Below are 57671 nucleotides of genomic sequence, written 5' to 3' on the forward strand. Positions count from 1 at the left end.
CTTCAAAAGATCGCAGCTTAAAGAAAGTGAACAGATTTGTATAGTGATGAACAAAAAAAGAGGTGCATCGTGCATTACGACACACCTCCCACTTTTTATGTAGAATATATGATCTATCAAACACATAGTATATATACCTAAAACAACAAATACTATAAATATGTATCCGAAAATAAACACCACCTTGCCAGTTGCTTAATCAGAAAAAAGCCACTCCTCAATGACTAAAAGGCAACCGGATTGATGATCCGTTTATTGCTACAGCCTTTATTTTTTATGTCGGCTAGCTCTTTTCTTCCGGATATCTGCTTTCATCTTCGCTGCACCCGAACCATGTTGTCCACGAATATACGTCGCTTTTTTCGCTTTCGTTTTCACCTTTTCCTCTTCTTTGGGCTTATCTTTCTTACCTTTAAAAACGATACCACCCATGATTGCTTCTTCTATACTCATATAATCATTTATTAGTATTCAACATTTCCGATGGCAAAGATAACCCTTTTCTACGGATTTATTTATCTTTGCAAAGTTAACAATCGTAACCACCAATGGCAACAACAATTCTTTCTGCAGAAAAGGACCCGATGGGAGCCGCTATTTCTGACTATTTCAACCATCATAGAGCTGATCGTTTGCGGGTATTTTCTTCTCAATTCGAAGAAGATGAAATTCCCGTCAAAGAACTGTTTCGTAGTATACAGTCTATGCCTATACTAGAGCGTACCGCCCTGCAAATGGCTACTGGACGGATTTTGGATGTAGGTGCCGGAAGTGGTTGCCATGCGCTGGCACTTCAGGAAATGGGAAAAGACGTATGCGCCATTGATATTTCTCCCTTATCTGTCGAAGTAATGAAACAACGCGGAGTGAACGATCCCCGCCTCATCAACCTTTTTGATGAAACATTTTCCGAAACATTCGATACAATCCTAATGCTCATGAATGGTTCCGGAATCATCGGACGGCTGAATAATATGCCCGAATTTTTCCAACGGATGAAACGTATTCTCCACCCCGGTGGATGCATATTTATGGATTCCAGTGATTTGCGTTATCTTTTTGAAGAGGAAGACGGTAGCATAGTCATCGATCTGGCCGGAGATTACTACGGAGAGATCGACTTCCAAATGCAATATAAAGATGTAAAAGGAGACACATTCGACTGGTTATATGTAGATTTCCAGACTCTTAGCTTATATGCTTCCGAATGTGGTTTTAAGGCAGAATTGATAAAAGAAGGAAAGCATTACGATTACCTGGTCAAACTTAGCATTGCTTGAAAATGCATCTTCATATAGTGACGGTATACACTCCGGATAGCGTCACTATATAACCAAAATAGTAACGCCATCACATCAGGATAGCGTTACTATTTTTATATACTCATATATGTTCCGTTGGAAACATCTGATGAAGGCTCTCTTTTATTTCAGCATTTCATTAATTGCCTGCACAAGAGAAGCAAACTCTTCCTCATTATATAAACGAGTTAGCTTTACAATTTTCCCTTCCTTATCAATCAACACGTTTCTCGTTATTCCAGATTCACGTAATGCATACTTCGCAAAGATATCAGCTCCCGGATCCAGTCCTAACGGATAAGTGACTCCGGTAGATTTTGCAAAAGCCAGTACTTTGTCAAGCGGTTCGTCACGGTCAATGCCAATCAGAGCAAAGTCTGCATTATTTTTATGCTTCAACCAAATATCCTTCTCGATAAACGGCATTTCTTTACGGCAAACCCCACACCAGCTTGCAGTGAACTGCAACATGACAACTTTACCACGAAGGGAAGATAAACTCACTTGCTTCCCATCTGTCAAGGTAATTGTGAAATCCGGAGCCATCTCTCCTACCCGAACAATATATCCTGTACTATCTGCCTGAACTGATTTTGCATCCGCAGTTACTTCTACACTATCTGTTGCAACTTCAACATTCGCCGTTCCTTTCTTCTGTCCGGAACAAGCCCATATACCTATGGCTAAAAGCGCCACACTACATACATTCATAATTTTCATTTTCATCTAATCATTGGTAACTTTGCAAATATAAAAAAAGTATGCGATGTATTTGCATTTTTAAAAGAAATTCATATCTTTGCACCCGCAAAAGAAAAACGCCTCTTTAGCTCAGTTGGCCAGAGCACGTGATTTGTAATCTCGGGGTCGTTGGTTCGAATCCGACAAGAGGCTCTCCAGAATGAATGCTGTTTATCACATCAGATAAGCAGCATTTTTTATTAATATCTTCTTTAAGATTTTTGCTTACGAAATACTACCATACCCACAGCCAACAAAATCAAAAGAATTCCAATAGCACTATTCAGGGTAAACAGTTCTTTAAAAACAAAGACACCGATCACAACGGCTGTCAGTGGTTCCATCGCACCTAAAATAGAAGTCAGTGTAGGTCCCGCATACTTAATTGCCCGTACCAAAGTTATATTGGAAATAGCCGTAGCCGGCAATGCAAGTCCTAAAATAATCAGCCATATATAACCGTCTGTCACCAGATGAAGCCCGGAAGTTGCCATAGCTCCTATCAGATAGAAAACAGCTCCCATCCCCATAACATAACATGTCAGTACAGTGGAATTGATTTGAGCGGCTCGTGTTGTTCGAACCCCAATGATGTATCCTCCGTAAGAAAAGACAGAAATACAAGCCGCCACCAATCCTACTATTGTATCACCACTTTTCGCCTCCAACTCTCCCGATGACAGTAAAGCAGCACCAAACAAAGACATTAAAACAGCAAGCATCACCAAAAGAGATTTCTTTTCATGAAAGAAAAACATCATTGCCAATGATACAGCCAACGGATACATAAAATGAATAGTCGATGCTACCCCCGTGGCTATATTCTGATAGGCAATGAGCAAACTGAATGAGGTGGTTGCCCGCAACAAACTTAATAAAAAAACGACTAACAAATCTTTCTTTGCCAGCCGGAAATTACATCCCGAACACCATCCAAACAGTGTCAATACAATAGCAGCCACTCCCCAACGATAAGAAAGCACCTCGAAAGCCGAAAAACCAGCTAACAACAGAGTTATAGAAAAAAACGGAGCCAGCCCAAAAGTGGAGGAGGATACCGCCGCATAAAGTATACCTTTAATACGATTCATCGATATATTCAACTAATTCCAGATATTCACAATGCAAAGATTATAAATATTTCTTTAATGCCACCATTAATTTCATTTTTTCAATCGGCTTAACCAGATATTCATTACAGCCGACCTTTATTGCAGCAATCCGGTCAGAATCGAAAGCATGGGCGGTAAGTGCGACGATAGGTAAGCTAGCATTAAACTTACGTATTTCAGCTGTAACCTTCAATCCATCCAGTACAGGCATTTTCATATCCATCAACAACAAATCGACATGTTGGCTACGCGCTATTTCCACTGCCTTTTGCCCATTCTCCGCATGCAGTAAATCATAATGATCCTTCAGGATAGTAGACACCAGCTGATAATTACTTTGTATATCTTCAGCTATGAGAATTGTTTTCCGACCGGCACTCTTCTCCATCACTTCGTCATTCGCACCAAACTCTCCTCCGGAGATATTCTCTTCTTTCTTCTCTTCTACCATAGAAAGTGTATCGACTTCACAAGGTAAAAATGCCCAAAACAGCGATCCTTCATTGTGTACCGATTCAAAGCCGACTTTACCTCCCATAGCTTCTGCAATTGCCTTGCAAATAGAAAGTCCAAGTCCGGTACCTTGGGCAAACTCATCAAGTTTCTCAAAACGCTGGAATACTTTTCCTTTTTTATCATCAGCTATACCGGTATCTTTCACATAAAAATAGACGCCTCCATCCTTACATGCATATCCCATTTTAATAGAACCTTTTGAAGTATATTTGATAGCATTAGTGACATAATTCGTTATAATTTGTGCCACGCGATTACGGTCCAGAGTTACCCGACAACAGTGATAAGGATTGATTTCAGTTAACACGATATCCGGATTCTTCAGGCGCTGCTTCATGGAAGTAAACATGTTTTCAAAATGTTCGGATAAGTCGAACGGTTCGTATTTCAGTTCTACCGAACCGGCTTCCAGCTTGGATAAATCAAGTATATCATTTATCAGTTTTAGCAATAACTCATTATTACTATTAATAATCTGGATATAGTCCGCCTTTTCTTCTTCTCCGGCATAAGCCATCAACTCCGAAAAACCTACAATAGCATTCAAGGGAGTACGGATTTCATGACTCATATTCGCCAGGAACGCAGATTTCAATTTATCAGACTGCTCTGCCTGATGTTTGGCTTCCTGCAATTCCTTAATCATTTTTTCACGCTCCGTTACATCATCCACGCGAATTACAACACCATCCACAGATCCATCTTCAAGAACTACGGGAGTGGCAAACACTTCAACGGTATGCGCACTGTCCAACGAAAACTTCATCTGTTCCGTCTGTAATGAAACAAAAGCACGTTGCATCACACAATTTTCACAGGGAGAAGTACGATTATATGTACTTTTATAGCAAAGTTCACCTTTTTTGTAGGCTTCAAAAGAAAGACTTTTTGAACATAACGAAATATTTTCCCATTGAACCATATATTCCTTCGTGATGTAGGCCAACCCTGAATTCGTATTGTTAAGAACCAGTTCATTCTGTCGTACCAAAGCGTCCTGTATTTCTTTATTCTTTAGTAAGGTCAATTCAGTCTGCTTATAGGAATCGATATTTTGCGTCATACCGAACAAATACTTATAAGGAGCATCGTTCAAAGTTGTGGTTTCAACAAGGCCACGCGTTTCCCACCATTGATACATGCCATCTCCTTTAAAGTCAATGCGATATTCCACATCCCATACACCGCTTCCTAGTTCTACCGCCTTTTGCAAAGTTTCAGCAAACTTTTGTCGGTCATCAGGATGTACGAGAGTCAGATATTTCTCGACCGAATTAATTTCTGATGCCTTTTTCCCATTTTTATCAAAACCTTCACCGAAACTCACCCTGTTCTTAGCCGGCTCAAAAAACCAGGTGAAGGCATTCATCGCTTCCATAGTGACAGTTAGCAGCTGTGCACGACGCTTCAGTTCATTTTGTAAACTCTGATCCCAGCGGGTATTTAACAGAAAGCGTTTGCCATCATCTTCAATTATACTTTTGCGAACAATAGTATCATAGCTGCGTCCATCCTTCAGTATAATACGTTCCATGCCGAAATAAGGGTTCCCAGTATTGTATACCTCTAAATCAGTCTTCTGAATACGCTCTACTTCTTCTTCACTCAGCACATCATAAGTAGTTTTATCTTCGCTGGTACCAAACATGAGCTTACTCTCTTCATTGCAAAAAACATAGCGGAAATCATTCTCTACATCTTTGATATGAACAGATAACGGAAGATTATTTAATATATTATAGAAGAACTGCTCCTTTTTCTGCACCTCCGTATTATTCTTTCGGGTACCAACATATTTCAATACCTTCTTATTAGAATCAAATTCATAAGGAGCACCGCTTATCGTACAAAATTGCCAGGTTGAGCTATCCGGTAACATAACCCTGCTATCAAAAGAAAAAGAAAAATCTTCCCCATTGCTCATTCTTTCCATTACTTCAGTAACCTGACTACGGTCATCCGGATGCAAAGTCTCCAGATATAGTGCCATACTAACTGGCTTAGACTGATCGTATCCATTCAGCGGTTCATTATCACTATAAAATAATTTGGCCACTGCATCAAATTCCCAAAACATGATGTTGGCTGCCTTCATAGCAAGCTCCGTTTTCCGGCGACTTTGACGGAGTACCTCTTCACTTTTCACCGTTTCTGTAATATCTTCAAAGATAAAAATGTAATTAACAAACTTGCCATCATTGTCATAAAGAGGATTACCATTACATTTCAAATAGCAGGTCCGGGTACGCGTAGAGAAAAAGCGTTTATCGGTTCTCTGTTTATCGAAATCATACAAAAAACTCATCTGTACCGGAACACAACGACGAACTGCTTCCTTCACCACGTCAGGAACCACAGAATTTTCATTTATGTTGAGTTTATTACCAAGAAGCGTTTGCGAGTCAGCGCCAAAAATTCGGCAGAAGCTTTCATTGCATCTTACCAGAGTGCCATCGGCTGTGAAGAAACCTATTCCAACAGGAAGTGAATTAAATACAGTTAGTAATTGTTTGTGTTCCATTTCTTTATCCTTGAATAACTTAGAAATAAATATTTTATCTCCGCACTATGCAAATATATACACTTTTACGATTATAATATGATTTTATAGCGAAAATATTATTGCCAGGTTATAACATACAATAAGGGGCTATCCACGATATTGTGAATAACCCCTATCTCAAATGACATCCCATATATTATCATTTTAAAAAGTACATTTTAATACTCCTCAATGACTGTATTTCCAAAAATATCCTTTTTAATAATTTTCCCATGACCGTTACCATATTCAATTATTTCGTTTCCAAAAATATCTTTTTTAATAGTTGTTCTATTCCCCTTATCATCCTCGATAATAGTATTCCCAAAGATATCTTTTGTAATCGTCTTTCTATTACCTTTGTCATCGCGAATAATAGTATTTCCCAGAATATCTTTCTCTATAGTTTTTCTATTACCCTTATCGTCCCGGATAATGGTATTTCCTAGAAAATCTTCTTCAATAGTCTTTCTATTACCTTTATCATCACGAACAATGAAATTTCCTAAAATATCCTCTTCGATAGTCGTTCTATTGCCTCTATCATCACGGATAATGATGTTCCCCAAAATATCCTTTTCAATAGTCGTTCTATTGCCTTTATCATCACGAATGATGATATTCCCTAAGATATCCTTTTCAATAGTCTTTCTATTACCATTATCATCACGGATGATGATATTACCTAAAATATCCTTTTCAACAGTCTCTCTCCCTTGGTCAACTCCCGAATACTCATAATTATCTTCAACAAGATTTGCACCATAGCCCTTTATTATATAAGGAGCCAAAATAAACTGGGCAACAAACAGGATAAATAAAATCTTTTTCATGGCGTTTTTCTTTTGATTTAGAACAAAAGTAACGCAGGAAAATCAGAATAAATAAGTGAATTCCATAATTGTCAGTAGGGAAAAACCTAAAATAAAAAGGATTAGCGCATGCAGTAACGGTATATCCATAATATACTACCTAATTGGTCCCCAGAATGGTCCCCCCAAAAAGAAATTCCTTGAAAGTACTTGACTTTCAAGGAATTCAAAGTGTTACTTGAGGTTCCTGGCGAACCTCTTTTTCTTTATTTTCCTTATTTATTAGATAAAACATTATTTTTATAATATACTGAAATACAATAAATTATTTATCACACAAAGAAAATAGAATAAAATAAGATAAAAGTTTGTAGTACCAATGTAGTACCAAATCAAAAAGAATCTCTATCTTTGTAGTACCAACTTATAAAAGTAAAAATATGGGTGCAACATTCATTTTGAGAACTGACAAAAGCGAAGGATATGCAACCTTATACGCTCGCATACAAAACAGGGTTCCAAAGATTAACATTCGAGTATCTACCGGATTAGAGGTTGATATAAAAGAGTGGAACAAATCTTTAACAGGAGCCAAAGCTCTAACAGCTTTCAGGACAGGCAAAGGAAAAGAACTTTACCTTAAACTAGACGCTATTTCATCAACGATTGACGCACTAATAAAAAATGGTGTAGCCATAACTTCCGACATGGCTAAAGAGCGTATACATGAAATAGTATATGCTGAACAGATAGCAGCCGAGAAAGAACGAGCAGAAGCCGAAGCTAAAGCCCTAGAAGAAGAACAGGCTACCAACTTCAACGACTTCATAGCACAATTCATTCACGAATGTGAAACCGGAAAACGGAAAAAGAAAGGAGGAACCACAAATATATCTCTTGGAACAATCAAGAGCTACAAAGGCTTTCAATCCCAGTTTAAAGCGTATCAGGAAACAAGGCTAAAGGTTATTGATTTTGAGGACCTGACAATAGAGTTTTATAATGACTTCCGATCATTCCTCACAGATAAGGAATATTCCCCTAATACTATCGCTCGGATGGTGAAGATATGCAAAACGATATGTTATGCAGCCGAGCAGCTTAAACTTATGGATGCGGCAAACGTCCGGTTTGGTTTTGATGTAATCTATAAAGATGTTGATAATGTCTATTTGACTGAAGAACGAATACAGGAACTTTATGAGTACGATTTGTCCAACCGTCCGGCATGGGAAAAGATAAAAGATGTGTTTGTTGTCGGTTGCCTGACCGGGCAACGTGTAAGTGATTATAAGCGCATCAATGCAAAGATGATTGTTACCCTTACCGATGGCAATAAGTACATCAAACTTAAACAGGAAAAGACCGGAAATATCGTTTATATTCCTCTTGATTATCGTGTTGCAACTATCCTTGACAAATATAACGGTACACTTCCCAAAGTCTACGACCAAAAGATAAACGACCATATTAAAGAGATTGGCGAAGCTTTAGGATGGACGGAAATAGTAGAGTTTGACGAACAACGGGGAGCGATGGAGTATACCGCTAAAAAACGTTTCTGCGACCTTCTTAAAACTCATACCTGCCGGAGAAGTTTAGCAACCAATATGTATAAAGCCGGGGCTTCATTAAGTTCTATAATGGCTATCACCGGACACAGCAGCGAGCAGCAACTAAAAACATATCTTAAACTGGATGAATCAGAAAAGAGTATGCTAGCAGCAAAAGAAGATTATTTCACGAAATTACGAATAGCTAAATGAGAATGTGACATTTTAACACCCTCATGAAGCAACAAAAAAATGATTGTTTATTAAAAGTTATGTAAAAATGGAAAATATACGAGCCTTTTATTACGATTTCAGAAACAAACTAATACAGATAAAAATAGATTCAGATATCAGTCCATTAAAGGATTATCAAACTAAATCATATGATATTTATTCAAGCCGCATTATTGATTATGATTTAATGCATAAATCATTAGATAATATAACCAATAAATTATTGAATTTACATTGTAGAGAGGATAGATATATATATGCTAAGCTTCTGATAAACAACAACAATGCTCATAAAACAGTCATTGAAGAACTTATAGACGATAGTTTTAACGACAAAATTGTATTAGGTATTGATTCAGGAATTTATTATATAAAATCAGAAAATGATATCTCTATTGAACTAAAAAACGAAGATTATGAGAATAAACGTTTATCCCATTTTTACAAGGAAGAACTTATTCCGTTTGAAAATATCCTTTTTAATACCCTTTATGATTTCGGTCTTAATATTGAATCTGTAGGTATACAAAGGGAACGTTCAGAAGTTGACCTGACTGATATTATAAAATCCGAAATAGGAAATAGCCCAACTAGAAGTAGGCAATTTACGACTAAAAGACAAACAATGGCAATTGTTGAATTATTATCCAAGTTAGGAATTAACACAGGAAATGTTGATAAAACAGCCATAGCTGGATTTATCCAATTTTTAACAGGTAAACAATCTGAATCACTTCCGCAAAATACAACTGCATATAAGTTGATTGAAAGGAAAGATCCTGATTCTGAAAAAGAAAAAAACAGCTTTAATAATGATTGTGATTTTGTTGCTTCATATTTTGAAAGTGTGGGGCTGATTTCTTTGGCAGATAAAATAAAAAGAGGAAAAGTTTAAGATTCTACTCTAATTTAGGATATGGTTAGGATATCCTAAGCAATAAAACGCAAACAAACTTTGCTCCGTAATCAAAAACGAAAGGTTATGGAGCAATTTATTTCTACCCCTAATTCAATACTTATTCAAGGCGCAACAATGAGTGACCTTGAAAGTATGTTGAGCCGCTTACTTGACAAGAAGTTGGCTGATATAATAGATTCTACTCTCAAAGTAGACGTAAGTCCCAAAGACGGACTTTACAAACGTAAAGTAGCAGCAGAAAAGCTACAAATCTCCCTTGTTACTTTAGATAACTGGACTAAGTTGGGGATTATTAACGCCCGAAAAGTTGGTTCACGTGTATATTACACTGATAGTGATATTAATAACGCCTTGAAAAAGGTATCTAAATCCTAAAGACATGGGAAAGTTAGACATTAACATTACCCAGACGCAACAGATCGTTATGGGCTTCATCTCCCCTATTATTGACGAAATAGTAGACAGAGTATCAGAGAGAGTATTAGCCGCATCAAAGAAAGAACCAAAATTCTACACTCGAAAAGAAGCCGCTGAAATCCTTCATGTCACCTTACCAACATTGGCAAGGATAACAAAAGACGGACTTCTTATCTCCAAGCGTGTAGGTAGTAGAATCCTTTATGAAGCAGACGCTATTGATGAGGCTGTAAAAAAACAGGTCGTATTCAAATATCGGAGGGCATGACTATGAAAGAAAAGAAAAAAGCAGCCTCCACAACTGCCAATCCCCTTAATGACAGGAGCAAAGATAATCATTCCTCACGAATCATCCAACAGGTACGATCTATTTTCTTATCTGGCCGGAAGGTAACAGCAAAAGAAATCAACGCTGAAACAAATTCGAATGATGCCAGACGTGTAATCTCCACCCTCCGCAATGATGAAGGCTGGGATATTAAAGACGTTCGTCTGGACGATAGAAGAAAACTATATTGGTTAGAGCCGGATAAACGGCAAATGTCTATTGATTGGGAGGATGCCTATGGAAAGTAAAAGACAAAGAGATACGTTTATTTTCTATCGCAGTTTCAAAGAGAGCATGAGCGATTTATCGGACGCTGATAAGTTGATTATGTATGAAGCGATAACAGATTACAGCCTCGACATGAAAGAGCCCGAATTAACCGGATTTCCCAAAGCCTTATTTTCGTTAATACGTCCTTTTCTTGACGCTAATACACAACGTTGGAAAAATGGTTGTAAAGGTGGTGCTCCCAAAGGGAATAAAAACAACCGCTTTTCAAAAAGTACAACCGAAGTACAACCGGAAGTTAACCAGAGTACAACCGAAGTACAAGCTAATAAGGATAAGAATGTAAATAAGGATAAGAATAAGGATATTAATAAAGAAAGTACTATCGTATCAAAGAAAGACGAGCTTTCTTTATCATCTCCATCCGAAGAATTTATAAAATTCAATCAATGGCTAGATAAACATTGTCCTTTCGTACTGAAGGTAAAAACGCAAATGACAGAACCGGAATATCAAAAGCTTCTTGCCAAATACACCAAGAAAGAAATTTGCGATGTCCTTGAAAGCTTGAACAACTGGAAAGACTTTCCCAAGAAACGGACTAATGTATATCGTAGCACATTAGACGAATTGAAGAAGAAATTCGGAGAACGATAATTTTAAACTGTTACAACTATGGCAAAGACAGAGAAAATCTTGATAGACAATATATGCCCGCTGCATGATTTGGAATGTGAGAAGGCAGTGTTAGGCACATTAACCAGTCCTGTATTATCCAATGGGGAGATACCGGAGAATCTGACGGAAGATTGTTTCTATGACGAATTTAACCGCAACATATTCCGGGCTATTCTTACAATTATATCCCGTGGAGATCATCCCGAACCAATCGCAATAAAAGGGTGTCTTGATAAAATGGGAATATCTTTCAATGTGGCCGAATTATTAAAACACCTGGATGGCATGACGCTTGATTTCAATCAATACGTAAACCGCTTGTTTGATTTGAGTGTACATCGCAAATTCAGGGAGATAGGTTTGTTTCTTCTGAAACATTCCGCCTCGGAAGAGGAAGATATTGAACAGGTGCAAACAAAAGCCGTCGAATCCCTATCTGGTATGTTCCGGCAATCTTCGGACAACATATACACGCTAAAGGATGGTTTGACAGGAGTACACCAACAAGTGAACCGCAATCTTTCCGGTCAGACATCATTAACCGGAACGCCTACCGGATTCGATCAGTTTGATAGAAGATCAGGAGGATTGCAAAAATCCGATTTGATAATCATTGCGGCAGAGCAAAGCATGGGTAAAACATCCCTGTTAATGTCTATTTTGCGGTTTGCGGCACTTTCAGGTACAAAGAGCATAATCTATTCAATGGAAATGAGAAAAGAGCAAATTGCGTCCCGTTTGGCTTCTATTGAAAGCGGAGTACCGGCAAATCAAATCATGTACTCTCAATTAACAAGCTCCCAGTTAGAAAGCTTTGATAAAGGGTTGGCTAGATTGCTTCATCTTCCGATATATTTCGACGATAACAGTACCAGCAATATAGACAGTATAATAAACTCTATCCGGTACATGAAACGGAAGTATGATATAGACGGTGCGGCTGTTGACTATTTGCAGATTCTCAATGTAAACATGAAGGGAGCCAATAAGGAGCAACAGATGGGCGACGTGGCACGACGCTTGAAAAATCTAGCAAAAGAGCTTGATATCTGGATTATCGCATTATCGCAACTCAACAGAGACAAAGATAACCCGGTTCCCTCTATAGCCCGGTTGAGAGATAGCGGACAAATAGCAGAAGCCGCAGATATGGTTATGTTGATTTATCGTCCGGAAGTGAAAGGCAAATCATACCCAGGAGAGTTTTCCCATGTAGACACCAAAAGTACGGCAATGATAGATGTTGCCAAAGGCCGAAACATCGGGATAATGAAGTTCATTTGCAAGTTCGATGCTCCGACCACTCACTTTTACGACTTACAGGATATACCTATTTCGGCAAATGTTGAACCTGATCCCTTCTAGCTATGGAAATAGAAACAATCTACGGGCAAGTGATAGCGAAAGCAAACAACTATCAAGCCGTACCGGGCAAAGACGGCCAGAAACGGATCATCAAAAACGACCGGATCAGGGAGTATGAGAAATCCTTCTGCCTACAATGCAAGAAGTATCGAGGGAAACGCATTTCCGGTCGTTTCAAGCTATTTATTCGTGTTTGGCATGGGAATATTCGCTTCGACCTGGATAATGCTCTAAAAACGATCCTTGATTGCTTGCAAATGGTTGAGGCTATTACAAACGACAGCCTATGTTTTGAGATTCATGCGGAGAAACGGATAGACCGACGGAATCCGAGAGTAGAGTTTGGTATGGAAGAGATAAACGAGCAAAAAAATATATTCAGCCCAAATAAGACGAACCATACCATTTTTACCTGCTAGATAAGCAAGAGTATAAAAAAGAATAGATTATTATTTTCGTTCACCTAAAAATGAGCGAGAGCAACATTTAAAAGTTATGGAAGCAATTAAAGAATTAGGAAAAGAGTTCATTAAGAACAAAGAGCGATTTATCCAAATCGGATATAATCCCCAAACTGAAGTTTACTTATACAAACGTATATTCCCAGGAGGAGCAATCATTTATGAAGTGTTTAAACGCAAGATAAATAAACGGTTTAACTGTGTTAGCTATCCCGGTAACAATGCCTTTGGTTATTGGGCTTTGACATTCCCCAAATATGAGCAAGCGAGATATTATTTAGATAATGGGTTTATAAAACCTTCGTAGGCTAATTTTAAAAAGAACCATTCAAGTAAACGCCCATCAAGCGAGGAAAAGTATTACCGGATAGGTGTTTGTCTAATCGTTGCAAAAGAATTAGAGAACAAATATTTTATTAACCAATTTAATTTTTTAAGTCATGAAACAAGAAACATTTTTCGGAGTAAGAAAAGATAGTGAAAAACATCTTTATGTGAGAAGAGGTGATAACAACGAGGTCCTTATCACTAAAACAGTAAACGGGGAATCCATAACAGAAGAGAACACCGTACACCTAAATGCGGAAGAAGCCCGTAAACTAGGGATTCAGTTGCTAAAATTAGGTAGTGAAGAACTGCCAAAATCTGGAATAGACCTTAAAACCGAATCTTTCGTGGACAAAATCACGGTATACAGAGGAATAAACCCGGACGAAACACCGGCCAACCTCGCAGTTATCACCATTGATGAAAGCGACGAGGCCAGACAAATAAGGGAAGATAGCGGAGAGGAACCCGGCTTTTCCATTGAAGGGGAAGAACTGGAAAAACTCATTTCCGCACTGGCAAAGATTGTATAACCGATACCGGGTAGGTCTGCTTCGGATGGTCTACCCGGTATAAATAAAAAATATGCTATGACAAGAGATGAATTATATATCAATAACACAAAAGCCGATCTTAATAAGACGGATATTACTTTGAGCTATAAAAGTAACCTGCTAACCGATATTAGTAAAATTGTAAGTAATAGCAGTTATACAATCAGGTTGCCTAAAACAGCAAATAATCTGGCTTTGATTGAGTGCGCACATCTTCCCAGTTCAATAAGCCGTTATCCGTACCTAAAGCATAAAGGTACGTTATTACGGAATGGCATTGAGATAATCAAAGATGCAATTGTAGTATTGCTAGAGATTAATGAATCAATAGAAATAGCTCTTACCTGGGGTAATGTCACTAACTTCGCCAGTGTAGTAAACGATGGCAAGAAGCTAACGGATTTGGAATATGGAACAGTTGAGGGTACAGATTGGGTTGTTTGGGAAAATTGGGGAGAAAATTCGGAAAGATTTCCACGTATTGACTACGGGTTTAACTCTAATGATCCAAACGTTTGGCGTCATCCAGTAGTACCTGTATGGTGGATACTTTATAGGATTCAAGAAGAAAGCGGAGTGACATTTAATTTCCCGTCTGACAAGCTTACTGTTATAAACAAAATGATTATTCCTCTTTTGACAAGGAATGATTCACAACCCCTTTTTGATAAGTTCCCATTTATTATAAAGGCTTCAGGTCTTAGATATGACGGATTTAATTCTTGCGATGTTGTTTTTTCAATCCCAGATGCTACACAACAGAATTATGGAGAGATTCTTTCAGAAAACACTTTCTTGAAATCAAATTATGAAGCTTCACTAATAAGTGGAGAAATATATATTGGAATAAAATATACATATAGTACATCTTCATCCGATTATCCTATAATACTTAACGTATATGAAGATAGCGCAAATACATCTCCTGTAATAAGTAAAACTATATATCCTCAAATAGAACAAAAAGACGGATATAAATCTCTTTATTTTCAATTTAGTTATGAAGTAGATATAAAAGATGGGTATAAATTTGATTTAAGTCTTACTCCAAGACCATCCATAGATCAAAATTCTTGTTTTATTGAATCTGATAGTAATATAAATCTGTATCTAAAGACTAAGGGTGAAATATCTTTTGGTGAGAAATTTCCTCTAGTTCCCAATCTTCCGGACATCAAGCAAATAGACTTCATTAAAGCCGTTGCCTCAATGGTCGGTTTGTTTGCCTTACCGGACGGCGAAAACGGGATCAAGTTTATTCCCTTCGATAATCTGTCTGCAAACAAATCTAAAGCTGTAGACTGGACGAATCGTGTGATAATGGCTTATAATAGCGTAACGCCAAGAAACTTACAGTACACCCTTGATAACATTGCTCAAAACAACTGGTTCCGGTATAAAGAAGATGATAATGTCATGGGAAACTATGACGGAAATATCCAGGTTGATGATGCCACGATTGAGTACGAACGTGATGCCATTACTTTGCCTTTCTCCGCCTGCAGTACAAAAGGAGGCGTTGCTTATATTCCTTTGTATTCCTACAACGATAACGGAGAACTACAGTATAATAAAGCCAATCCCCGAATATTACTTCTTGATGGCACAAAGGGAATATTCAAGGGACTAGAATGGACTACCTTAATTGCAAATAACTATCAGACGTACAAAGGACTAATCAATAATGCAAAGATAGTGACCGAGTATATCCGTCTTAACAGTATCGAGTTACGGGACTTAGAGATGGATATACCGGTTTATTTGGCTCAATATGGTTGTTATCTGGCTATCATAGAGATAAAGACCAAAGAGAACGATATATGCGAGTGTAAACTTTTAAAATTGTAATGACATGGAAGAAAATGTAGAAGAAAAGATTCGGAGTATTACCGAACAGGCCAATCAAACTAGAAAAATGCTTTTAGAAGAGTATTTGGGACATTCTATCTCTATGGAGGAGGCTATAAATATGGAAATACCGGACGAAGCTCTGGATCATCTGGGAGATTTGTAATTTAATGATTAAATATAAAAGACTACTGAAGATATGGCAAAATTTAATGAAGAAACAATTCAAAAGTGCGTTGACTGGGTATGTGAAAACGGACTTATAGATTATGGCGGTGCAAAGCTTATTGACTTCTGTAATGTAATGGGAATCGGAAAGAGTACCTATTACCGATGGATGGAAAATGAAACTTTCGGGAATGCTATAAAAAAGGCGAAAGAAGATTTCAAAAACGGGTTGGAACGCAATGTCGTTTCCTCCCTCGCAAGGTCTGCCATCGGGTATGAATACGAACAGGTTTCTTCTGAATACTACATGGAAGGCAAGAAAAAGAAGTTGAAAAAGGAAGTAAGAAAAAATGTCCGTGTTGAACCTAATGTGGGAGCCGGAATATTCCTTCTCACAAACCTTGCTCCTGACAGATGGAAGAACAAACAGAACACCGAGCATTCCGGAGAAGTTTCTACCGGATTGACCGTTGTAGTCAAGAATCAGGAAGAAGCGGATTTAATCAAACAATTAAAAGAACATTAGTTATGTCTGCACCTAAAGGAAACCAATTTTGGAAGTTGAGAAACAAGCATGGGAGAAGCAAGCGTTTTGCTTCTCCTGAACAGTTGTGGGAAGCAGCCTGTGAGTATTTTGCCTATTGTGACAGGACTCCATGGAAAGCAATCAAGAATAAAACGAAAGGAGAAATAAAGGAAAAAGAAGAAAGCCCTACACAACGTCCTTACTCTCTGACCGGGTTAATGGCTTATTTAGATGTTAGTAAGTCCTTTTGGAACGATTTTAAAAAAGGTAGTCATGAAGATTTTTCCGTAGTCATTACACGCATAGAGAATGTCATCAGGACACAACAATTAGAAGGTGCTATTGTTGGTGCGTTTAATCCCAATATAGTTTCCCGAATTATAGGTCTTTCTGATAAACAAAAGGTAACTCATACCATCAACAGTAAAGAGTTTAAAGGCTTTGATTTCTTACCTTATATTCCCAAAGCAGATGAAAGTATATGAGGTTTTAGCATCAAGCCGCTTTCTACTCGCTACAATGAACAGAAACGGAGTGAGCGCAGATGATATAATGTATCTTGATATGTTCTATGAGTATAGAGATATGCTTGCAGAAGGACGAAAAGAAGCCGAAATTCGGGACTTTCTTTCAAACAAGTATAAGTTATCAGCCTCAACAATAAAAAAGGCTATAAAGCGTTTGAATGAAGAATATAAATTATAGTTTTAATGGTTAAGTATAAACAAAAGCCCCGAACCAATCAAGGAACGGGGTATGTTTAATACATATTTACAACTATTTTGTCGGGAATCAAAGCTGATTTTCCCGTTGCAAAACAAGTTCTTTCACTTCTGGATATAAATCCAATAATTTTTTATCCATTTTATCTATGAACTCATATACTTCCAGAAAATAAATCAAAGCATTTTTCTTTGCAAATTGCTCTTGAGCCAATAAATATAAAAATGGAACTTTGGAGACATCTACAATTTCTTCTTTTATTTTTGTTGGTTCATTCAAGCTACCAGAGTATATAACAGTAGAAGATTCTTTAAATAGTTTTGAATAAGAAGCATGAGAAAAGGTATTTCGGTATATATTTTTTAGCTTTATCAATCTTTCAGCTTCATCTTTGGTTATCAAACCTTTACTTTTACACTTCTTAATATTAGGTTCAATATCCCTATTATCATAGTCCTCAACTTCTTGTTTGAATGTTTCATCTATCCTCTCAGAATCATTAAATCGTCTACCCTGTGAATCCCATGTTATCAATGTTTGTTTCAAACTATTCTCAAATAGGTGATTTGTTAGAGTTATAGCAGCTTGTGCATTACCAATTATCAGACAATCACATATTTCTGATATTATAGATTTGAGTCCATTTAATACATTCAGTTTACCATATTTGATAAATATGAGGGGTCTTGTATAATCATTGACTACAATCCTATTTCTTAGTTCTTCCAAATATTCAGTTGCTTTTGCATCTGAAAATCCTTTGACTGAATACTTAAGATTGATATTCTTATTCATATTTGATTTGCTTTTACATTGACGTCCTTTCCACAATAAAGAACAAAATGGATTACTAACCTCTTCATTATTCTGGTTCGTAACCCTCATAATAATAAGATTGCGTAATACCTTTAAATATAACTTCTCGATCATCTACCTGGTTGGTTAATCCTTGATGTAACAAAGTTCGCAGTTCCAGGTCGTTAATCGGGCTTCTTTCCATAGCTTGCAAATAGAGAACCTTATCCACATTCTGCCAATCAATCACCATGCCAAGACGTTTTTTAAGTATCATATCGAGCCAAATGCGCATAGTACGACCGTTGCCTTCCATAAACGGGTGGGCAATATTCATTTCCACATATTTAGCAATGATTTCCTCAAATTTCGTTTCCGGCATCTTTTCTATTACTGGGAGCATCACATCAAGATACATACAATTAGCAAAACGAAAGTTTCCCTTTACTATATTCAACGTACGCACCTGTCCAGCAAACCTGTACAACCCATCGAACAAATAACGGTGTATGTCACACAATCCTTTTACGGTTCCCACCTCAATACGATCTATATCTCCAGTTTCAAACAAGGCATGAGCTTTTGCAAAGCTCAATTTATCTATTTCATTTGTATTCATACCCTATTGCATTATAGACAAATATCTTTGTAAAGAGGCTATTTCGGCCTCAACAACAAGTTTTTGAAAGGCTTCCGGCTTATTCTCTGTATGAGATTCTTCCAGTGCTTTATAATAACTTATTTTATCCTCATTGCTACCTTTTAAAGTAACCAATGTATACCCATTCCGTAAAAGATAAAGATTCATCAATAAACGTGACGTTCGCCCGTTTCCATCAATAAACGGATGAATACGTACAAGTTCGTCGTGAAGATATGCGGCTATAAGTACCGGATGTACTTTTTCTTCCTCCATCTGCTGGTACTTTATCACAAAATCCTCCATTTGCTTCTGTATTAAATAAGGTTGTGGCGGCATGTGGGTACTACCGGAAATCATAACGGGAACGGTACGATATTTCCCGGCATTTTCACGGTCTATTCCATGCAAGATAAGAGCGTGTATTTCTTTGATAGTACGTTCGCTTATCTCTATATCCTTCTTCGCTATATCTTTGATATAATCAATAGCCTCGCTATGATTGATAGCCTCCAGATGTTCACGCATAGATTTGCCGGATATGGTAACTCCTTCATTTACTACTAGGGCAGTTTCCTGTAATGTAAGGGTATTGCCTTCGATCCGGTTACTTTCGTAAGTATATTCTATATCCAGGGCATCCTGTATCTTTTGCAGCGCATCTTCCGGTAATGGACGTAAAGCGGATAACTCTCCTTTGAGTGTATCGGCTTTATCTAACAACAGTTTTAAATCTTCATTCATGACTATTCTACTTTGATATTATAAAACAATTTCTCCGCTTTCTATTCTATCCAGCAACCGGGACAAGTCCGGCACACTATTTATATTGTAATTGATATCTCTTATGCGGATTACTCCAATAATACCACCGGAAGAAGAAGGTACAAACAGTTCTGTAATGTCAACCTCTAAAGCATTGGCAATCCTTTCCAGTGTTTCGAGAGAAGGTGTAGATTTACCATTAACAATATTACTCATATTTGGCTGGGTTATCCCTATCATTCCTGCAAGTGATACAACGGTCACTTTTTTTTCCTTTAATACATCTTTAATTCTTAGTTCCATATTATATCGTTTTAGATTATAGTACAAACATACTACATTATATCGAACAAAAGTATAAACAAAGGTTAAATATATTCTTATACATGATATTTTTGTGCTATTTATTTTGGTATTATATTTTAATACGATATATTTGCATCGCAATAATAATGCAAAACGATATAAATATATGGCACGTTACGATTTAAGCAAGATAATGAAGAGAGCGCACAACCTTTATAAAAACGCTCATGTAAAGTACCCGACATTTGCCGATGCACTCCGTAAATCTTGGAACATGGCAAAGTTTGAGGTTAGAGTAGCCGAAGAACGCCATGCAATCGAAGCGGAGACTAAAGCACGTGAAGCAAAGGTACGTGAAGAGAACGAGCAAGCCGCCATTAGTTCGGTTCTTCTTCGTGCACAAATCGAAGCCGACCGTATCAGAAGAGAAGCGGAAGCTAAAGCAGAACGCATGAAAGGCGAGATAGCAGCACGCAAAGAGGGCATCTCTTATAATGAGTACCAAAACCGTATTAGCCGTACAATGGGCTACGGGTGTGGTTCTTATTGTGGTGATTGATTATTAACCCGATGGGGTGGTTTCACCCCAACCCCATCATAAAACATATACAATGACAGAAACAAAGGTTTACAAGCTCCATGAGAGCAAGCAAGTAGAGGATATTACCACCATGCTAAAGATAGAGGGATTAAAGCATAATGTATTCGAATACGAAGAGTACACAGCAATAGAAGTGACTGGCACACCATTAGAGATAATAAGAGCCTCCACGATATACCAACAGGTTACAACCATTAAGCTATAACGAGATGGAGATATTGATAGTATTTGGATGCCTATACACTGGCTATAGGATATTTAGGAGAAAGAGAGAACACTTCTTTGATATTTAATCAATTATGAACGCTACACTAATTATTTGTATCATCCTTCTTGCTTTCTGCGTATGGGATGAAATGTTTAACGATAACAACAGAAATCAATCAATATAAATATAACTTTAATAACAATGGAAACATTTGATTTACAAGATTTAATCACAGAGAAAAATGTAGAATTACAAGAGTTCATCAAAGAGCAAATGAGAGTACACCAGCTTAGTAATTTATCAATAGACCAAAGAGAGTTAATGATAGATACTCCAGCAATAAGTACAAAGCAAATGATTGATGCTTATTATTCCACGATCCAGCATGTGGCAGCTCGGCTGATTGAATTAGAAGGCAATAATGAGGCATGGAATAAACATCGAGCCATTATCATGAAGAAGGTAGCAAAGAAAGAAAAGGAATGTAAGAGAATAGAGAAGAAAGCCCGAAAACATGAAAGATATAGCCAGAAACTCACACGAGAGTACAATATAAAATATAACGCTAATATACAACTTTAGATACTATGTACACGCAATTAGAAAACGAAATACGAAAGACAATAGCCCTTGAAGTTAAAGGTGATAGCATGAATAATGGAACACGATCCAGTTTTGAAGCTGGAGATAGATTAATAGTGAAGCCCTTTAGCATTGACGATTTTAGAAACAATATAAGTAATGATCTAAATAGCTTTTGGGTAATTGAGATAGAGCAAGGCTACCTGTTTAGGCAAATAATTGAGTATGATAATACCCGTGATGCAATAAGATGCCACTCTTTAAACGTTTCCGGACAATATCCAGATGCTTTTGTAGAAATTAAAAATATTACTAAGGTCGGAAGAGTGATTGAATCACAACGTAATACGTTACAACGAATAAAATAGCATATAATAAGAAATAAGTTTGTGCTAGGGGCCACGGTCCGACACATTGAAAGTTGACGCCATCAACAAAGCCACCCCGGTAACAATACGGTTGCCGGGCTTTCTTTTTATGATCGCTATTTATATATGAATGAGATAAACGCCACAAATAAAAATATTAAAATGTCGTAATAACTCCAATTATTTTTGTTCATTTGTCAACTTAACAAAAAGAAAAAGACATGGAAATAGATCCGATTATTAAGCAAGCCATTGAGATTGGCATTAAATTAGGTATTGAAGCATACAGGAATGAAAGGAATGCAAACCTCAAAAACAAAAAAATTCTTATATGCAAGTCTGATGCAGAAAGACGTTTTGGACGTGGAGTCATTAGAGAGTTGATTAAAAGGAAATTTATATTCCCTTATCAATTTGGTATTGAAACAATGGTAGACGAAGAAGGTGACGAAATTACCGAGCCTAGAGGACATATATACTATAAACTACATGAAATTATAGAAGCTGTTGAGGAAGGGAATATTCTAAAATGCCTTCAAAAACGCAGAACTATGAAATATAACTCCAAATAACCGTTATTTGGAACTGATACACTACAAAGATTTTTCCCCAGTCATTACGCACGTATGAAAGAAATTCTCAAAAATGTGGATTTTGTGGATGCTATAAAAAAGGGAAATAAAATAAACATGAAGATTTCTTCCCGGTCATCACACGCATATATGAAAGACTTATCAAGCCCTTACTCACGAATATCAAAACTTTTTAGTAACTTCGTATCTATGAAACTAAAACCAAAATAGCATTTAGAGTACATGAAGCATATATTCAACGAGGAACAGCAGAATAAAGCAGCATTTATTTGTTCAAATCCCATAGCTCGGCTATCCGAACTTTATCGTAGTGAGGTTGAGAATCTTGCTATTATATGGTGTTACTATTCCGGGAAGATAGAAGGCAATAGTTACACTTATGTTGAAACAGAAACTCTCTTAAAAGACCAAATCACCTCTCTAAAGAAATATGAAGATGCAGAAATACTAATCACCCTACACAACACATTCACTACAGAACTGGAATATATCAAAGAGAGAAATAGCAAAGAAATAGATAAAAGCACTTTATTCAGAGTGTATCAATCCATATCTGCCGGTTTAGTTCCTGATGAAGAATCAGAGCATTTAAGAAATAGACCTGTTTGCGTTAGTGGCATAGAGTACACGCCAACAAAGGAATTACATAAGATCTCGGAAAAACTGGACGAAATACTCCATCAACAGGAACAATATACTAATCCATTGGAACGAGCCGTTTATCTTCATTGCAACATAGCCCAATTACAACCTTTCGCTAATAAGAACAAGCATGCTTCCCGAATGATAGAAAGTATTGTATTAATGAATGCTGATATTATCCCCGTTTATTCTTTAAGGGAGACTGATATATTGAACTACAAGAAAGGGGTATTATTTTTTTGCGAAACTGGAGAATATTCCCTATATGCTGACTACTTCCTGAATAGACAAATCGAAAGAATAAAAGAAATCGAGGAATAAAAAACAGTCTTTCCTCAAAACACCATCCTGATATCATGTTTTGTAGTACCAATGTAGTACCATTTTCAATTAAGAGCAAAGAAAAACCCTTCCAGAAAACATCTGAAAGGGCTTCGTGAGGTTCCTGGCGGATTCGAACCGCCGTACACGGTTTTGCAGACCGCTGACTAAGCCACTCATCCAAGGAACCATTATTTCTCGTTTGCGGTTGCAAAGGTAGTACAAATTTTGAAACTACCAACTATCCGCAGCAATTTTTCTTTGTACTTTTTTTCTTTACATCGCATTCTCCGCGTTTCTTGTCTATCATATCCTTTAGTTCACAGCCACTTACACAGCTATCACAAGGATTCTGATTTTCTCGCGTACGACGAAAAAAACGAAATATTCCATATATGACGCGGGCAATGCAGAGTACAACCAGTACTCCGACTACCCAATCTTGCCAATTATTCATACAAACAATCCTCCAATCTGATAAACAGCAAATGATACAAGCCAAGCCAATCCCGTTGTGTAACAAGCAGCAAAAAGCGCCCATTTCCAACTACCCGATTCCTGTTTTATAGCCGCTATCGCCGCAATACACGGGAAGTAAATCAATACAAACAACATATAACAGAAAGCAACCAATGGAGTAATCGGAATTCGTTCTGCCAAACTTACTGAATCAGCATCCGGATCATCTGCATATAAGACACCTAATGTACTTACTACCAATTCTTTCGCTCCCACACCGGAAAGCAAGCCAATACCTAGTTTCCAATCAAATCCCAGTGGTTTTATAACTGGCTCTATACCACGTCCCAACTGGCCGATATAAGAATTTTCCTGCTGCTCGGCAACTGTTTCATAAGCATCATGATTCGGATAATACCCCAAGAACCAGATTATAATAGAAGCAATCATAATAATGCCTCCCATCTTTTTCAAATACTGCGCTCCCTTTTCCCATGTGTGACGGAAGATCGATTTTGCTGTCGGCATCCGGTAAGGTGGAAGTTCCATCACAAATGGAGTATCATCACCCTTCACCAGAAACTTGCTAAACAAGCGGGCCATTACCACAGCCAGTACAATACCAATCACATAAATACTTAACAACACCAGACTTGCATTGTTCGGGAAGAAAGCACCCACCAACAATAAATAAATTGGCAGACGCGCACTGCAAGACATCAAAGGATTTACCAACATTGTAATAAGACGGCTCTTCCGGTTCTCAATAGTACGGGAAGCTATAATAGCAGGTACATTGCATCCAAATCCCATAATCAAAGGAATGAATGATTTTCCGTGCAATCCCATTTTATGCATGATTTTATCCATGATAAAAGCTGCACGAGCCATATAACCCGAATCTTCCATAAGAGAAATGCAGAAATACAAAATCAAGATATTCGGCAAAAAGACAATAACCGCTCCTACCCCACCAATAATTCCATCAATCAGCAAATCTTTAAATGGACCTTCCGCCATATTATTGCGTAACAAGTCACCAATCTGCTCGACAAGCCATTCAATCCCCATCATCGGATATTCTCCAATGACAAACGTACCTTCAAACATCAGATACATAAAAAGGAAGAAAATAGGAAATCCCCAGACACGGTGAGTTACGATCGAATCCAGCACTTTTGTTGTCTGCGCCTGCTCCAAGTGATTATCTGTGAATGTCTCCTTCAGTGCACCACTGATAAATCCATATTTAGCATCCGTAATAGCCGATTCACAATCCTCATTCATTGTGTCCTGAACACGCTTCGACATCTTATCACGGACATGGAATATCTCATCCGCATTTGGTAATGTCCGCACAATGCGCTCAATGTCAGGATCATTCTCCAACAATTTAATGGATAGGAAACGGGTAGAATATTTATGACGGATAAATTCGTTTTTGGACACTTCACTTTTTACAGCTTCAATCGCTTTTTCGATATCAGGACCATGATTGATATGAATATGCCGGAAGACACGCCCCGTCTTTTTATGTTCACGTACATAATCTTCCAAATGCTCTTCCTCGTGGTTCTTACGATCTTCCAGAGAATCATGCCATTCGGTCAAATCCTTAAGAACTTCCGGATTCATATTTCCCTGTTTATCAAAGAAGTCTACTCCTTCATACAGATTGATAACAACATGAAACAAGGTATCCAATCCACGATTTTTCTTACTGACAGTAGGCAACATCGGCACCCCGAACAACTTACTCAACAGATGATAATCCAATGTATTTCCACTGGCTTCCAACTCATCATAAATATTCAGAGCTACCACCATGCGGACATTCATATCTATCAATTGAGTAGTCAGATATAAGTTTCGCTCCAGATTAGAGGAATCGACTACATTAATAATCACGTCCGGAGTTTCATCGATAATATGACGACGCACATAGATTTCTTCCGGCGTATAAGCAGACAAAGAATAAGTTCCCGGCAAATCGACAATACGGAAATGATAGCCTTCGAAATCAAAATAACCTTCTTTGGCATCCACGGTTACGCCGCTGTAGTTTCCAACATGCTCATGAGCACCGGATGCAAGATTAAATAAAGAAGTCTTGCCACTGTTCGGGTTTCCGACCAAAGCAACATTAATGGTACGGCGTTTACCTAACGCCAACCGTTTCATATCTTCTTCTTTTACTGAAAGGTCTTCAGGCAATCCTTCATGATAAACGGTCTTCTCGGCCAGTTTCTTTGCTTCCTCTTCGCTGATAACTTCGATCATTTCAGCCTCCTGACGACGAAGAGAAATTTCATAACCTAAAACTTTATATTTTATGGGATCTTTTAGCGGAGCATTCAACAGCACTTCAACCGTTTTACCTTTAATGAAGCCCATCTCCACAATACGTTTACGAAAACCACCGTGCCCCAATACCTTTACAATAACACCTTTTTCTCCTGTTTTTAATTCGGACAAACGCATAACTCTCAAAATTTTCGGCAAAGATAATTCATAACTTCGGAGCATGCAAATTATTTAGAATGTTTTTAAATAGCAGCTTTTTTCATCCTCTAAAAGATTCAGAAAAAATAAAAAAACTTATTGATAAACTCGTATCTTTGCAGGTATGATACAACAACGCGTTACAAAATATATAGAAAAAGAACATTTGTTCTCACCGGATGATAAAATCCTGATCGCATTGAGTGGTGGCGCCGACTCGGTGGCATTACTATATATTCTGCATACAGCAGGCTATCATTGCGAAGCCGCACATTGTAATTTCCACCTGCGAGGCAAAGAATCAGACCGGGACGAGCTATTTGTCCGCCAACTTTGCGAAAGAATGGAAATCCATTTACATACCATTGATTTCAACACGACCCAATATGCAACGGAAAAACATATTTCGATTGAAATGGCCGCACGGGAACTCCGCTACCAATGGTTCGAGAAAATTAGAAAAAAATGTCAGGCAGATGTTGTCGCTGTGGCCCATCACCAGGATGATAGCATAGAAACTATACTACTTAACCTGATTCGGGGAACAGGAATTACCGGTCTGTTAGGAATCCGCCCCCGTAATGGAGCCATCGTACGCCCTCTGCTTTGTATCAACCGGGAAGAAATAATTCGTTACCTGCAAAACATCGGACAAGATTATGTGACAGACAGCACCAATCTGGAAGACGAATATACCCGTAATAAAATCCGGCTCAACTTCCTTCCCCTCATGCAGGAAATTAATCCGTCAGTCAAAAACACTCTGGTAGATACGAGTAATTATCTAAATGATGTAGCCACTATATATAATAAATGTATAGAGGAAACTAAAAAGAAAATCATTACGGCAGAAGGTATCAGAATCTGTGATTTGGTAAAGGAACCGGCACCCGAAGCCATCTTATTCGAAGTCCTGCATCCTCTAGGATTCAATTCCGCACAAATCAAAGATATCGCTCACTCGCTTCATAGCCAACCGGGCAAGCAATTCTGTAGCAAAGAATGGAGAGTGATAAAAGACAGAGAATTTCTATTAATAGAAACTGCGGAATCTAAAAATGAGACTCTTCCTCCTTTTCAAATCATCAAAGAGGAAAGAGAATACACCCCGGATTTTCTCATTCCACGTGAAAAGGAAATAGCCTGTTTTGATGCCGACAAACTGAATGGAGAAATTCATTACCGAAAATGGCAGCCGGGAGACACTTTTATTCCTTTTGGAATGAAAGGAAAGAAAAAAATAAGCGATTATCTGACCGACCGCAAATTTTCTATCAGCCAAAAAGAACGCCAATGGGTACTCTGCTGTGGAGAACATATCGCATGGCTGATAGGCGAACGAACAGACAACCGCTTTCGTATTGATAAAACGACTAAGCGTATCGTGATTTACAAAATAGTTTGAGGCAACTTCTGTTTCTTGAAGCAATCTGATAACAAAGCTGCAAAAGGGGTATCGTATACCCTTGCTTTTCTTACGCAAGCTTTTACACAGGCGCAACATTTGATACATTTAGCCTCATCCGTATGTAGCTCGTCCCCTTTCGTTATAGCCCCTGCCGGACAACGGACCACACATAATCCGCAATGGGTACACAAATCCTCATCTTCCACCCAAGGAGCGCGGGGAAGCGGTGTCCCACTTTTACGTAACTTGATGACTTTCCTCAAAAAACGGAACAAAGGAAAGAATGGCTGACTCGGACGTTTGATAGCACGTACATCCACCGGATAAAGGGTATCCATACTATCAGCTGTCTGTATTTTTTCCATGATTTTCTTCCCAAACTCCCCAGCAAAAGCTAAATCCGATTCATCTGGACGTCCCACTGCAATCGGGTATTTATCGGTACTATATGAATGTTCTCCAATAAAAGTTGCCCCGGCAATTACTTTAAATCCGTGAGGAATAGCAAAAGCATCCAGTTCCATTAAAGCTTTTTCATAAGCGCGATTTCCGTAAACCACTACCAAAACGGTAGGAGTATCCACTCCACGGATATACTGCAAACGTTCCATTGCCAAAGGAGCGACATGTCCTCCATACACAGGCACTACAATAATAGCCAAAGAAGATGTAGGAATCACAATTTCATCCGCAATCTGCTGCGTTACATTAATAGGAAAAATATTTTTTATGCCCGTCCCGTGAACAATCGCCTCCGCAACTTGTTTAGATGTGTGTGTAGGCGAAAAATAAATTAAATGAGCTTCATTTACTGTCATACTATTTTCTTTTATGTAGCAAAGATACACTTTTACGTGGAAAAAAATGTTTGATTGTTCATGAAACCAAAAAAAATTATTATCTTTGCCCCGTTGAAACATTCTACGATTCAACATATACATCCCTAATTCAGAATAAAAAACAAAACGTATGCTCGCATATCTGTAGCCATGAGCTGTAGTAATGCTGTCCATAATTCAGCAAAAAAAAGAAATATTAATAACTTACCATACTATATGTATAACATTATCCAATTAAACGACAAAAATCTGTCGGAACTTCAAGTTATTGCCAAAGAGTTAGGCATAAAAAAAGCAGACTCATACAAAAAAGAAGACCTTGTTTATAAAATACTCGATGAACAGGCCATTGTAGGAGCTACAAAGAAAGTTGCCGCAGATAAGCTAAAAGAAGAACGCAAAAATGAAGAACAAAAGAAAAAGCGTTCACGGGTAGCTCCTACCAAAAAAGAAGACAAAGTGGTTTCCGCAACAAAGAGTGAAGAGGCTAACAAGACAAAAGAGACCGCTCCTGTAAAAGCTGCACCACAACCTTCCAAGAAAGAAGAAAGTACAAACAAAGAAAAAGAAACTGTTGTTGTAGAAGCTAAAGCGGAAAACACTGCTACTCCCAAGCGTAAAGTAGGCCGTCCTCGTAAGAGCTCTGATGCAGAAGAGAAAAAAGAAGTAGAAAATGCAAAACCGGCAGCACCCAAAGTAGTGGAACCTAAACCTGTTGTTGCAGAGAAAGCTACTGGTGCTACGGAAAAGCCAGCTCCGGTACAACAGCAAACAGCTGAGAAGAAAGCAAAAAACAAACCTGCTGCAGAAGCAAATAAACCTGTTGCAGAAACAAATAAACCGGCTACTGAACCTAACAAACCTGTTGTAGAGAAAAAGGTAATAGATAAACCACAAAAGAAAGCTGCACCCGTTATCGACGAGGAAAGTAATATCTTATCCAGCGTTGACGACGATGATTTTATTCCAATCGAAGATCTGCCTTCTGAAAAAATAGAGCTTCCTACCGAATTATTCGGAAAATTCGAAGCTACTAAAACAGAATCAGCACAGACAGCACCGGAACAGCCATCTCATCCTCAACAGCAACAACAATCTCAACAGCAGCAGTCCCAGCAGCAACGTCCGCGTATTGTTCGCTCACGCGACAATAACAACGGTAATAACAATGCTAACAACAATGGAAATAATGGCAATAACGCCAATAATAATTTCCAGCGTAACAACAATAACCAGAATCAGGTTCAGAACCCAAATCAGAATCAGAACCAGAACCAAAACCAACAACGCTCACCGATGCCACGTGCCGCTCAGCAGAACAATGCGGGTGAAAATCTTCCGGTACAACAGCAGCAGGAACGTAAGGTTATTGAACGCGAAAAGCCTTATGAATTCGACGATATTCTCAACGGAGTAGGTGTTCTGGAAATTATGCAGGATGGATACGGATTCCTCCGTTCTTCCGACTATAACTACCTTTCTTCTCCGGATGATATTTACGTATCACAATCTCAAATCAAACTATTTGGTCTGAAAACCGGTGATGTAGTAGAAGGAGTTATCCGTCCACCCAAAGAAGGAGAAAAATATTTCCCATTGGTAAAGGTTTCGAAGATCAACGGACGTGATGCAGCTTTCGTTCGCGACCGTGTTCCTTTCGAACATCTGACACCTCTCTTCCCGGATGAAAAGTTTAAACTTTGCAAAGGCGGTTATTCAGACTCTATGTCTGCCCGTGTCGTCGATCTTTTCGCTCCTATCGGTAAAGGCCAGCGTGCATTGATCGTTGCCCAGCCAAAGACAGGTAAGACCATCTTAATGAAAGATATCGCAAACGCTATCGCAGCCAACCACCCGGAAGTTTACATGATTATGCTGCTGATTGACGAACGCCCGGAAGAAGTAACAGACATGGCGCGCAGCGTTAATGCAGAAGTAATTGCTTCTACTTTCGACGAACCGGCAGAACGCCACGTAAAAATTGCAGGTATCGTATTGGAAAAGGCAAAACGTCTGGTAGAATGTGGTCACGACGTAGTTATCTTCCTTGATTCTATTACTCGTCTGGCTCGTGCATACAATACAGTATCTCCTGCATCCGGTAAAGTTCTTTCCGGTGGTGTGGATGCAAATGCACTTCATAAACCTAAACGCTTCTTCGGTGCTGCCCGTAATATTGAAAACGGTGGTTCACTGACTATTATTGCTACCGCATTGATCGATACCGGTTCTAAAATGGACGAAGTTATCTTCGAAGAATTCAAGGGTACAGGTAACATGGAGTTGCAGCTCGACCGCAACCTGTCCAACAAACGCATCTTCCCGGCAGTCAACATTACCGCATCCAGCACTCGTCGCGACGACCTGTTGCTTGATAAAACAACCCTTGACCGCATGTGGATATTGCGCAAATATCTTGCCGACATGAATCCGATCGAAGCAATGGACTTTGTTAAAGACCGTCTGGAAAAAACCAGAGACAACGACGAATTCCTGATGAGCATGAACAGCTAATCAACAGCAAACTTATAAATGAACGGTGAACAAACTGCGCCATAACAAGTGCAGTTTATTCACCGTTTTCTTTTTCGGTAACCCATTTTATGACTTATCACCTGCCGTTTATCACTTATCATTCAACTCCCATCACCGATAGTTACCCCTAACCGCTTGCCACACCTTTCATTTTTGTACAAAATACTTTCATTTGCGTCCAAAACTACTACCTCGCCCTTTTTTACGTTTCCTTTTTTCCTACTTTTGCTTCCAAATCAAATATTACTTAATTCTAACCAGTAATGAAAACTATTTATCCATTCATGGGATTAGCCCTGTGCAGCGTGACAGCGCAGGCCCAAGAAAAGCCCAATTTCCTGATTATCCAGTGCGACCATCTGACACAACGCGTTGTGGGAGCTTACGGACAAACACAAGGCTGCACCCTCCCTATTGACGAAGTCGCTTCACGAGGAGTTATCTTCTCCAATGCTTATGTAGGCTGCCCTCTCAGCCAACCCTCACGCGCTGCTTTATGGAGTGGCATGATGCCTCATCAAACCAATGTACGTTCCAACTCCAGCGAACCTATCAACCCACGTATTCCCGAAAATGTACCGACATTAGGAAGTCTTTTTTCTGAAAACGGTTACGAAGCCGTACACTTCGGAAAAACGCATGACATGGGTTCACTTAGAGGATTCAAGCATAAAGAACCAGTAGCCAAGCCATTCACTGATCCGGAATTCCCGGTCAATAACGACAGCTTCCTGGATGTAGGAACATGCGAAGACGCTGTTGCTTATCTAAGTAATCCGCCGGAAGAACCATTCATCTGTATCGCAGATTTTCAGAACCCTCACAATATCTGTGGATTTGTAGGAGCGAACGAAGGAGTACATACCGACCGCCCCATTAGCGGAACCCTTCCGGAACTACCAGCCAATTTCAATGTAGAAGACTGGAGCAATATCCCTAAACCTGTACAATACATCTGCTGCAGTCATCGCCGCATGACCCAGGCCTCTCATTGGAATGAAGAGAATTACCGTCATTACATTGCTGCTTTCCAACACTATACCAAGATGGTTTCCAAGCAAGTAGACAGCGTATTGAAAGCACTTTACTCCACTCCTGCCGGAAAAAACACAATCGTTATTATCATGGCTGACCATGGTGATGGGATGGCTTCACACCGCATGGTGACCAAACACATCAGCTTCTACGATGAAATGACCAACGTACCGTTTATCTTTGCAGGTCCCGGCATCAAACAACAGAAAAAGCCCATAGACCAAGTATTGACACAGCCTACACTGGATCTTCTGCCTACCCTTTGTGATTTGGCAGGAATTCCTGTTCCGGCCGAAAAACCGGGAATCAGCCTTGCACCTATATTAAAAGGAGAGAAACAGAAAAAAACTCACCCTTATGTCGTTTCCGAATGGCATAGCGAATATGAATATGTCGTTACTCCCGGACGTATGGTACGCGGACCGAGATACAAGTACACTCACTATCTGGAAGGTAACGGAGAAGAGCTATATGATATGAAAAAGGATCCGGGAGAACGCAAGAATCTCGCCAAAGACCCTAAATACAGTAAAGTCCTCGCCGAACACCGTGCCATGCTTGATGATTACATCGCCCGCACCAAAGACGATTACCGGAGTTTGAAAGTAGATGCCGATCCACGATGCAGAAACCATACTCCCGGCTACCCCAACCACGAGGGCCCTGGGGTACGAGAGATACTCAAAAGAAAATAAATTATAAAAAAGAGTGAAGATTTCTTTGTAATCTTCACTCTTTTTAGTTCTTTTGCAGATAAACTTACAAGCAAGCAATTCTTATATCAGGTGAAAAAACACAGACGTCATATAATTGCAATAGTCGTAACCGCATTAATATCGGTCACCTTATATGCTGCACGTACAAATTCAGATCGTCTTTCTTTATTACAACCTTTACTTGAATACAATCATCCATTTAGTCCGGACGCCCCTGTCGACAGCATCATTGCCTGGGAAAAACTTTTAGAACCGGAATTACAAAAGGAACAACAATACCCACTCCTATTCCAGATAAATCTGCTGACCGTTCAAGCCTTAATCACAGAAGGCAACATCAGTCTCGCCATCAACCAGGCCAATCAGATGTACCAGAAAGCCAGAGAAATGGACTATCCTTTGGGAACAGCACTCGCATTACACGCCATTGGAAATACCTATTTAAGTTCGTCAACACCACAAGTTGCCATCAAATCGTATAAGGAAGCATTAGAAATCATTCAGAAACTCCCTCATGCCAACCAATATATCAAAACGATCTTGTCCCAATTTATCCTGACGAAGCTCAACTATCACCAAATGACAGATATAGAAGACAATATCCGGGAACTCGAATCTGTTATCAACAAGGATACGAATCCCCAAGACGATTTCCACCTTGTTTATTGTCAGGCATTCTATCGCATCCAGATGCATCATCTTCCGGAAGCATTAAACTATATACGACAAACCGAACAAATCAGCCGGCAACACCAGTACCCATATTTTCATTTAATGATTAAATACCTGTATTCACGCTACTACACTGAATCCAAAGAATACACGCAGGCACTAACCACACTTGACGAATTACTTTCGCATACCAAAGCAGCCAACTCATACAGATCCCTGCAAGTACTGAAAGATCGTGCACACATACTTACACTAATGGGAAACAGCAAGGAAGCATGTGAAGCTTATGAAATATTCAATACGTACAAAGACTCTTTGGACGCAATGAATTATATTCGCCAAATCAATGAATTGCACACCCTCTACCAAATAGATAAAAATGAACTGGACAACTTAAACAGACAGAAGACAATCCTCTACTGGAGCTGGTTCACCATCCTATTCATAGTCATACTGATTGTATTTTTCATCCTTTTGGTCAGACGAGGAAATAAAAAACTGCGCCAATCACAGCAGGAACTGGAAAAAGTGAAAAAGCAAGAAGAAAATTCCATCCGGACAAAGAGCCTTTTCCTTTCCAACATGAGCCATGAAATTCGCACGCCGCTCAATGCGTTGTCCGGCTTCTCCTCCATCCTGACGGAAGAATCCATCGACAACGAGACCCGGAAACAGTGTAGCGATATTATTCAGCAAAATTCAGAACTGTTACTCAAGCTGATTAACGACGTAATCGACTTGTCCAGTCTCGAAGTAGGCAAGATGAAATTCAAATATGAGCGATGTGATGCAGTGGCAATATGCAGAAACGTTATCGACATGGTTGAGAAAATAAAACAAACGAATGCTAACGTCCGTTTTTCGACCTCTCTCCATTCATTAGAATTGACGACAGACAATGCAAGGTTACAACAATTATTAATCAACCTTCTCATCAATGCAACCAAATTTACTCCGCAAGGTTCCATCACCATGGAACTGGAAAAACAGACAGAAGACATAGCACTGTTTTCCGTGACCGACACCGGTTGCGGTATCTCTCCGGAGAATCAGAATAAAATATTCAACCGTTTTGAGAAACTGAATGAAAATGCTCAAGGGACAGGACTCGGTCTGTCTATCTGCCAACTCATTATCGAGCAGCTGGGCGGCAAAATATGGATTGACTCCAATTATGAGGAAGGAGCCCGTTTCCTGTTCACACACCCCATTTACCATGAGCAACAAGGAAAGGAGGAAGCCGAATGAAACAAGTCCTGCTCCTGATCCTTCTATTATGCTGCACCCTCACCGGAAAAGCCAGCACCGAGATTGTTTTGGAATCCGACAGCCTGATAAAGGTGTTGGAAACATTACCGTACGATACGACACGGCTGAATGTTCTCAATCAAATCATCAGAATAGAACAAAACAACCAGCAATGTATCCAATATTCGGATGTATTAATGAAAGAAGCATTGCAACTGGGAAATGACAAATATGCCGGTCTGGCTGCTTACTACCATATTTTATACTATTACAATCGTAATAATCAAGACAGTGTAGCCAAATGGCTCACCATAATGGAGCCTCATGCCCGGAAATCAGATTTATGGAATTACTTCTTTGATGCCAAACGTTTCCAGATAGACCTGTACACATTCAACGAACAATACGAACTTGCTATCAACGAATCTCAAAAGATGCAACAGCAAGCCTCCCAAATGAATAGTAACCGGGGTAGTATGGCTGCCTATCAATGCTTGAGTAATGCATATATCGGCAGCCAGCGCTGGGATAAAGGAATAGAAGCACTGGAGGCTGCCTACCAGCTACTCACTCCGACAGAAAATCCGGTGGTCCGTATCTCGGTATTGTCACAGTTAGTATCCGTTGTCAAAGAAAAGAAGGATAATAAAAAACTACTCAAATATTTGCAGGAACTGGAAAACACTCTTCATAACCACATCAGTGCAAACCCATCCTTAAAAGCGGGATTTGCCGATGTATACCTGTTCAATGAACTGTTCTACAGCTATTATTACCTGAATACCCATCAGCCGCAACAAGCCTATGAACATCTCGTAAAATCTAAAGAATATCTGGACGAGAATACTTATTTCATGTATAAAGTACTCTATTTCGACACATTTGCCAAATATTACCAGGCAATTGGAGCCTACCAACAGGCATCGGATTATATCGACACGACACTGACGATGTTGAAGAAAGACTTCACAAGCGACTATGCCGAACAGCTACTCGAAAAGGCCAGAATATGGAAACAGGCAGGGCAAAGCGGAAAAGCCATCCCCCTGTATGAGCAGGCACTTGCCATCAAAGACTCGACAGCCACTGTACTCTCAAACAATCAGATGGCACAGATACAAAGCAAATACAATATCGAAAAAACAGAACTGGATCAAAAAAGGGAAAACAACCGGATCCAGCTCACCTATCTGATCTTTATATTTGTTATCCTGATTCTGCTTTTTATCTTTATGGCACGACTCTTTATGGTACGGAAGGCACTCAAATACGCGGAAAACGAAATCCGGAAAACAACAGAAAACGTGCGGAAGACCAATGAAATAAAAAATCGCTTCCTGTCCAACATGAGCTATAACATCCGTACCCCACTCAACAATGTGGTCGGTTTCTCACAACTCATAGCCAGCGAACCCAATATAGACAAGGAAATAAGGCAAGAATACTCAAACATCATCCACAAAAGTTCGGAGAAGTTAATGAGACTTGTCAATGACGTTCTCGACTTATCCCGTTTGGAAGCTCAGATGATGAAGTTCCAGTTGCAAGACTATGATGCCACTACCCTATGCAAGGAAGCATGCAGCATGGCGCAGATGAGGAACGAAGAAACAGGTATCCAGATTGAATTTTCCAGCGAAACGGACGCCCAAATTCATACCGATATAATGCGACTGACACAGGCCTTGATTAGCGTACTGGTGTACCCACAAGAACACCGGCAAGCACGAATCATCCGGTTCACATTAAGCCAGAATGAAGACATGCTTTGTTTCCGGATCACTAATTCACCTTTGGCAGACCATGCATTCGTATCACAGGAAACCATCATCCGGCATGATATCAACCTGTTGTTACTAAAACATTTCGGAGGAAACTATCTCGTCAACGATAAAACTCCCGGAGGTCCGGAAATTGTTTTCATCTACCCCATCGTTTCCGAATCGAAATAAAGCACTATCTTTGCAAAGTGTAAACTTAAACACTTAATTATGTACACCAACAAACAGATTTGGAGTGTCAGTTATCCGATACTACTAAGCTTGCTGGCACAAAATGTCATCAATGTCACCGACACAGCATTCCTCGGACACGTGAGTGAAGTAGCCCTTGGAGCATCAGCTATGGGCGGGTTATTCTATATATGCGTATTCACCATCGCATTCGGATTCAGTACCGGTTCGCAGATAGTCATCGCACGACGCAATGGCGAAGGACGCTATTCGGATGTCGGTCCCGTCATGATTCAAGGAATCATGTTCCTGTTCGTCATGGCCCTGCTGCTATTCGGATTCACCAAAGCATTCGGTGGAAACATCATGCGTTTGCTGGTTTCTTCAGAATCCATCTACGAAGGAACGATGGAATTTCTGGACTGGCGTATTTACGGATTCTATTTCTCTTTTATCAATGTCATGTTCCGGGCATTGTACATCGGCATTACACGCACTAAAGTGCTAACCATCAATGCTATTGTCATGGCATTAACTAATGTCGTACTGGACTATGCATTAATTTTCGGAAAGTTCGGTTTGCCGGAAATGGGTATCAAAGGGGCTGCTATTGCTTCCGTATTGGCAGAAGCCTCCTCCATTCTCTTTTTCGTCATCTATACGTATGCCACGGTCGATTTAAAGAAATACGGTATGAACCGCCTGCGCACATTCGACCCAGCATTGCTGATGCGGATTCTTAGTATCTCCTGCTTCACCATGCTGCAATATTTCCTGTCGATGGCTACCTGGTTCGTTTTCTTCGTAGCCGTAGAACGGTTGGGACAACGGGAACTGGCGATTGCCAATATCGTCCGGAGTATTTATGTCGTATTGCTGATTCCGGTCAACGCACTGGCTACGACTACCAACAGCCTTGTCAGCAATGCTATTGGTGCAGGAGGCATCCAGCACGTGATGCCGCTCATTAATAAAATTGCGCGTTTCTCCTTTTTCATCATGCTGGGGTTAGTAGCGGTATCGGCACTGTTTCCGCAATTCCTGCTCTCCATTTACACTAGTGAAGCTGCGCTCATTACGGAATCCGTACCCTCGGTATATGTAATTTGTTGCGCCATGCTTATCGCATCCGTAGCCAACGTGGTGTTTAACGGTATCTCCGGAACAGGAAATACACAGGCAGCCCTGTTGCTCGAAACGATTACAATTATCATCTACGGATCATACATCATTTTCATCGGAATGTGGCTGAAAGCACCGATCGAAATTTGCTTTACGATTGAGATTGTGTATTATAGCTTGCTGTTGATAACAAGTTATATTTATCTCAAAAAAGCAAAATGGCAGAATAAAAAGATATAAATACAAGAGATTTTTGTACATTTGCAAGCTCAAATAAAGAGTAGACGGAAAAGTCCCTCTTTCGGCCAAGTAAATTGTAATTAGTAATTCGTAATTAAATAACTATGTTCGATAATTTAAGTGAAAGACTAGAACGGTCATTCAAGATTCTGAAAGGTGAAGGCAAAATCACCGAAATCAACGTGGCGGAGACGCTGAAAGACGTACGTAAAGCACTTCTCGACGCCGACGTAAACTACAAGGTGGCAAAGAATTTCACGGATACAGTGAAAGAAAAAGCGCTTGGCCAGAACGTTCTTACGGCTGTGAAGCCAAGCCAATTGATGGTGAAAATCGTGCATGATGAACTTACACAATTGATGGGTGGAGAGACAGCCGAGATCAACATCGACGCCCGTCCGGCAGTTATCCTGATGTCAGGTTTGCAGGGTTCGGGCAAGACCACCTTCTCCGGTAAACTGGCACGAATGCTGAAAACCAAGAAGAACCGTAAGCCATTATTGGTGGCTTGTGACGTTTACCGTCCGGCAGCTATCGAACAGTTACGTGTATTGGCAGAACAGATTGAAGTACCGATGTACTGCGAACTGGACAGCAAGAATCCGGTAGAAATCGCACAACACGCCATTCAGGAAGCCAAAGCCAAAGGATACGACCTCGTTATCGTCGATACAGCCGGACGTCTGGCAGTAGACGAGCAGATGATGAACGAGATCGCCGCTATCAAAAAAGCAATCAACCCGGACGAAATTCTGTTCGTGGTAGACTCCATGACCGGTCAGGACGCTGTAAACACAGCTAAAGAATTCAATGAACGTCTGGACTTCAACGGTGTGGTACTGACCAAACTCGATGGTGATACCCGCGGTGGTGCGGCTCTTTCTATCCGTTCGGTAGTGAACAAACCGATTAAATTCGTAGGTACAGGTGAAAAGCTGGAAGCAATCGATCAGTTCCACCCTGCCCGTATGGCCGACCGTATTCTCGGTATGGGTGACATCGTTTCATTGGTAGAACGCGCACAGGAACAATACGATGAAGAAGAAGCCAAACGCTTACAGAAGAAAATTGCCAAAAACCAATTCGACTTCAACGACTTCCTTAGCCAGATTGCACAAATCAAGAAAATGGGTAATCTGAAAGACCTCGCTTCCATGATTCCGGGAGTAGGAAAAGCAATCAAAGATATTGATATTGACGACAATGCTTTCAAGAGCATCGAAGCCATCATTTATTCCATGACTCCGGCAGAACGTTCCAATCCGGAAATACTGAACGGTTCACGCCGTACGCGTATCGCCAAAGGTAGCGGAACGACTATCCAAGAAGTGAATCGCCTATTGAAACAGTTCGACCAGACACGCAAAATGATGAAAATGGTGACTAGCAGCAAAATGGGTAAGATGATGCCTAAGATGAAAAAGTAATCATTCTGTAGATCCAAATCTAATGATAAGTAAAAAGAGGGAGTTTCGGCTCCCTCTTTTTTTTATCCCCCCCATCTCTTGACAAAAATTCCAATCCCTTTGGAGAGTTCAGTTATTTATTTTACTTTTGTCCATCACCAATAAATACTCTGAAAATATGACTCTGATAGACGGAAAAGCAATTTCCGAACAAGTAAAACAAGAGATTGCAGCCGAAGTAGCCGAAATGGTGGCTCATGGCGAAAAACGCCCGCACCTGGCCGCTATTCTTGTAGGACACGATGGTGGTAGCGAGACTTATGTAGCTGCCAAAGTAAAAGCCTGTGAAGTATGTGGATTCAAGTCTTCCCTCATCCGTTATGAAAGTGACGTGACCGAAGAAGAACTGCTTGCCAAAGTACGTGAACTAAACGAAGACAACGACGTGGACGGCTTTATCGTACAACTTCCCTTACCCAAGCATATCTCCGAACAGAAAGTAATCGAAACAATTGATTACCGTAAAGACGTAGACGGTTTCCATCCGATCAACGTAGGCCGTATGTCCATCGGGCTTCCGTGTTATGTATCCGCTACTCCCAACGGCATCCTCGAATTGTTGAAACGTTATAACATAGAAACTTCCGGAAAAAAGTGCGTCGTACTCGGACGCAGCAATATTGTCGGCAAACCGATGGCTGCCCTGATGATGCAGAAAGCCTATCCGGGCGATGCCACAGTAACCGTATGCCACAGCCATAGCAGAGACCTGGTAAAAGAATGTCAGGAAGCTGATATTATTATCGCTGCTTTGGGACAACCGAACTTTGTAAAAGCCGAAATGGTGAAAGAAGGCGCGGTAGTTATTGACGTAGGTACTACCCGTGTGCCGGATGCAACCAAGAAATCAGGTTTTAAACTGACCGGCGACGTGAAGTTTGAGGAAGTTGCACCGAAATGCTCATTCATCACTCCCGTACCGGGCGGTGTTGGACCAATGACGATTGTATCGTTAATGAAAAATACACTCTTAGCTGGTAAGAAAGCTATTTATCAATGAGACATACCCTGTTTCTGATGATTTTGCTTCTCTCTTTGTCCTGCACCTCCCGGTCGCAGGCAAAGAGAGATTCTATCATTGACACCCTGTCGGACAGCCTTTCCGACAGCATCTTCCCCACCGACACCCTACGCCTCCTTTTCGTAGGTGACCTCATGCAACATCAGGGACAAATCAACGCTGCACGAACATCAACCGGCTATGATTACTCCACATGCTTTGCGTATGTCAAAGAAGAAATAAAGAAAGCCGACCTCTCCATCGCCAACCTGGAAGTGACATTAGGAGGCAAACCTTACAAAGGTTATCCTGCTTTCAGCGCGCCGGACGAATTTCTGACCGCAATTCACGATGCAGGTTTCAATGTTTTAGTGACTGCCAACAACCACAGTCTCGATCGTGGTAAATCCGGACTGGAGAGAACCATTCAATTAATAGACTCTTTAAAGGTTCCACACGCAGGCACGTATATCAACGCTGATGAACGCGAAAAGAAATATCCTCTTTTATTAGAAAAGAACGGATTCCGCATCGCCCTGCTCAACTACACGTATGGAACAAACGGCATCCCCGTTACCCCTCCTAATATCGTGAACTATATCGATACAGCCATCATCGCCAAAGATATTGAAGAGAGTAAAGCAATGAAGCCGGATGCTATCATAGCTTGTATGCATTGGGGAATCGAATACCAGTCACTCCCGGACAAAGAGCAAAAATTCCTCGCCGACTGGCTGATTGAAAAAGGAGTAAACCATATCATCGGCTCCCATCCTCACGTAGTTCAGCCCATCGAAGTTCGCACAGACAGCCTGACGAATGACAAACATCTCGTAGTCTATTCGCTGGGAAATTATATTTCCAATATGTCCGCCCGCCGCACTAACGGAGGACTGATGGTAAGAATGGAATTAGTAAAAGACAGCACTGTCCGCCTCAATAATTGTGATTATAGTTTGGTATGGACAGCCCGTCCCATTCAATCAGGAAAAAAAAATCATCAATTGCTCCCAGTCAATTTGCCGATTGATTCAATTCCTTTACAAGCACGTAACTCTCTGAAAATCTTTGTAAATGATGCGCGAACCCTTTTCAGCAAGCACAATCGGGGAATAAAAGAATATACTTTTTTCGAAAAAAAATAGCAGAATCTTTTGGAAATTAGAAGATAATATCTATCTTTGCACCGCGTTAGAGAAACGCAAACATGGTGGATGTAGTTCAGTTGGTTAGAGCGTCAGATTGTGGTTCTGAATGTCGCCGGTTCGAGTCCGGTCTTCCACCCAACAAAAACCCTTGTAAGTTAAATACTTATGAGGGTTTTCTGCTTTCAGGAAATAGGCATCTTAGAGAGCAAATCATGCTAAATCCTACCTAATATTCCTTGTTGTTGGTCTATTGTTGACCCCCAATTAAGTAAGTTAAAATGCTAACAAATAATACATAAATCTTTCCGTTTAACCCATAAACCAAATATATTCTCTATATTTGTGTAGCATTTGCATTAAAAGAACATAGTATATCATGGAAAATGAAAAGAAATTAACCCGCTCTTCCAATCGAATGATTGCAGGTGTATGTGCCGGAATAGCCGAATATTTCGGATGGGATGCTACTTTATTGAGAATAGTATATATATTGGCTACATTCTTCACTGCTTTCGCCGGAGTGATTATATATATTATCTTGTGGATTGTCATGCCGGGAAGAAAACCTTCAGACGGATATGAAGACCGCATGAATCAACGCCTACATTGATATGAAAATCAAGAATATCGACCATATCGTCATACCGGTGTCCGATATAGATAAAAGCCTACATTTCTACACAGAAGTCCTGGGAATGGAAGCCGATACAAGCAACCAACGCTTTGCCGTCAAGTTCGGTAATCAGAAAATCAATCTTCACGTAGGAAAAGCACAGTTCCTTCCTACTGCCAAGCATCCTGCTTTCGGAAGTGCGGACATCTGTTTACTTACAGAAGGAAACATAGAGGAAATAAAAGTCGAAGTAGAATCCAAAGGAATAGAAATAGAAGTCGGTATAGTCCAGCGTCAAGGTGCGCAGGGTGCCATCCGGAGTATTTATTTCAGAGATCCGGATGGTAATCTGATAGAAGTAAGTACATTAATATAATTCCAGCCCGAACTCATCTTTCAGTTGCATCAATGCCTGATTCTTTTGAGCCATCATCTGGAATTTCTCGACACGTCCCACAGGACGTACTGTTTCTGTTGCCTCACTTACCCGCACTGTCATCATCACTTTACTGTTCTTCAGTCTGCCGCGAAGATAATCCTGCAATTCGGGAATCAAAGCTGTAAAATCCTTTGCAGCAAACTCATTATCAACCACCACTTCAAAAGTAGTTGAGTTGTTAAGCAACGCCGGACGGAGCATCTGCATACGTTTTGCAAGAGCATCCTGTTCTTTCGGCAACTGGCCGGCATACTCCTGCCAATAATAATTCAAATCCCGGTCATTGAACATAAAATCCTCTTCCGGTTGTTGCACCTTAGGAACATAAGTTGTAGCCGCATTCTGCGATACTTGGTCACGCTGCGGATTCTTGATAGATACCCCCAAGCTGGACATCTTCATCACGGGAATTTTTCGTTCTTCCTTGGCAGTCTGAGCAACTCCCGCTCCTTGTGACGGAGCAGACGAAGCCGCACCAGGAGAAGCCGGTGCTCCCGGTTGCACAGCCGCAGAAGCCTGCGGATGCTGGGCAGTAGTGCCATTAGCAGCCTGTGTTGTAACTGAAGACGGAGACGAATGAACTGGAGCCTGCTGAACCTGAGTGCCAGAAGCTACCTGCGGCTGCTGTGCTGCGGCAGGCTGAGTGAATACGGGTTTTATAGTCTTCTTAGGGCCACGCCCACCACTCACGTCATCCCCCTCGGTGGTAAGCTGTGCAACCTGTATCAAGGTCAGTTCTACCAGCAAACGCTTATTTTTGCTGATGCGGTAATTCAAATCGCACTCATTACACAGCTTCATAGCCCGGTACAAGAAAGGTAACGGACATTTCTGCGCCTGTTCCTGATAACGTTGGCGTATGCTCGCTCCCACTTCCAGTAAAGGCAATGTCACCGGGTCTTTCCCGACCAACAAGTCACGGAAATGAGACGACAATCCGGTAATAAAGTGACTTCCGTCAAAACCTTTATTCAATATATCATTGAAAAGCAACAATGCGTCGCTCACCTTGTTTTCGAGGAAGCAATCCGTCAGACGGAAATAATATTCATAATCAAGTACGTTCAGATTATCAATCACACTCTTATAGGTGATATTTCCTCCGGTGAAACTAACCACCTGATCGAAGATAGACAATGCATCACGCATACCACCGTCCGCCTTCATGGCTATCACGTTCAGCGCTTCCGGCTCTGCCGTGATTCCTTCTTTCGAAGCAACATACGACAGATGATTCACCGTATCTTCCACGCTTATCCGGTTAAAGTCATAAATCTGACAACGTGAAAGAATGGTAGGAATAATCTTATGCTTCTCCGTCGTAGCCAGAATAAAAATCGCATGACGGGGAGGTTCTTCCAGCGTTTTCAGGAACGCATTGAAAGCAGATGCCGAGAGCATGTGCACCTCGTCGATGATATATACCTTATACTTACCAATCTGTGGCGGGATACGCACTTGCTCCACCAACTGGCGAATGTCATCCACCGAATTATTAGAAGCAGCATCGAGTTCGTGAATATTATATGACCGCTGTTCGTTGAAAGCTACACATGACTCACACTGATTGCAAGCCTCTCCGTCAGCGGTAGGCGTCATACAATTAATGGTTTTGGCAAAGATACGCGCGCAAGTCGTTTTTCCTACCCCGCGCGGTCCGCAAAACAAATAAGCATGAGCCAGTTTTTGGGTAGCAATTGCATTTTTCAGCGTAGTAGTCAACGCCCGCTGTCCCACCACCGATTCGAACGTGGACGGACGGTATTTACGGGCTGAAACAATATAGTTTTCCATATCCGGGATTCTCTCTGTTTTTGAAATTTCGCTTATTCTGCAAATGTACACAAAAAAAGTGATAAGTAATAAGGGATAAAGAGAGAAGTTTTGAAGCCGAAGCGATAAGTTTTTAAGTTATTAGTTTTATCTTTGCAGATATTAAAAGGAGAAATTATGGGTAAACTAATCAGTATCTGGAGTTTCATATGCAGACGCAAGTACCTCATTACGGTCGTTGCATTTGCTGTTATCATTGGCTTTCTGGACGAGAACAGCCTGGTTCGTCGTTTCGGATATGAACGGGAAATCAGCCAGTTGAAAGAAGAGATAGAAAAGTACCGGGCAGATTACGAAGAGAACACCAAACGTCTCAACGAAATAAGTACCAATCCGGACGCCATCGAACAGATCGCCCGTGAAAAGTATCTGATGAAGAAACCCAACGAAGATATTTACGTTTTTGAAGATTAAAGAATGAAACAATTAGTACCCGCCCTTTTCACCGCAGGCGCCATAATGGCTCTCACCGGAGCAGCTGTGTTTATTACCGGATGGATATACGCTCCTTACATATATACTGTTGGAGCCGGATGTATCGCATTGGCACAAGTGAACACACCCGTCAAAGGAAAGAGCAAAACATTGAAACGCCTGCGTATTCAGCAGATATTCGGCGCACTGGCACTTATCCTGACCGGAGCCTTTATGTTTACCACACGAGGCAATGAATGGATTGCCTGCCTCACAGTTGCTGCCATCCTCGAACTTTACACCGCTTTCCGTATTCCACAGGAAGAAGAAAAAGAAAGGTCATAAAAAAAGCCCGTTCATAGCTTTTCAGTCTTGAACAGGCATCACTTTTTTTAATTCGATAATGTTCCGTCCTTTTATAAAGAACGGAACAGTTTTATATCATTTATTTCTTCACTGGTGAATATCTTGCATTCAACCCGTCAACAATTTCTTTTGTAATATTGAAAGTGCTGTCAGCATAAAGCAGGTTATCGAAACCAGTGTTGCTGAAGATCAGGCTATATCCGTGAGTCTTATTATATTCTTTCAGGAAAGCGTTGATAGAATCGCGGAACTGCAAGCTATTCTTGTTGTTCTCTTCCATCAAACCATTCTGAAGTTTGTTGCTCAACTCTTGCAAATCTTGTTCCAACTTCACCAGACGGTTGTACTCTTGCTGCGCTCTATCTTGTGACAGGAAAGCATTGTTTTCAACTTTCTTCTGAAAATCTTGCTTTTCCTTGTTCAAAGAGGTAGCCTTCTGATTCAATGTCATACGAACGTTTTCGCTCTTCTTTACCATCGCCTCATTCAAGTCAATACAGAAATTGTATTTGGCAAGCAGCGTATCTATTTCAACATAGGCAATTTTCATTCCTGACAGTTCGGCATTAGCCTGAGCCGGAGCATTGGTAGTTTGATTGTCAGTTTTGCCAGCACATTGTGAAAATAAAACGATAAACGCAAGAGCAGCCAAACCGTTCATGAGGTAGTTCATTCTATTCATAATTAATAAGTATTGTTTTTAATAAATTTAATTCATACTATCGTTCAAGGCTTTTTCCAACTCGTTAATAGAAAAACGCGGCTTCTTTTGTGCTTCGCGATCTTGCGACTGTGCGCATCCGATTCCTTTCTGACGCAACGCTTTATTCCCACTCACGTGACCATTCGGGAACTTCCCACCCTTCGTAAAGAATACTTTCACCCCTAATAATACCAGGGAAATAGCAACTATTAACAAAGTTATCAGTATAGTCTCAACCATTTCTATTAATTTTGTGAGTGCAAAGATAGGCTTTAATGAGATATGAGTTCAGATAAGTCAATCAAATTAACCATATTTAGCAATAGAAGAAGCGAAAACAACCCTTCTATTCCTATTATAAAATAGAAACAGCATGGAAAAAAAAGACTTAAAGCCGGCTGGCGTATTCAAGTATTTCGAAGAAATCTGCCAAGTGCCACGCCCTTCGAAGAAGGAAGAGAAAATGATTGCCTACCTGAAGGCATTCGGAGCAAAACATAATCTCGAAACCAAGGTGGACGAAGCCGGTAATGTATTGATTAAAAAGCCCACTACTCCGGGAAAAGAAAATCTTCAAACCGTCGTTCTGCAATCGCATATCGACATGGTGTGCGAAAAGAATAACGATGTTCAACATGACTTCCTCACCGATCCCATCGAAACTGAAATTGACGGTGAATGGCTGAAAGCCAAAGGCACAACCCTCGGAGCCGACAACGGTATCGGTGTAGCTACCGAGCTGGCTATCCTGGCTGACGACAGCATTGAACATGGTCCGTTGGAATGTCTGTTTACTGTAGACGAAGAAACGGGGCTTACCGGAGCTTTTGCCCTACAAGAAGGTTTTATGAGCGGTGACATCCTTCTGAACCTTGATTCGGAAGATGAAGGAGAAATCTTTATCGGATGTGCCGGAGGTATTGACTCCGTTGCAGAATTTACGTATAAAGAGGTAGAAGTTCCCGCCGGATATTTCTTCTTCAAGGTGGAAGTGAAAGGTTTGAAAGGCGGTCACTCCGGTGGTGACATTCATTTGGGACGGGGCAATGCCAACAAAATACTGAACCGTTTTCTTTCACGCATGGCTGGCAGACATGATCTGTACCTTTGTGAAATCAACGGAGGTAATCTGCGTAACGCTATTCCCCGCGAGGCTTATGCAATTTGTGCAGTTCCCGAAGATGCCAAGCATGATGTCCGCACCGAACTGAATATTTTCACCAGCGAAATGGAAGACGAATTATCTGTTGTAGAACCTGACTTAAAGTTGGTACTCGAATCGGAAGCTCCCCGTAAGATAGCTATCGACCAGGATACCACTACCCGCTTATTAAAAGCTCTGTATGCAGCTCCTCACGGTGTATATGCTATGAGCCAGGATATTCCCGGACTGGTGGAAACGTCTACCAATCTGGCATCTGTCAAGATGAAACCGAATCATATCATCCGTATTGAAACCAGTCAGCGAAGCTCGATACTATCCGCACGCAACGATATGGCGAACACGGTTAGGGCCGTATTCCAACTGGCAGGAGCTAATGTTACGTTCGGTGAAGGTTATCCGGGATGGAAACCGAATCCGCACTCGGCTATCCTCGAAGTGGCAGTTGAATCTTACAAGCGTCTATTTGGTGTAGATGCGAAAGTTAAAGCCATCCATGCAGGATTGGAATGTGGTCTGTTCCTTGATAAATATCCAACGCTGGATATGATCTCTTTCGGACCGACACTGACAGGTGTTCATTCTCCTGACGAACGAATGCTTATTCCTACTGTAGAAAAGTTCTGGAAACACCTGTTGGACATCCTGGCACATGTACCTGCCAAGAAGTAGCGGGCAAATAAGTCAACATAAAGAAGAGTATGGTAACAGTCAAAAAAGAATAGCTGTTATCGTACTCTTTTTTACTATGATTTTATCAGGTGTAAGTTTCCTCGCTCCTTCCAATATCATTGCACAAGAGGTTCACAGCAGACAAGCCTCCTCTCAACAAGAAAGAATCTCTTTCCGTGTTGTAAGTTGGAACATAGAAAACCTGTTCGACACACACCACGACAGTCTGAAGAACGATCATGAATATCTTCCCGATGCGATACGTCATTGGAATTATAGCAGATATAAGAAAAAACTGGCTGATGTTGCCCGTGTAATTACTGCTATTGGCGAATGGAATCCTCCCGCATTAGTTGGATTATGTGAAGTAGAAAATGATACAGTGCTTCGTGACCTTACCCGTCGTTCTCCTTTAAAAGAGCTCAGCTATCGTTATGTAATGACCAACTCCCCTGATTTAAGAGGAATTGACGTAGCCTTGCTTTATCAACGGGATCTATTCAAACTATTATCTTCCCGTTCCATCTCCATTCCTCCGTTTAAGCAGCACCGTCCGACAAGAGATTTGCTACACGTCAGCGGGCTTCTACTGGCGGGAGATACACTCGACGTATTTGTCTGCCACTTCCCCAGCCGTTCGGGTGGAGCCAAAGAATCGGAACCTTATCGTTTATATGTAGCTCACATACTGCGTACGGAAGTCGATAGCATTATGAATATTCGTTCTCATCCGCAAGCCATTATCATGGGGGATTTCAACGATTACCCGACGAATCAGTCCATTCTGAAAATACTGAAAGCCGAAGCGCCTCCTGTTAAAACCAATGACCTAGCTTCAACAACCGACTCCGCCAACGCCTCAACAGTTACCCCCTCCTCACTAAAACTATATCATCTACTTGCCCGAAAAGCAAAATCAAAAAACTTCGGTTCTTACAAATTTCGTGGTGAATGGGGATTACTCGACCACTTGATTGTATCAGGCACGCTATTAAATCAATCAAATCACTTTTTCACTAGCGAAGAAAAAGCAAATGTATGCCTTCTCCCTTTTTTACTGAAAGACGACGAAAAATATGGTGACAAAGAACCTTTCCGCACTTATAAGGGAATGAAATATCAAGGAGGCATCAGTGACCATCTTCCTATCTACACAGACTTTGAATTGATTGTATATTAATTATGGCAAACGATAGTAGCCAATATTATCAGGTTATTACAAATAAAGATAGTCAACCATTATCAGAGAAGTACAAACGCCGCTACAGCATACTCTGACAAGAGACTATTCTCACTACGATGAGAAAAAATACTCATCGCCATGAGAAAAATTTCTCATTATAATGAGAATCTTTTCTCATCGTAGTGAGAATACTTGAGAAATATAACGCCTCATCATAGCTTCATAAATTAAATTATCAAACAAGAGTTCCGAACTTCTATTTCTCCATGTCCTCTATGATGCAAATGATGAATTAGTCCGAATACTGATAAACCTTCAAATCGAACTTCGGAACCATTGCCAGCAAATGGTCGAAGATATCCGACTGAATACGCTCGTATTCTTTCCAGACCTTATTGCGGGAGAAGAAATAAACCTGAATAGGTACTCCGTACATCGTAGCTTCTTTCTGACTGATAATCAAATCCAACTCCTGATTGACCACAGGCAGACTACACAAATAGCGTTCAATATATACCCTGTACACTTGAGAATTGGTAGGAACGACTCCTTCTTCCGGCTGATAATCCGCCATTAATGGAATTTCTTTCCGGTAACGGTCCAACATTTCCGGAGTACAGAATTGAAGTGTAGTCAAATCCAAAGTTATACTCTTCATCACCCGTCGTCCTCCCGACTGTGTCATTCCCCGCCAATTCTGAAAAGGACTGCTCACTAATGTATAAGGAGGAATAGTGGAAATGGTATTATCAAAATTCTGGATCTTGACTGTATTCAGCGTTATTTCCTGTACAATGCCATTTGCGTCACCGGAAGGAAGCGTCACCCAGTCCCCCGGACGAACCATATCGTTGGCAGAAAGCTGGATACCCGCCACAAAACCTAATATGGAATCTTTGAATACTAACATTAAAATAGCCGCTGAAGCGCCCAAGCCCGCAAACAAAGTAGCCGGAGACTTATTCACGATAATAGCAATGATTACAATCCCGCCAACAAAGAAAAGAAGCACCTGCAACACTTGGATAAAACCTTTCATCGGGCGGTCTTTCATCGACTCTCTTCCGTCATAGATATCCATTATCATCAACAGAATCCCATTTATAGCCAATAGTAAAGAGAAAATAATATAAATGACGCACGCCTTCTGGGAAATCAGCAACAGCTCTTTTCCACGGATAAAAGCCATCGGCAACAACGAATAAACCAGAAAAGCCGGGATGGTATGAATCAAATTATGAAATACCCTACGCTTCATCAACAATGTATTCCATTGATGAGGTTTACGTCTCGTATACTGTTTCATACCTCCAATAAGAATTGCCTGGCAAAGATAATTCAAAACGATAGCAACCACTATCATCAGTAAAGCCATAATAGTCTCATCAAAACGATCGGCAACTGCCGGATCTATTCCCCAATTAATGAGGGTTTTATTCATCCATTTTCCTAAATCTACTACTAACATAACTTCTGTCTTTTTTTTATAAATAACAGTAAAATATTCATTTGGTTTAGAAAAAAAGAGACTAGTATCCGATTTATCAAGAATCAAGACACCGGTCTCCACTGCTACTCTCTAAGCATATCATTTTTCGATGAGGGCTCCATCAGGGAATCACCATCACCCCTATTTCATTCATATTTACTTTAGCAACGGTAGCATCAGGTGTAGTGGCCTCCAGTTTAATGAAACGTGCCTGTACTTTCTGACTGAAAGCAACCGTCTGTGGCAACGGATTATGCATAATATTGCTGAACTCTCCACTGGCAGGCACTTCTTTCCAGCTCTTACCATCCATGCTTACAAAGAATTGATAACGGAATGCCATCGTCGGCTTTGCCTCCGCTTTTGAAGGCGCGTACGTGAAACTGCTCAATGTTACCGTCTTCCCCAAATCAATCGTTAATGGAGAAGCAGCAACCTGTTTCCATCCGGAACGCGGCAAATTATTCCAGTCTTCTTTCGTTGTTTCTTCCTGCAAAGGTTCTGCATAATAAGCGGCAACCTGACTAACGTAAGCAGTCAACCGGCACTCGTCTATTCTCACCCGGAGCTTATTGGCATTAACTGCCGGAAAGCGCAACATACGTTTATATCCTATCGTCGTACCTTTTCCTACTTCTTTCCAGCCATTATCCATCAAGGCTTCCACAGTAAAAGCCTCTACCCTCTGCCCTTTCGTTATATCTTCCTGCAACATGACCAGATTGATTTCCGATTTGGACTTCAATGCATAGACAGCCTCACCGCCCGAAGTAGTGCTCCAGTATTTTCTTCCGTTTTTCACCCGGTTGTCAGCAAACGTTTGTTGCCGATAATCAGCAAACTCTTTCAACCGCTTGATATCAGCTTCATGAATCAGTCCCCTCCGGTCAGGTGGAATATTCAACAGGAGCACTGAATTATATCCTACCGACTGGAAATAAATATCTGATAAATGCTTCAAAGATTTCACTTTACCATCTTCCTCCGCATGATAGAACCATCCCGGACGGATAGATACGTCGACTTCCGAAGGATACCAGAATAATTCCGTAGCTTTCTCCAATATCTTACGACTTCCCAAATCCTCTGCTTTACTGAAAACACCCAAACGTTTGTTGTTCTCTTGTGAACGGGCATATATACCGGGAGTCAACACAGTTGCGTTCCATTCCGTTTCACGGCCTACTCCTTTCTCGTTTCCGACCCAGCGGACATCATCCCCCATAATTGCCATCACAGCTTTGGGTTGGAGGCGTTGGATGGTTTGGTAAAAAGCGTCCCAGTCATACACTTGCTTCTTTCCGTTCGGACCTTCTCCATTCGCCCCGTCGAACCAGACTTCATGTACTTCACCATAATTGGTGAGCAATTCCGTCAATTGCCGAATAAAAAAATCATTGTAACGGGGAGAGTCTCCATAACATTCCGCATTCCGGTCCCAGGGAGAAAGATATACTCCAAACTTCATATCATATTTGTCACAGGCAGCACGAAGTTCTTTCACTACATCGCCTTGTCCGTTTTTCCAGGGAGAAGAGGCCACGGAATGTTTGGTAGTAGCCGTTGGCCAAAGGCAGAAACCGTCGTGATGTTTTGCAGTCAGAAGCACCATTTTAAAGCCGGCTTCCTTGAGGGTACGTACCCATTGTTCAGCATCCAGTTCCGAAGGATTAAAGAGCGCGGGATCTTCTTTCCCGTCCCCCCATTCACGTCCTGTAAAGGTGTTGATACCAAAATGAAGGAAAGCTGTTAATTCCATTTGTTGCCAAGCGTATTGCTGTGGAGTAGGTACCAGCCGCGCTGCCATATCAACCTTCTGTTCGATAGTTGCACTTTGAGGAAATTCAACATGCTTCACATAGTAATTTTCTTTTTTCTGCGCCTGCGCTCCACTCATGAGAGTAACAGACAATAAAAGAGAGGTTAGTAGTTTATTCATGGTCTATTAATTATTGCAATCGTACAAAGATAAAATAAAGGTGCAGATTTCACGATTCTCATGGAATATTTTCTTACGACATTCCATCCAATCAGTGTAACCCCCACCTTTATATATAATCTAAATAACCTATTGATTTAGTATCTATTTCACCGGATAAAGGGTAAATTCAAAACTCTGTTTCTTTAATGGAACCAAGTATTGCGGTAATACTCCGGGACCACAAGTAGCCGTTCCCACACCTGCCTGTTCAGCATCCAGATGCACTGTCAGCAATCCATCGCGTTCCAGTTCATTGATATGGCGGGCCTTCTCTAATAATACATCCGAGAAAGGAATGATACTAAACTGGAAAGCACGATCCGACTCAACAAAGATACCTTCGCCGGAAGTATCTGCCAACTTCACCCAACGTACATCGGTGCGGTTGCTTGTAGATTGCGGAGCAACATAATAGTGGAACATCCGTTCCGGTGTGGTCTGATATACACCGATTTTACCGGACTGATTGCGGTCAATATAGGTTTCATTATCTCCACGTCCCAAGTAAGAAACCTGATCGTAGGCGTTCGACACACGGAACGTCAATCCCAAGCGTGCCATTGATTTCACGATGGTCGTGTCGGGTTGGAAAGTTGTATGTACTTTCAGTGCACCGTTTCTATCCAGTGAATAAACAAAGTCAGCAATTCCTACCCTTTGCGTTTTTGCATTTAGAATTTCTACACGGGCAGTGGTCGAAGTCTTACTTTCCTTCAATGACACTACTTTCTGGGTCAGACAATCCAATCCCGCATCACGCCACAAGCGTGCGCCGTTCTTATCCCGGTTGTCATTATCCGTTGCCGGGCGGTAAAGGCTCAATGTCAGCGGAGTAGCCAATAATTCTTTGCCGTTCAAGTTCAATGAAGTCAGCGCGCCTGTTTGCTTATCAACGGTGAAAGTCGTTTCACCTGCTTTTTGCGGACGGTAGCCTGTGTAGTTCTTATTACCGGCAAATACAAACTGGTCGTATGCCACCTCCCAATCCTTATCTATCATTGAAGAAGCTTCACGACGGGTCCAGCTGATATTCAAATAAGCCTCACGGACTGTATTCGGAAGTTTTACAGCCCCCAAAGTAACATCAACAGTAGCGTGTGGTGCACAATCAACCGTTTTTGTACCTTCCGCCAAAATCTTGCCATTATCTGCCGTCACATTCCAGTTCAGTACATACTCATTCAAGTTAGAGAAATCATACCAGTTCTTGACACGGATAGTCAGATTCTTCTGATTCGCCAGCGTTACTTTTATGTTCTGATATACTTTCTTTACTTCGAGCAAATGCGGGTGCGGTTCACGGTTGGCGCCCACCAAACCGTTACAGCAGAAGTTTCCGAAACTTGGAATTCCTTCCGGTCCGTAATCACCGCCATACGTCCAGTACCATTTACCATTCTTGTCTATTTCGCGGAATGACTGATCCACCCAGTCCCAAACGCAGCCACCTTGTGCCATCGGATTGTTTTCAAATACGTCCCAGTATTCTTTCAGTCCGCCGCAACTGTTGCCCATCGCATGAAGATATTCACAAAGAATGAAAGGGCGGTAGATGTCTTTCTCTTTTACGTATGCTTTGATATCGTCTACACTGCGGTACATACGACAGTAAATATCCGTATTATAGTTCAATTCGGCACGTTCATACTGTACAGGGCGAGTTTTCTCTACCGATTTCAGCCAGTCATAAGTACGTTCGAAGTTAATTCCGTTTCCTGCTTCATTTCCCAATGACCAGATAACGATAGCCGGGTGATTCTTAGAACGTTCATACATCCGGTGAGTGCGATCCATGTGTGCAGTCAGCCAGGTACTATCCTTGGCTAGGGAAGCAGGACCATATCCCATTCCGTGAGATTCGATGTTTGCCTCATCAATCATGTACAAACCGTAACGGTCGCAAAGTTGATACCAGTAAGGATGTGTAGGATAATGCGAGTTACGCACCATGTTGATATTGTGCTGCTTCATCAGTTTGATGTCCAGTTCCATCAGCTCCTTGCTCACGGTACGTCCCAGTTGAGAATGCTCGTGTCGGTTGGTTCCCTTCACCAATACCGGAACGCCGTTGATGCAGAAACGTCCGTCTTTGATTTCCGAGGTACGGAAGCCGACTTCACAACCAGTCAGTTCGGTTACCTTGCCTTGTTCATCCTTCAGTTCGAGTATTAATGTGTAAAGATGAGGATGCTCTGCACTCCAAGCCTTTACATCGGGAATATTCTTTTCATCAAACGTGATAAAATTGCTCAATCCGCGGGATTTTATCCGGATAGCATCCTGCAGGACAGTTTTGCCATCGGCGTCTTTCAGGGTATAAGCAATAGAAGTAGCTCCAGATATAGCAGAATGTCCCTCTACGGTCACTTCAAGTCCGAAAATACCATCTTTGTATTTCTCTTTTTCTAAAGAAGCATTCAGTTTATAATCCGCAATGTACTGTTTGGGAGTACTGTAAAGATACACGTCACGTTCGATACCACTCAAACGCCACATATCCTGACATTCCAGATAAGCACCCGAACTCCAGCGATACACTTCCAAAGCAACCACATTTTCGCCTTCATTGAGGACATCTGTAATATCCCATTCGGCAGCCGTCTTTGATCCCTGATTATAGCCAAGTAATTTTCCATTCACCCATACATAATAGAAAGAAATGACTCCTTCACAACACAGTACTACCCTGCGTCCTTTCCAGTCGGCAGGCACTTTGAAGGTACGTCGGTAGGAGCCGACTTCATTCTCTGCATAAGGCACCAGCGGCGGATTCTTCTTGAAGTTGAACATTTTATCATCAAACTCATACGTTTCGTTGACATAGATAGCCGTGCCATACCCCTGGCGTTCCCAGTTACCGGGCACATTGATATCCGCCCATCCTCCTGTATAATAAGAAGGTTGGTAAAAGTCCTTCGGACGATTATCGGGATTCTTCACCCAATGGAATTTCCACTTTCCATTGAGACTCATATAAAAAGGAGACTGTTCATACCCTCCCGGCTTTTCAATGTCGGAAGCGTTGGCGTAAGGCCATACGTATGTGTGAGGAGCGAGTTTGTTCAGTCCCACCGCATACTGGCTTTGCCATTCGGGCAACGGTTGTTGTTGCGCTAAAGTGAAAGTAGCAGTCAGTCCTGACAATAGAACTAAAAGAGTTCGTTTCTTTAAGCTAATATTCATAAGCATGTCATCATAATTGGTTTATATAATAAATTAGGCACAGATTAAGCTGATTGACGCTATTATTTTATATACTCATCATTCTAAAAACCGTGAAATTCGTGTAATCCGTCTCTAATAATATAAGATTATTCTGCAAGAACACTTAATTGCTGTTTTTAACTATTTGATTACTATTCTATAATCACTTCATCAAAATAGACTCTCGCTTCCTGACCGGGACGGACATGCTCGTCGGGACATATCCCCGCACCTTCCGCCGTCACTCGGACATAACGGGCAGATACTCCGCCCATATCTATCGAATAGTCATTTCTAAAAGTTCCTTCCAGATAGATTTCTTCCGGAGAGAAGTTCAATTCTCCCATAGTATGGTAGGTTCGATTGTCATCGGAAACTTCTACGCGAATCATCTTCGGTTTATGTGCTCCCATTCCATAATTCGTAATGCAACCGATGGCAAATTTATTCAAAATCTCCCGCCCCTGCAAATCTATCGTGAAAGATATAGAATCATTTTGATTCCAGTTACACCATTCAAAATCAGTATATTTCAGGCTTCCCCGCAATCCGTTGACTAACAACATTTCGTTCTTCTTATTGCCAAGCAAAGGTTTTGCCGTAGCTTTGTTCCATGTGAGTTGCAAGTCTAAAGTTTCTCCCATTTGCTTGCCGTTCATAAAGGTAGCGGCTTTCACCATTTGTGTCTTCGTCACACGGATAGGTCCGTCGTAACGATGAGAAGACATTGCCGGATTACTTCCGTTCAGTGTATAATGAATCTCTACATCCGGGCGGATACATTCCAAATTCACTTCCAAATGTCCGTCCACTGATGTCACCGTCTGTTGTATGTTATACATTGAACGGGCATAGACAATTCCTTTTTCCGCAATATGCGCGTTGTATGCGTCCATCCGCTTCAAGAATCCAGACCAGTCCTTCGTTCCTGCGGGCGTCCATGCCACTTCTGCTAAAGCGGCCAGGCGGGGAAACAAAAGATAATCCACATCTTCGGGTTTATTACAGAACTCTGTCCACATACAAGCCTGTACTCCCATTAACAAAGACTCATATTCCGGTTTCCAATCCTTCTGTACAGGTTCGTAATCGAAAACATCTTTCAGGGTATTGTTGCCAAAATAGGTTACCGGTTCAAACCATTGCGGTCCCTGATAACGAATCAAGTATAAGACACGCGCCGGAGTCATGATAAAACGATGTCCCTTTTCGGCAGCTTTCAGAGCAGCCGTACCCATTCCCTGCCAGCCTAGGATAATAGATTCTTCAGGAAGAAAAGAGCTGTTTGTCAACTCATCCCAGCCAATCACTTCACGACCTTTCTTACGCAGATAATCACTGATACGTTTCATGAAGTAACCCTGCAAATCTTCTTCATTGGCCAAACGCTGTTTTTTCATCCGTTTTTGGCAAAGCGGGCATTTCTCCCAGTTTGTCTTTCGCGCCTCATCTCCACCAACATGAATATAGCGAGAAGGGAAAAGCTCTAGAATTTCGTCAAAAACATCTTGCAAGAATGTAAATACGCTATCATTTCCCGCACAGTAGATAATCTCGGAATTTCGTCCTCCCAGTCCGGGAAGTACACCGACAAAGTCTTTCACAACCGGACAGGCAAGCTGGGGATAAGCAGCCAGAGCAGAGTTACTGTGTGCCGGTACATCTATTTCGGGAATGACTTCTATCTGTCTGTCGGCTGCATAAGCTACAATTTCCCGGATGTCCTCCTGCGTGTAGAAACCGCCTATCGGAGTAGGTTCTCCCCGTTCCGGGTTACGACGTGAGTGGAAAGGCACATCTGTACGGTCTACTCTCCACGCTCCTATTTCCGTCAAACGGGGGTATTTCTTTATTTCAATCCGCCAGCCGTTATCGTCTGTCAGATGAAAATGAAGTTTGTTTATTTTCAGCATCGCCATACAGTCAATGATTCGCAGTACATTCTTTTTAGGGATAAAACAACGTACCGGATCCAACAGTAATCCGCGGAAACCGAAACGGGGTTCATCCTGAACCGTCATTGCCGGAACTCTCCAATCGACATTCCGGACCGGTTGTTCCGATTCTATGGCAGCCGGCAGAAGTTGGCGGATAGA

At 40.8% G+C, this 57671-nt stretch carries 56 protein-coding genes and 3 tRNA genes (1 of these 59 cut by a window edge); 39 read left to right on the forward strand and 20 right to left on the reverse strand.

Features of this window, described 5'->3' with window-relative positions:
* Nucleotides 1–267 precede the first annotated feature (267 nt).
* Entirely contained in the window at nt 268–453 is a 186-nt protein-coding gene (locus KQP79_RS07140) for a hypothetical protein (RefSeq protein ID WP_004300779.1), read from the reverse strand.
* A gap of 95 nt (nt 454–548) precedes the next feature.
* On the opposite strand from KQP79_RS07140, the gene KQP79_RS07145 reads away from it, so the two are divergent.
* Nucleotides 549–1280 carry a class I SAM-dependent methyltransferase gene (locus tag KQP79_RS07145; protein ID WP_022200195.1) on the forward strand — a complete coding sequence of 244 codons (732 nt, stop codon included), beginning with the start codon at nt 549–551 and terminating at the stop codon, nt 1278–1280.
* Between the two features lie 144 nt (nt 1281–1424).
* On the opposite strand, the gene KQP79_RS07150 is transcribed toward KQP79_RS07145, so the two are convergent.
* Nucleotides 1425–2027 (reverse strand): TlpA family protein disulfide reductase, encoded by a 603-nt coding sequence (locus KQP79_RS07150; RefSeq protein WP_004300781.1) that lies wholly within the window; start codon nt 2025–2027, stop codon nt 1425–1427.
* A gap of 94 nt (nt 2028–2121) precedes the next feature.
* Between KQP79_RS07150 and KQP79_RS07155 the strand changes: the two genes are divergently transcribed.
* Nucleotides 2122–2195: transfer RNA gene (locus tag KQP79_RS07155), tRNA-Thr, on the forward strand.
* Between the two features lie 59 nt (nt 2196–2254).
* Here the strand turns inward: KQP79_RS07155 and KQP79_RS07160 are convergent.
* From KQP79_RS07160 to KQP79_RS07170, 3 genes are all read right to left on the reverse strand, one after another.
* Nucleotides 2255–3133: a DMT family transporter gene (locus tag KQP79_RS07160; RefSeq protein ID WP_022200196.1), complete on the reverse strand. Its 879-nt coding sequence runs from the start codon at nt 3131–3133 to the stop codon at nt 2255–2257.
* Nucleotides 3134–3173: 40 nt separating this feature from the next.
* Complete coding sequence (locus KQP79_RS07165) at nt 3174–6191, reverse strand: response regulator (RefSeq protein WP_061447843.1); 3018 nt, start codon at nt 6189–6191, stop codon at nt 3174–3176.
* A gap of 200 nt (nt 6192–6391) precedes the next feature.
* Nucleotides 6392–7045, reverse strand: coding sequence for a hypothetical protein (locus KQP79_RS07170; protein ID WP_004311368.1), 654 nt, complete (start codon nt 7043–7045; stop codon nt 6392–6394).
* Nucleotides 7046–7464: 419 nt separating this feature from the next.
* Between KQP79_RS07170 and KQP79_RS07175 the strand changes: the two genes are divergently transcribed.
* From KQP79_RS07175 to KQP79_RS07245, 15 genes are all read left to right on the forward strand, one after another.
* Nucleotides 7465–8790, forward strand: a complete 1326-nt coding sequence (locus KQP79_RS07175) for a tyrosine-type recombinase/integrase (protein ID WP_118161585.1) — start codon at nt 7465–7467, stop codon at nt 8788–8790.
* 67 nt (nt 8791–8857) lie between these two features.
* A complete protein-coding gene (locus tag KQP79_RS07180) occupies nt 8858–9706 on the forward strand; it encodes a hypothetical protein (protein WP_061447842.1) in 849 nt (282 codons plus the stop codon).
* A gap of 87 nt (nt 9707–9793) precedes the next feature.
* Nucleotides 9794–10105 (forward strand): hypothetical protein, encoded by a 312-nt coding sequence (locus tag KQP79_RS07185; protein WP_061447841.1) that lies wholly within the window; start codon nt 9794–9796, stop codon nt 10103–10105.
* 4 nt (nt 10106–10109) lie between these two features.
* The gene (locus tag KQP79_RS07190) at nt 10110–10415 is read left to right on the forward strand and encodes a helix-turn-helix domain-containing protein (RefSeq protein WP_061447840.1); all 306 of its coding nucleotides are present in this window, start codon (nt 10110–10112) and stop codon (nt 10413–10415) included.
* Nucleotides 10412–10723 carry a hypothetical protein gene (locus KQP79_RS07195; protein WP_061447839.1) on the forward strand — a complete coding sequence of 104 codons (312 nt, stop codon included), beginning with the start codon at nt 10412–10414 and terminating at the stop codon, nt 10721–10723. The genes KQP79_RS07190 and KQP79_RS07195 overlap by 4 nt, the downstream gene beginning before the upstream one ends.
* Nucleotides 10713–11360, forward strand: a complete 648-nt coding sequence (locus KQP79_RS07200; RefSeq protein WP_224262630.1) for a DUF6291 domain-containing protein — start codon at nt 10713–10715, stop codon at nt 11358–11360. The genes KQP79_RS07195 and KQP79_RS07200 overlap by 11 nt, the downstream gene beginning before the upstream one ends.
* Nucleotides 11361–11378: 18 nt before the next feature.
* On the forward strand, nt 11379–12746 hold the full coding sequence (locus KQP79_RS07205; protein ID WP_061447837.1) for a replicative DNA helicase: 1368 nt from the start codon (nt 11379–11381) through the stop codon (nt 12744–12746).
* A gap of 2 nt (nt 12747–12748) precedes the next feature.
* Complete coding sequence (locus KQP79_RS07210; RefSeq protein WP_118161584.1) at nt 12749–13165, forward strand: RusA family crossover junction endodeoxyribonuclease; 417 nt, start codon at nt 12749–12751, stop codon at nt 13163–13165.
* Between the two features lie 76 nt (nt 13166–13241).
* A complete protein-coding gene (locus KQP79_RS07215) occupies nt 13242–13514 on the forward strand; it encodes a hypothetical protein (protein WP_061447835.1) in 273 nt (90 codons plus the stop codon).
* A 133-nt stretch (nt 13515–13647) separates the two neighbouring features.
* A complete protein-coding gene (locus KQP79_RS07220) occupies nt 13648–14067 on the forward strand; it encodes a hypothetical protein (protein ID WP_061447834.1) in 420 nt (139 codons plus the stop codon).
* A gap of 57 nt (nt 14068–14124) precedes the next feature.
* Entirely contained in the window at nt 14125–15936 is a 1812-nt protein-coding gene (locus KQP79_RS07225; protein ID WP_061447833.1) for a hypothetical protein, read from the forward strand.
* 4 nt (nt 15937–15940) lie between these two features.
* Nucleotides 15941–16102 (forward strand): hypothetical protein, encoded by a 162-nt coding sequence (locus tag KQP79_RS07230; protein WP_007754900.1) that lies wholly within the window; start codon nt 15941–15943, stop codon nt 16100–16102.
* Between the two features lie 33 nt (nt 16103–16135).
* Nucleotides 16136–16630: a hypothetical protein gene (locus tag KQP79_RS07235; RefSeq protein ID WP_055237363.1), complete on the forward strand. Its 495-nt coding sequence runs from the start codon at nt 16136–16138 to the stop codon at nt 16628–16630.
* Nucleotides 16631–16632: 2 nt separating this feature from the next.
* Nucleotides 16633–17115: a DNA-packaging protein gene (locus KQP79_RS07240; protein WP_061447832.1), complete on the forward strand. Its 483-nt coding sequence runs from the start codon at nt 16633–16635 to the stop codon at nt 17113–17115.
* Nucleotides 17102–17335 (forward strand): hypothetical protein, encoded by a 234-nt coding sequence (locus KQP79_RS07245; RefSeq protein WP_061447831.1) that lies wholly within the window; start codon nt 17102–17104, stop codon nt 17333–17335. Before KQP79_RS07240 ends, KQP79_RS07245 begins: the two co-directional genes overlap by 14 nt.
* Nucleotides 17336–17422: 87 nt before the next feature.
* Here KQP79_RS07245 and KQP79_RS07250 read toward each other — a convergent pair whose 3' ends face one another.
* The 4 genes from KQP79_RS07250 to KQP79_RS07265 all read right to left on the reverse strand — a co-directional run bounded on the left by KQP79_RS07250 (nt 17423) and on the right by KQP79_RS07265 (nt 19856).
* Nucleotides 17423–18148, reverse strand: a complete 726-nt coding sequence (locus KQP79_RS07250; protein WP_061447830.1) for a hypothetical protein — start codon at nt 18146–18148, stop codon at nt 17423–17425.
* 67 nt (nt 18149–18215) lie between these two features.
* Nucleotides 18216–18767 (reverse strand): protein adenylyltransferase Fic, encoded by a 552-nt coding sequence (gene fic, locus KQP79_RS07255; protein WP_061447829.1) that lies wholly within the window; start codon nt 18765–18767, stop codon nt 18216–18218.
* Nucleotides 18768–18770: 3 nt separating this feature from the next.
* Nucleotides 18771–19532: a Fic family protein gene (locus KQP79_RS07260; protein ID WP_061447828.1), complete on the reverse strand. Its 762-nt coding sequence runs from the start codon at nt 19530–19532 to the stop codon at nt 18771–18773.
* An 18-nt stretch (nt 19533–19550) separates the two neighbouring features.
* Nucleotides 19551–19856, reverse strand: a complete 306-nt coding sequence (locus tag KQP79_RS07265; protein ID WP_061447827.1) for a helix-turn-helix domain-containing protein — start codon at nt 19854–19856, stop codon at nt 19551–19553.
* A gap of 169 nt (nt 19857–20025) precedes the next feature.
* On the opposite strand from KQP79_RS07265, the gene KQP79_RS07270 reads away from it, so the two are divergent.
* The 6 genes from KQP79_RS07270 (at nt 20026) to KQP79_RS07295 (ending at nt 23174) form a co-directional block, all read left to right on the forward strand.
* The gene (locus KQP79_RS07270; RefSeq protein WP_224262629.1) at nt 20026–20418 is read left to right on the forward strand and encodes a hypothetical protein; all 393 of its coding nucleotides are present in this window, start codon (nt 20026–20028) and stop codon (nt 20416–20418) included.
* A gap of 52 nt (nt 20419–20470) precedes the next feature.
* On the forward strand, nt 20471–20665 hold the full coding sequence (locus KQP79_RS07275) for a hypothetical protein (protein ID WP_055236450.1): 195 nt from the start codon (nt 20471–20473) through the stop codon (nt 20663–20665).
* Between the two features lie 204 nt (nt 20666–20869).
* Nucleotides 20870–21250 carry a hypothetical protein gene (locus KQP79_RS07280; protein ID WP_061447825.1) on the forward strand — a complete coding sequence of 127 codons (381 nt, stop codon included), beginning with the start codon at nt 20870–20872 and terminating at the stop codon, nt 21248–21250.
* Nucleotides 21251–21255: 5 nt separating this feature from the next.
* A complete protein-coding gene (locus KQP79_RS07285; protein WP_061447824.1) occupies nt 21256–21618 on the forward strand; it encodes a S24 family peptidase in 363 nt (120 codons plus the stop codon).
* A 221-nt stretch (nt 21619–21839) separates the two neighbouring features.
* On the forward strand, nt 21840–22190 hold the full coding sequence (locus KQP79_RS07290) for a hypothetical protein (RefSeq protein WP_055236455.1): 351 nt from the start codon (nt 21840–21842) through the stop codon (nt 22188–22190).
* A 243-nt stretch (nt 22191–22433) separates the two neighbouring features.
* Nucleotides 22434–23174, forward strand: coding sequence for a Fic family protein (locus KQP79_RS07295; protein WP_061447823.1), 741 nt, complete (start codon nt 22434–22436; stop codon nt 23172–23174).
* Nucleotides 23175–23292: 118 nt separating this feature from the next.
* On the opposite strand, the gene KQP79_RS07300 is transcribed toward KQP79_RS07295, so the two are convergent.
* The 3 genes from KQP79_RS07300 to feoB all read right to left on the reverse strand — a co-directional run bounded on the left by KQP79_RS07300 (nt 23293) and on the right by feoB (nt 26114).
* Nucleotides 23293–23364: transfer RNA gene (locus KQP79_RS07300), tRNA-Cys, on the reverse strand.
* Between the two features lie 51 nt (nt 23365–23415).
* Entirely contained in the window at nt 23416–23631 is a 216-nt protein-coding gene (locus tag KQP79_RS07305; protein ID WP_032856147.1) for a hypothetical protein, read from the reverse strand.
* Nucleotides 23628–26114, reverse strand: coding sequence for a ferrous iron transport protein B (gene feoB, locus KQP79_RS07310; RefSeq protein WP_004311369.1), 2487 nt, complete (start codon nt 26112–26114; stop codon nt 23628–23630). Before feoB ends, KQP79_RS07305 begins: the two co-directional genes overlap by 4 nt.
* A gap of 145 nt (nt 26115–26259) precedes the next feature.
* Here feoB and tilS point away from each other — a divergent pair, with 145 nt between their 5' ends.
* Nucleotides 26260–27540 (forward strand): tRNA lysidine(34) synthetase TilS, encoded by a 1281-nt coding sequence (gene tilS / locus KQP79_RS07315; protein ID WP_061447822.1) that lies wholly within the window; start codon nt 26260–26262, stop codon nt 27538–27540.
* On the opposite strand, the gene KQP79_RS07320 is transcribed toward tilS, so the two are convergent.
* A complete protein-coding gene (locus KQP79_RS07320) occupies nt 27525–28361 on the reverse strand; it encodes a 4Fe-4S binding protein (RefSeq protein WP_004311371.1) in 837 nt (278 codons plus the stop codon). The two genes, tilS and KQP79_RS07320, sit on opposite strands and share 16 nt — an antisense overlap.
* A gap of 237 nt (nt 28362–28598) precedes the next feature.
* On the opposite strand from KQP79_RS07320, the gene rho reads away from it, so the two are divergent.
* The 11 genes from rho to KQP79_RS07375 all read left to right on the forward strand — a co-directional run bounded on the left by rho (nt 28599) and on the right by KQP79_RS07375 (nt 42505).
* Entirely contained in the window at nt 28599–30896 is a 2298-nt protein-coding gene (gene rho / locus KQP79_RS07325; RefSeq protein ID WP_004311372.1) for a transcription termination factor Rho, read from the forward strand.
* 284 nt (nt 30897–31180) lie between these two features.
* On the forward strand, nt 31181–32647 hold the full coding sequence (locus tag KQP79_RS07330; protein ID WP_004311373.1) for a sulfatase: 1467 nt from the start codon (nt 31181–31183) through the stop codon (nt 32645–32647).
* A gap of 90 nt (nt 32648–32737) precedes the next feature.
* Entirely contained in the window at nt 32738–34588 is a 1851-nt protein-coding gene (locus tag KQP79_RS07335) for a sensor histidine kinase (RefSeq protein ID WP_004311374.1), read from the forward strand.
* Complete coding sequence (locus KQP79_RS07340) at nt 34585–36540, forward strand: sensor histidine kinase (protein WP_004311375.1); 1956 nt, start codon at nt 34585–34587, stop codon at nt 36538–36540. Before KQP79_RS07335 ends, KQP79_RS07340 begins: the two co-directional genes overlap by 4 nt.
* A gap of 39 nt (nt 36541–36579) precedes the next feature.
* Nucleotides 36580–37902 (forward strand): MATE family efflux transporter, encoded by a 1323-nt coding sequence (locus tag KQP79_RS07345; protein ID WP_138343144.1) that lies wholly within the window; start codon nt 36580–36582, stop codon nt 37900–37902.
* Nucleotides 37903–38006: 104 nt separating this feature from the next.
* Nucleotides 38007–39329 carry a signal recognition particle protein gene (gene ffh / locus KQP79_RS07350; protein ID WP_004300796.1) on the forward strand — a complete coding sequence of 441 codons (1323 nt, stop codon included), beginning with the start codon at nt 38007–38009 and terminating at the stop codon, nt 39327–39329.
* A gap of 157 nt (nt 39330–39486) precedes the next feature.
* Entirely contained in the window at nt 39487–40368 is an 882-nt protein-coding gene (gene folD / locus KQP79_RS07355) for a bifunctional methylenetetrahydrofolate dehydrogenase/methenyltetrahydrofolate cyclohydrolase FolD (RefSeq protein ID WP_138343143.1), read from the forward strand.
* On the forward strand, nt 40365–41513 hold the full coding sequence (locus tag KQP79_RS07360; RefSeq protein ID WP_022199393.1) for a CapA family protein: 1149 nt from the start codon (nt 40365–40367) through the stop codon (nt 41511–41513). The genes folD and KQP79_RS07360 overlap by 4 nt, the downstream gene beginning before the upstream one ends.
* Nucleotides 41514–41577: 64 nt before the next feature.
* A tRNA-His gene (locus KQP79_RS07365) sits at nt 41578–41653 on the forward strand.
* 239 nt (nt 41654–41892) lie between these two features.
* Nucleotides 41893–42126 carry a PspC domain-containing protein gene (locus KQP79_RS07370; RefSeq protein WP_004300799.1) on the forward strand — a complete coding sequence of 78 codons (234 nt, stop codon included), beginning with the start codon at nt 41893–41895 and terminating at the stop codon, nt 42124–42126.
* 1 nt (nt 42127) lies between these two features.
* Entirely contained in the window at nt 42128–42505 is a 378-nt protein-coding gene (locus tag KQP79_RS07375; protein WP_004311379.1) for a VOC family protein, read from the forward strand.
* On the opposite strand, the gene KQP79_RS07380 is transcribed toward KQP79_RS07375, so the two are convergent.
* Nucleotides 42497–44362, reverse strand: a complete 1866-nt coding sequence (locus tag KQP79_RS07380) for a DNA polymerase III subunit gamma/tau (RefSeq protein ID WP_138343142.1) — start codon at nt 44360–44362, stop codon at nt 42497–42499. The genes KQP79_RS07375 and KQP79_RS07380 overlap by 9 nt on opposite strands.
* Nucleotides 44363–44518: 156 nt before the next feature.
* Here KQP79_RS07380 and KQP79_RS07385 point away from each other — a divergent pair, with 156 nt between their 5' ends.
* Nucleotides 44519–44815 carry an FtsB family cell division protein gene (locus KQP79_RS07385; protein ID WP_004300802.1) on the forward strand — a complete coding sequence of 99 codons (297 nt, stop codon included), beginning with the start codon at nt 44519–44521 and terminating at the stop codon, nt 44813–44815.
* Nucleotides 44816–44818: 3 nt separating this feature from the next.
* The gene (locus tag KQP79_RS07390; protein WP_008774759.1) at nt 44819–45160 is read left to right on the forward strand and encodes a hypothetical protein; all 342 of its coding nucleotides are present in this window, start codon (nt 44819–44821) and stop codon (nt 45158–45160) included.
* A gap of 100 nt (nt 45161–45260) precedes the next feature.
* Here the strand turns inward: KQP79_RS07390 and KQP79_RS07395 are convergent, their stop codons facing one another.
* The gene (locus KQP79_RS07395; protein WP_004300804.1) at nt 45261–45863 is read right to left on the reverse strand and encodes an OmpH family outer membrane protein; all 603 of its coding nucleotides are present in this window, start codon (nt 45861–45863) and stop codon (nt 45261–45263) included.
* Between the two features lie 27 nt (nt 45864–45890).
* On the reverse strand, nt 45891–46124 hold the full coding sequence (locus KQP79_RS07400; RefSeq protein WP_004300805.1) for a hypothetical protein: 234 nt from the start codon (nt 46122–46124) through the stop codon (nt 45891–45893).
* A gap of 133 nt (nt 46125–46257) precedes the next feature.
* Between KQP79_RS07400 and KQP79_RS07405 the strand changes: the two genes are divergently transcribed.
* On the forward strand, nt 46258–47718 hold the full coding sequence (locus tag KQP79_RS07405) for an aminoacyl-histidine dipeptidase (RefSeq protein WP_138343141.1): 1461 nt from the start codon (nt 46258–46260) through the stop codon (nt 47716–47718).
* Nucleotides 47699–48898, forward strand: coding sequence for an endonuclease (locus KQP79_RS07410; protein ID WP_032849277.1), 1200 nt, complete (start codon nt 47699–47701; stop codon nt 48896–48898). Before KQP79_RS07405 ends, KQP79_RS07410 begins: the two co-directional genes overlap by 20 nt.
* A 295-nt stretch (nt 48899–49193) precedes the next feature.
* Here KQP79_RS07410 and KQP79_RS07415 read toward each other — a convergent pair whose 3' ends face one another.
* The 4 genes from KQP79_RS07415 to KQP79_RS07430 all read right to left on the reverse strand — a co-directional run.
* On the reverse strand, nt 49194–50369 hold the full coding sequence (locus KQP79_RS07415) for a mechanosensitive ion channel family protein (RefSeq protein ID WP_004311434.1): 1176 nt from the start codon (nt 50367–50369) through the stop codon (nt 49194–49196).
* 142 nt (nt 50370–50511) lie between these two features.
* Nucleotides 50512–52329, reverse strand: coding sequence for an alpha-L-fucosidase (locus KQP79_RS07420; protein ID WP_115484002.1), 1818 nt, complete (start codon nt 52327–52329; stop codon nt 50512–50514).
* Between the two features lie 144 nt (nt 52330–52473).
* Nucleotides 52474–55560 carry a glycoside hydrolase family 2 TIM barrel-domain containing protein gene (locus tag KQP79_RS07425; protein ID WP_004300810.1) on the reverse strand — a complete coding sequence of 1029 codons (3087 nt, stop codon included), beginning with the start codon at nt 55558–55560 and terminating at the stop codon, nt 52474–52476.
* Between the two features lie 167 nt (nt 55561–55727).
* On the reverse strand, nt 55728–57671 hold the 3' portion of the coding sequence (locus KQP79_RS07430) for a glycoside hydrolase family 20 protein (RefSeq protein ID WP_004300811.1). The gene runs 381 nt beyond the window's last position; only the last 1944 of its 2325 coding nucleotides appear in the window; the start codon falls outside the window, past its right edge; the stop codon is at nt 55728–55730.

The organism is Bacteroides sp. DH3716P, assembly GCF_025914115.1.
Lineage (GTDB): Bacteria > Bacteroidota > Bacteroidia > Bacteroidales > Bacteroidaceae > Bacteroides > Bacteroides ovatus.

What these genes read in the sequence shown, in the direction of transcription:
- KQP79_RS07140 (WP_004300779.1), bottom strand. Translation starts at nt 453, where the DNA reads ATGAGTATAGAAGAAGCAATCATGGGTGGTATCGTTTTTAAAGGTAAG.
- KQP79_RS07145 (WP_022200195.1), top strand. Translation starts at nt 549, where the DNA reads ATGGCAACAACAATTCTTTCTGCAGAAAAGGACCCGATGGGAGCCGCT.
- KQP79_RS07150 (WP_004300781.1), bottom strand. Translation starts at nt 2,027, where the DNA reads ATGAAAATGAAAATTATGAATGTATGTAGTGTGGCGCTTTTAGCCATA.
- KQP79_RS07160 (WP_022200196.1), bottom strand. Translation starts at nt 3,133, where the DNA reads ATGAATCGTATTAAAGGTATACTTTATGCGGCGGTATCCTCCTCCACT.
- KQP79_RS07165 (WP_061447843.1), bottom strand. Translation starts at nt 6,191, where the DNA reads ATGGAACACAAACAATTACTAACTGTATTTAATTCACTTCCTGTTGGA.
- KQP79_RS07170 (WP_004311368.1), bottom strand. Translation starts at nt 7,045, where the DNA reads ATGAAAAAGATTTTATTTATCCTGTTTGTTGCCCAGTTTATTTTGGCT.
- KQP79_RS07175 (WP_118161585.1), top strand. Translation starts at nt 7,465, where the DNA reads ATGGGTGCAACATTCATTTTGAGAACTGACAAAAGCGAAGGATATGCA.
- KQP79_RS07180 (WP_061447842.1), top strand. Translation starts at nt 8,858, where the DNA reads ATGGAAAATATACGAGCCTTTTATTACGATTTCAGAAACAAACTAATA.
- KQP79_RS07185 (WP_061447841.1), top strand. Translation starts at nt 9,794, where the DNA reads ATGGAGCAATTTATTTCTACCCCTAATTCAATACTTATTCAAGGCGCA.
- KQP79_RS07190 (WP_061447840.1), top strand. Translation starts at nt 10,110, where the DNA reads ATGGGAAAGTTAGACATTAACATTACCCAGACGCAACAGATCGTTATG.
- KQP79_RS07195 (WP_061447839.1), top strand. Translation starts at nt 10,412, where the DNA reads ATGACTATGAAAGAAAAGAAAAAAGCAGCCTCCACAACTGCCAATCCC.
- KQP79_RS07200 (WP_224262630.1), top strand. Translation starts at nt 10,713, where the DNA reads ATGGAAAGTAAAAGACAAAGAGATACGTTTATTTTCTATCGCAGTTTC.
- KQP79_RS07205 (WP_061447837.1), top strand. Translation starts at nt 11,379, where the DNA reads ATGGCAAAGACAGAGAAAATCTTGATAGACAATATATGCCCGCTGCAT.
- KQP79_RS07210 (WP_118161584.1), top strand. Translation starts at nt 12,749, where the DNA reads ATGGAAATAGAAACAATCTACGGGCAAGTGATAGCGAAAGCAAACAAC.
- KQP79_RS07215 (WP_061447835.1), top strand. Translation starts at nt 13,242, where the DNA reads ATGGAAGCAATTAAAGAATTAGGAAAAGAGTTCATTAAGAACAAAGAG.
- KQP79_RS07220 (WP_061447834.1), top strand. Translation starts at nt 13,648, where the DNA reads ATGAAACAAGAAACATTTTTCGGAGTAAGAAAAGATAGTGAAAAACAT.
- KQP79_RS07225 (WP_061447833.1), top strand. Translation starts at nt 14,125, where the DNA reads ATGACAAGAGATGAATTATATATCAATAACACAAAAGCCGATCTTAAT.
- KQP79_RS07230 (WP_007754900.1), top strand. Translation starts at nt 15,941, where the DNA reads ATGGAAGAAAATGTAGAAGAAAAGATTCGGAGTATTACCGAACAGGCC.
- KQP79_RS07235 (WP_055237363.1), top strand. Translation starts at nt 16,136, where the DNA reads ATGGCAAAATTTAATGAAGAAACAATTCAAAAGTGCGTTGACTGGGTA.
- KQP79_RS07240 (WP_061447832.1), top strand. Translation starts at nt 16,633, where the DNA reads ATGTCTGCACCTAAAGGAAACCAATTTTGGAAGTTGAGAAACAAGCAT.
- KQP79_RS07245 (WP_061447831.1), top strand. Translation starts at nt 17,102, where the DNA reads ATGAAAGTATATGAGGTTTTAGCATCAAGCCGCTTTCTACTCGCTACA.
- KQP79_RS07250 (WP_061447830.1), bottom strand. Translation starts at nt 18,148, where the DNA reads ATGAATAAGAATATCAATCTTAAGTATTCAGTCAAAGGATTTTCAGAT.
- fic (WP_061447829.1), bottom strand. Translation starts at nt 18,767, where the DNA reads ATGAATACAAATGAAATAGATAAATTGAGCTTTGCAAAAGCTCATGCC.
- KQP79_RS07260 (WP_061447828.1), bottom strand. Translation starts at nt 19,532, where the DNA reads ATGAATGAAGATTTAAAACTGTTGTTAGATAAAGCCGATACACTCAAA.
- KQP79_RS07265 (WP_061447827.1), bottom strand. Translation starts at nt 19,856, where the DNA reads ATGGAACTAAGAATTAAAGATGTATTAAAGGAAAAAAAAGTGACCGTT.
- KQP79_RS07270 (WP_224262629.1), top strand. Translation starts at nt 20,026, where the DNA reads ATGGCACGTTACGATTTAAGCAAGATAATGAAGAGAGCGCACAACCTT.
- KQP79_RS07275 (WP_055236450.1), top strand. Translation starts at nt 20,471, where the DNA reads ATGACAGAAACAAAGGTTTACAAGCTCCATGAGAGCAAGCAAGTAGAG.
- KQP79_RS07280 (WP_061447825.1), top strand. Translation starts at nt 20,870, where the DNA reads ATGGAAACATTTGATTTACAAGATTTAATCACAGAGAAAAATGTAGAA.
- KQP79_RS07285 (WP_061447824.1), top strand. Translation starts at nt 21,256, where the DNA reads ATGTACACGCAATTAGAAAACGAAATACGAAAGACAATAGCCCTTGAA.
- KQP79_RS07290 (WP_055236455.1), top strand. Translation starts at nt 21,840, where the DNA reads ATGGAAATAGATCCGATTATTAAGCAAGCCATTGAGATTGGCATTAAA.
- KQP79_RS07295 (WP_061447823.1), top strand. Translation starts at nt 22,434, where the DNA reads ATGAAGCATATATTCAACGAGGAACAGCAGAATAAAGCAGCATTTATT.
- KQP79_RS07305 (WP_032856147.1), bottom strand. Translation starts at nt 23,631, where the DNA reads ATGAATAATTGGCAAGATTGGGTAGTCGGAGTACTGGTTGTACTCTGC.
- feoB (WP_004311369.1), bottom strand. Translation starts at nt 26,114, where the DNA reads ATGCGTTTGTCCGAATTAAAAACAGGAGAAAAAGGTGTTATTGTAAAG.
- tilS (WP_061447822.1), top strand. Translation starts at nt 26,260, where the DNA reads ATGATACAACAACGCGTTACAAAATATATAGAAAAAGAACATTTGTTC.
- KQP79_RS07320 (WP_004311371.1), bottom strand. Translation starts at nt 28,361, where the DNA reads ATGACAGTAAATGAAGCTCATTTAATTTATTTTTCGCCTACACACACA.
- rho (WP_004311372.1), top strand. Translation starts at nt 28,599, where the DNA reads ATGTATAACATTATCCAATTAAACGACAAAAATCTGTCGGAACTTCAA.
- KQP79_RS07330 (WP_004311373.1), top strand. Translation starts at nt 31,181, where the DNA reads ATGAAAACTATTTATCCATTCATGGGATTAGCCCTGTGCAGCGTGACA.
- KQP79_RS07340 (WP_004311375.1), top strand. Translation starts at nt 34,585, where the DNA reads ATGAAACAAGTCCTGCTCCTGATCCTTCTATTATGCTGCACCCTCACC.
- KQP79_RS07345 (WP_138343144.1), top strand. Translation starts at nt 36,580, where the DNA reads ATGTACACCAACAAACAGATTTGGAGTGTCAGTTATCCGATACTACTA.
- ffh (WP_004300796.1), top strand. Translation starts at nt 38,007, where the DNA reads ATGTTCGATAATTTAAGTGAAAGACTAGAACGGTCATTCAAGATTCTG.
- folD (WP_138343143.1), top strand. Translation starts at nt 39,487, where the DNA reads ATGACTCTGATAGACGGAAAAGCAATTTCCGAACAAGTAAAACAAGAG.
- KQP79_RS07360 (WP_022199393.1), top strand. Translation starts at nt 40,365, where the DNA reads ATGAGACATACCCTGTTTCTGATGATTTTGCTTCTCTCTTTGTCCTGC.
- KQP79_RS07370 (WP_004300799.1), top strand. Translation starts at nt 41,893, where the DNA reads ATGGAAAATGAAAAGAAATTAACCCGCTCTTCCAATCGAATGATTGCA.
- KQP79_RS07375 (WP_004311379.1), top strand. Translation starts at nt 42,128, where the DNA reads ATGAAAATCAAGAATATCGACCATATCGTCATACCGGTGTCCGATATA.
- KQP79_RS07380 (WP_138343142.1), bottom strand. Translation starts at nt 44,362, where the DNA reads ATGGAAAACTATATTGTTTCAGCCCGTAAATACCGTCCGTCCACGTTC.
- KQP79_RS07385 (WP_004300802.1), top strand. Translation starts at nt 44,519, where the DNA reads ATGGGTAAACTAATCAGTATCTGGAGTTTCATATGCAGACGCAAGTAC.
- KQP79_RS07390 (WP_008774759.1), top strand. Translation starts at nt 44,819, where the DNA reads ATGAAACAATTAGTACCCGCCCTTTTCACCGCAGGCGCCATAATGGCT.
- KQP79_RS07395 (WP_004300804.1), bottom strand. Translation starts at nt 45,863, where the DNA reads ATGAATAGAATGAACTACCTCATGAACGGTTTGGCTGCTCTTGCGTTT.
- KQP79_RS07400 (WP_004300805.1), bottom strand. Translation starts at nt 46,124, where the DNA reads ATGGTTGAGACTATACTGATAACTTTGTTAATAGTTGCTATTTCCCTG.
- KQP79_RS07405 (WP_138343141.1), top strand. Translation starts at nt 46,258, where the DNA reads ATGGAAAAAAAAGACTTAAAGCCGGCTGGCGTATTCAAGTATTTCGAA.
- KQP79_RS07410 (WP_032849277.1), top strand. Translation starts at nt 47,699, where the DNA reads ATGTACCTGCCAAGAAGTAGCGGGCAAATAAGTCAACATAAAGAAGAG.
- KQP79_RS07415 (WP_004311434.1), bottom strand. Translation starts at nt 50,369, where the DNA reads ATGTTAGTAGTAGATTTAGGAAAATGGATGAATAAAACCCTCATTAAT.
- KQP79_RS07420 (WP_115484002.1), bottom strand. Translation starts at nt 52,329, where the DNA reads ATGAATAAACTACTAACCTCTCTTTTATTGTCTGTTACTCTCATGAGT.
- KQP79_RS07425 (WP_004300810.1), bottom strand. Translation starts at nt 55,560, where the DNA reads ATGCTTATGAATATTAGCTTAAAGAAACGAACTCTTTTAGTTCTATTG.